Raw genomic sequence first — 50250 nt, forward strand, 5'->3', positions numbered from 1 at the left:
CCGGAATGGCTGCCAGTGCCTGAATGCCGATATCCAGATCTTCCAGAATATCGACTTCGCGGACGCAGCCGTAGCAGACGATCCCTTCCCAATCGTTCTCCGCTGCTGTGGTGGCTATGTCGCTGTCGATCAGGGCGCGGCGCATGGAGCCACCGCCGTCGATCAGTAATATGCGACCGACCCCGTTCTCTTTAACGAGTTCACGGATCAGGCCATTTGATTCGAAGCATTTGACGGTGGTGATGACGCCGCCGAAAGAGGAGCGGCCACCGAAGGAGCAGAGCATGGGTTCAAGCACATCCACCATGTCCTGATAGATGTCGCACAGTTCAGAAGTATTGTATTCCATAGTGTCAAATCCACGGCTGGAAACAGGTGCAACCAGTATAAGGAGTGGGGGGGGCATTTCAATGAATATTCCTTGTACAGGCTACCCGCTCCTGCTTTTCTGCTTAAGCTCAATGCAGTTCATCCTTTGTCTGTGTGAGGTCCATCGTGCTGATCCGTCATAAGTTGATCCTGAATACCGTGCTGGTTGCCGTCGCCATGATGGTGCTGAGTGGCCTGTTTCTTTACTCCAGTCAGGTTAATCGTCATCTGACCGATGCCCAGCGCAATGTGGACCAGTTGGAGATCGCCATGCTCAATCTGCGGCGAGCCGAGAAGGATTTCCTGATCCGCAAGGAGATGGCTTTCGCCGAACGTTTCAATCAGGGGCTGGCCGATTTTCATCAGCTGGATCAGAACATGAGCAGCGATGACAACCTTGCAGCTGCGCAGGGTGAGCTGGTTAGGCTGGATCAGCAGATGACGGCTTATGGCAAGGCCTTCAACGATCTGGTGGCACAACAGCAGAAGATTGGGCTGGGGCCGGAAGATGGCCTCTATGGCAAGCTGCGGGCAGCAGTGCACGAGGTGGAAAATGGGCTCAAGCAGCTGGATCAGCAGGGGCTGCTCATCACCATGCTGCAGTTGAGACGGGCGGAGAAGGACTTCATGCTGCGCTCCGACATCCAGTATCTGGATCGCTTCGAGACTTTGCACAAGAGCTTTCAGGATGGCCTTACCGCCCTACCGGAGGCGGATCGCGGCAAGCTGGAGCAGGCCAGCAAGCAGTATCGGCAGGATTTTGTTGCCCTGGTGCAGGGGATGCAGGTGTTGGGTCTGAAAGATGATGAAGGGCTGCGCAACCAGATGCGCGAACTGGTACACCAGACCGAACAGGGATTTGTTGCGGTCGACCGGCATATCGCCGACCAGCTGGAGCAGCAGACCGCGCGCCTGAATCTGCTGATGCTGGTCTGCGGCGGCATCATCATAGTGCTGATCGGCACCATGAGCATCTTGCTGGGCCGCAGCATAGACAGGCCCATCTCGCGGGTAAACGACACAGTCAACCGTATCCGCCAGGACAACGACCTACGCCTCAAGATAGAGCTGCAAGGGGCCGATGAGATGGCGCAACTGGCAGGCAATCTTGACGTGATGCTGGGCGGGTTCCGCAACCTGATCGGCGATGTGAAGCAGAGTGTGCACACCCTGACGGAAGCGGCGGACCACTTGTCGGCTAACGTCAAACGCACCAGCGAGGGGGCGGCGCGCCAGTTGCAGGAGACCGACATGGTAGCGACTGCATCCACCGAGATGGGGTCCACCATCGAGGAGATCGCCCGCAACACCGAGCAGGCGGCCAACAATGCTCAGGCCACCAACAATAAGGCGCAGGAGGGGCGCACCGCAGTTGAGAGCACCGTCAGTCAGATCCGCTCGCTGGCGGGCAATCTGGAGATCTCGTCCCGAGAGGTGGGACAGCTACAAAAAGAGAGCGAGACCATCGGCTCTGTGCTTGACGTGATCCGCGGTATTGCCGAGCAGACCAACTTGCTGGCCCTCAATGCTGCCATCGAGGCCGCGCGGGCCGGGGATCAGGGGCGCGGCTTTGCGGTGGTGGCGGACGAGGTGCGCAGCCTGGCGATTCGCACCCAGAAATCGACTCAGGAGATTGCCGGTATCATCAGCTCCCTGCAAAAACAGACCGGCAGCATCGTCGAGGTAATGGCGACCTGTCGTGAGCAGGGCAGCCGCAGCGCGGAGCAGGCTAGCACCGCAGGGGCTCTGCTGGGCCAGATCACCCAGGATGTCACCCTGATCATGGACATGAGCACCCAGATAGCGGCAGCCATCGAACAGCAGAGCCTGGTGGCCAACGAGGTGAACCGCAACGTCAACAACATCCGCGACATCGCCCAGGAGTCGAGTACCATGGCGGAGGAGAACGCCAGATCCAGTCAGGGCCTTAACGAGCAAGCTCAACTATTGAACAAGGCGGTGGCGAAATATCGGGTTTAGTGATCGGACAGGTATCCTTGCGAGGTTTTTGTCCCTGAGTGGCAATGATTTGATCCTGATGGCTGTTATTGGGGGCATTCGCTCATATAATCGCCGCCATTATGATGATTCGGAAGGATTCGATGGCAAAGTTGCTGGTGGCTGCATTCGGGCTGCTCTGTTCTTGTCTGGTGTTGGCAGGTTCGGCGCCCCAGGCTACCCCACCCAAGCCCGGCATGGAGCCGCTGCTCAGTTGGTTAAGCGGTGACTTCTCGAGCATGGAGCAGGCTGGCTATGATAGTCGCTTTACCAGCGCCGAGCTGCGACTGAGGGAGATCTGGCCCGGCTATCAGGGGTATCGCTGGGTCTATGCCGAACAATACCTGACCCTGCGTTCCATCCGCCCCTTCCGCCAGCGCATCTACCGCTTCTCACCCGCCCCTGACGGACGGATCCTGATGGCCGAATTGACTATGCCCAGGGCTATCGACTTTGCTGGTGCCTGGCGTCAACCCGCTTTGCTCGACAGTTTGACCCCGCAACAACTCTCACTGCGTCACGGCTGCGAGATTTGGCTGAGCCGGACGGCATCCGGTGAATACGCAGGTCATACCCGGGTGGGGCGCTGTGCCACTGACTTTGGCGGGGCCAGCACGCTGGTGCAGCATATCTGGATTGGGCCGAATAGCATTCGACTGCTGGATCGCGCCTATGACAATCAGGGGGGGTCTCGCTGGGGCAGTCCGGGGGAAGGCTATGTCTATCTACGTCGAAGCAGCGAACGCGGACGTTAGCACTAGGTATCCCATCGGCTGGGATACGAAAATGGCGGGCATAAAAAAGGCGCCGATAGGCGCCCTTTTCAGAATTTTTCAGAAGTAAGATTACTTCTTGGCAGTCAGGCCACCAAAACGCTTGTTGAACTTGTCTACGCGGCCGCCGCTAGAAACTTCTTTCTGCTTACCGGTGTAGAACGGGTGGCATGCAGAGCACACGTCCAGGTTCAGATCTTTACCCAGGGTAGAGAAAGTGTTGATGACATTACCGCAGGAGCACTTGCAGGTGATGGCGACGTACTCAGGATGAATATTAGCTTTCATGGACAACCTCAATTAATAGGCCGTGTCGCCATCCGATCTCTTGTCGGACACCACACGATTGTTGAACACAGTTTCAAAGGCTGCGAATAATATAGGAAATGCCTGAGATCAGGCAAGTGGCTTCGCAGAAAAAATAGGCAACCCCTGGTGAATTGTTCCCAAATGCTGGATCTGGATCTGGTTCGTGTCGCTGTCCCGGTACCGTTACGCCGTCACTTCGACTATCTCTCCCCTCTGCCATTACCGGCGCCCGGTTGTCGGGTCGAGATCCCCTTCGGTCCACAGACTCTTGTGGGTTTGGTGGTGGATCACCCAACCGAGAGTCAGGTGCCTCGCAACAAATTAAAACCCTTGAAAAGGGTGCTCGACACTACCCCGGTGTTGGGGGCCGATATCCTCGCGCTGATGAACTGGAGCGCCAACTACTACCAGCATCCGCTGGGAGAAGTGCTGCCTCATGCCCTGCCAGTGCTGGTGCGCAAGGGGGAACCCGCCGCCTATCGGGAGCTGGAGTTCTGGTTTGCCACCGAGGCGGGGATGGCGATCGATCTCAACGAGCTCAAGCGGGCGGCCAAGCAGCAGCAGGCCCTCGCCCTGCTGCGCAAGGGGCCGCAGACCCCATCCGCGCTCAAGCAGGAGGAGATCCAGAGTGCCGCGCTCACTGCGCTGGAGAAAAAGGGGTTGCTGGAGAAGCGCAGCCTGGAGCCCAGCCACGATAGTGACTGGGCAACCCGTTTTGACGCAGGGGAGGGGCTGCGCCTCAACAGCGAACAGGCGTTGGCGGTGGCGACGGTCACCAGCCAGAGCGACCAGTTCGGCGCCTTCTTGCTTGATGGCATCACAGGTTCCGGCAAGACCGAGGTTTACCTGAGCATCCTCGAGCCGCTGCTGCGGGCTGGCAAGCAGGCGCTGGTGATGGTGCCGGAGATTGGCCTCACCCCGCAGACCATCAACCGTTTCCGCCGCCGTTTCAAGGTGCCGGTGGTGGCGATGAACTCCGCCATGAACGATCGGGAACGGCTCGACGCTTGGCTCGCTTGCCGCGATGGCGGCGCCGCTATCCTGATCGGCACCCGTTCTGCGGTGTTCACCCCGTTCAAGAACCTCGGCATCATCATCATCGACGAGGAGCATGACGGCTCTTTCAAGCAGCAGGATGGCTTTCGCTACCACGCCCGGGATCTGGCGGTGATGCGGGCCCATCGCGCCGGCATCCCGATCCTGCTCGGCTCGGCCACCCCCTCGCTGGAGACGCTGCACAATGCCAGAACCGGCAAGTATCACCACCTCAGCCTGACTCGCCGTGCTGGCAATGCCCAGACCGCCCGTCAGGTGATCCTGGATATCAAGAACGTGCGGCTGCAGGCAGGGCTCTCCCCCCAGCTGGAGCAGCTGATGGGGTCGCATCTGGCGGCGGGCAATCAGGTGATGCTGTTCCTCAACCGCCGTGGCTATGCCCCATCCCTTATCTGTCACCAGTGTGGCTGGAGCGCTGCCTGCGAGCGCTGTGACGCCTGGTACACCTGGCATCAGGCCGGGCGACGACTGCACTGCCATCACTGCGACAGCGTACGCCCGCTGCCCCACAGCTGCCCCGAGTGCGGCAGCAACGAGCTGATCGGCTCCGGAGTGGGCACCGAACAGCTGGAGCAGCTGCTCACCACGGTTTTCCCGCAGTACCCGGTGGTGCGCATCGATCGGGACAACACCCGTCGTAAGGGGGAGCTGGAGACCCATCTCGGCGACATCAAGGCGGGCAAGTACAAGATCCTGATCGGCACCCAGATGCTGGCTAAAGGCCACCACTTCCCGGATGTGACCTTGGTTGGTCTGCTGGATGTGGATGGTGCCCTGTTCAGCGCCGATTTTCGCGCTGCCGAGAAGCTGGCCCAGCTCTACACCCAGGTGGCGGGCCGTGCCGGTCGCGCCAGCAAACCCGGGCTGGTGGTGCTGCAGAGTCATCATCCGGAGCATGCCCTGCTGCAGGATCTGACCCAGAACGGTTACGGCCACTTCGCCGATACCGCGCTGAAAGAGCGTCGTCTGCTGGGGCTGCCGCCATTTAGCTATCAAAGCTTGTTCCGGGCTGAGGCCACGGGCCGTGACGAGGTGCAGTTGTTCCTGACCCGCCTCGCCGATACCCTGCGCAGCGCCCGCTATCCCCATCTGCAGGTGCTGGGGCCCATCAGCGGCTTTATGGAACGCAAGGCGGGCAAGTTCCGCATGCAGTTACTGGTGCAGGGGCCGAACCGGGCACCGCTGGCTCAATTGCTGGATTGGGCGGTGAAGGAGCTGGAGGGCTGGCCGGAGACCAAAAAGGTGCGCTGGAGTCTGGATATCGACCCCACCGAGCTGAGTTGATGGCGCAGGAACCGGTCGCTGGCAGATCTCGTCAGCGACCGGGCTGGTGATTCCGTTTCAATGCTCAAACTCGCAGATCGATCTGCTGCACCCAGCCCCCCTTGCCCTGTTCGGTGAGGTAGAGGCCGGATTGGCGCAGCACCCCCTGATTGCCGCTCTCCCCCAGATGGGTGAAGGGGGTGTCGAGGGGGCGCAGCAGGATGGCGCCGATCCCCAGCTCGACCAGCGCGATGGGGGCGTGCTCCGGGTGCCAGAACTGCAGGGCTGAAAACTGGCTGTCCCCCTCGTCCAGTACCCCGTTGCCATCCTCATCCAGGGTTGCCAGCTCGCCAAAGCCATTACCGGAGCGGGCCCCAAACAGCTCGCCGCCATCGTCTATGGTGCCGTTGCCATTGCGATCCAGCGCCACGAAGCCGCTCCCTTCACGCAGGCCCGGCAGGTTGTCCTCTTTGCCATCCTGATCGATATCGAAAGTGACCCGCGCCTCGGTCAAGTCGGCGATCTTGCCATCCAGAGTGAGCACCAGCGGATCCTTGAGGGCATTGAGGGTGGTGCGCCGCTGGCTCACCTCCAGCTGACGCCAGTCGAGCACAAAGCCGAGATCCAGCTGCAGGGTCTGGCCATCCTGAGTCGCTACGCTGGCTGACGCCACCACCTTGAGCTGCTCCTGTTGCAGCAGGGTGTCCGTCACCTCCACCCGTTGATCCGGCTCGGCTGCCTGAGCGGCGGCTGCTCCTTGCGTTACCCCTTCGCCCCCCTCTGCGGCGGGTTTGATCGGTTTGGGCAGCTCGATTTCGTGGCCCAGCATTGCCTCGATCATCAGCTTGATCAGCCGCTGGCGGTTATCCAGTCCGTCATCGGGCATGCCGTTATCATCCTGTTTGACATCGGTCGGCGGGGGCGGGGCTGGCATCGCGCCAGCTTGCTGGCTGGTGGCCGCGCGGTTGGTGGCTTGCAGCGTCAGGGCGCTAGTCTGCATCAGGGTGAGATTGGTTCGCGGCTCGTCAGATGAGGTGGCCCGCGCGCGGTTATCTGGCGGGTTGGTGGTGGGGGGCACGGGCCCGAGGTTGCGCACCTTGCGGCTCTGGGCCTGTTGTTGCCGGTATTGCACCTCCCCCTGGAGGTCGTAGTGATCGATGCGCATACATTCGCCCTCGGCGCTATACATCTGGTTAGTTATCGACCAGTCGGTGAGCAGGGCTTAACACCAAATCGAACTAATCACGGAAGTGGTTAGTACTATGTCGCAAGGTGACGGCGTGGCAGGATGGCAAGAGGCTGGATGGTGGCGCTGTCGTTGAACATCTTCAAGGGTGTTGCGCTGCGTACTCTGGCTGACATGCGGCATCTGTGATGGCGCGTTGGTGATAAGCAACGAACATGAGGAGCGCGTGAATGCGTAACTGTCTGGTGATGGGGGCGGCAGGGTATATAGGTTCCTATCTGGTGCCCCACCTGCAAACCCTGGGTTACAGGGTGATTGCCGGGGCACGACGCCCTTGCCGCCTGCCGGAGGGGGTGGAGTTTCGCCTCGCTGACAGCCTCAAGCCCATCACCTTGCTGCCTGCATTGGCTGGCATCGACACCGTCTTCTATCTGGTGCATGCCATGGGGGCGGGGGCCGATTTTCACCGGCTGGAGCAGCAGGGGGTGAAGAACTTTGCCGCCGCTGCCCGCGCCGCCGGGGTGCGTCGCATCATCTATCTGGGGGCGATCCAGCCCGAGCAGTGCAACAGCCGTCATCTCAACTCCCGTCGCCACTGTGGCGAGCTGTTTCGTGACTCCGGCGTGCCGACGGTTGAGCTGCGCTCTGGCATCATCATCGGGCCCGGCTCAGCGGCGTTCGAGGTGATGCGGGATCTGGTGTTTAACCTGCCGCTGATGGTGACGCCGAAATGGGTGCGCTCGCGCACGCCGCCGATTGCGCTGTCCAACCTGCTGCACTATCTGGGCGGGCTGGTGGAGGCCGACGAGGTGGATGGCCGTATTTTCAACGCAGTCGGCCCGGAGCTGCTCAGCTATCAGCAGCAGTTGCAGAAGTTTGCCGCCCATATCGGCAAGCGCTGCCCCATCATTCCCATTCCGTTTCTGAGCCCGCGCCTCTCCGCCTGGTGGCTGCAGTTCGTCACCTCGGTGCCGCAGCCGGTGGCCAAGGCGCTGGTGGGGGGGCTCAAGCACGACATTCCGGCCGATGATGGCCCGCTGCGAGCCCTGCTGCCGCAGACCCTGCTCAGTTTTGATGAGGCGCTAGCGGAGAGTCTGGCGCTGGAGCAACGACTCGGTGCCGAACAACAAGGCCAGCAGACGCCGCTCGGTCTGCGCTGGCGCCATCCCGAGTATGGGTTCTACGACCGTACCGCCAGTGGCGATGCCATCTGTCTCGCCTCGCCCAAGGTGGTGTGGGAGGTGCTGCAGCAACTGGGGGGTGAGCAGCGTTACTTCTACATGAATGAGCTGTGGGTGGTGCGCGAGTGGATGGATCACCTGATCGGCGGTCCGGCCCGTACCCGTGGCCGCAGCAACCCGGATCAGTTCGTCAAAGGGGACATGCTCGACTCCTGGCAGATCCTCGGGGTGGATGAGGGGCGCAGGCTCGATCTGCTGTTCAACATGAAGGCCCCCGGCGTGGGTCGGCTGGAGTTCATTATTGTGCCGGAGGAGTCGGGTCTGACCCGGCTCAAGGTGACGGCCCACTGGCATCCGCAAGGGGCCTGGGGGCTGGCTTACTGGCTGGCCATGCTGCCGTTCCACCTCTTCATTTTTCAAGGGATGACCGAAGCCATCGCCAGACAGGCGGAGGCGAAAGCCGGCATTCCCGTGATGGATTGAGGGCGGGCTGCGCCCTCGTCCTATCGCCGAACCTCATCCATGTCAGACAGGAGCCGGGGCTGAAACGCCTGTTCGGCCCCTTCTTTTATGGCTCTTTGAGGCTGCCATTGCTGTGTGGAAGACTCGCTCCTGCTGCCTTGCAGCCCGATATAGAAGTGCGTCTTTCGGCAAAGACTGGCATCATGCCCCGGTATTTATGCAATTCAGGTGTGTAACTAATTAATAAAGAAGGAATTATGAAGAAAAAACCGTCAATTCTGGGGGGCGCCTGCATCATCGCCAGCGTCTGCGTGGGAGCCGGCATGCTCGGTTTGCCGAGTTCGGGGGCTGGCGCCTGGACCCTCTGGTCGATACTGGCGCTGACCGTCACCATGGTGATGATGACGCTGTCTGGCTGGATGCTGCTGGAGTCGTTCCAGCACTACGATATGCGGGTTTCCTTCAATACCGTGACCCGCGAGCTGCTGGGGGAGAAGCTCAATCTGCTCAACAACCTCTCGGTCTACTTTGTTGGCGGCATTCTGATTTACGCCTACATCACCTCCTCTGGCGCCATCTTGCAGGGTATTCTGGGGATCGACAGCAAGCTCGCCTCGGTGCTGTTCGTGGCGATCTTCTCGCTGGTGGTGTGGCACTCGACCCGCGCCGTTGACCGCATCTCTGTGGTGCTGATCGCCTTCATGATCCTCAGCTTCGCCCTGGGTGTGGCCGGGTTGCTCGGTAATATCAAGCTGCCGACCCTGCTCGATCTGGCAGGCAGTGAGAGCGGTTACGCCCCCTATGCCATGGCGATGCTGCCGGTGGCGCTCACCTCGTTTGGCTATCACCACTCGGTCGCCTCTCTGCGCGCCTACTACCAGAACGAGCAGCAGGCCCGATGGGCCATTTTGGGGGGAACCCTGATCGCGCTGGCGCTCTACGTGCTCTGGCTGCTGGGGATCTTCGGCAACCTGCCCCGTCAGGATTTTGCCCCCGTGATTGCCCAAGGGGGTGACGTGAGCGTGCTGCTCTCCGCGCTCTCCGGGGTGATTGAATCGGAGAAGGTGGCCAGCGCCATCAACGGCTTCTCCATGGCGGCCATTCTCTCCTCCTTTATCGGGGTGGGGCTCGGGGTGTTCGACTATCTGGCGGATCTGTTCAAGTTCGACAACAGCCGCACCGGTCGCAGCAAGACCTGGGCGGTTACCTTCCTGCCGCCGCTGCTGCTTTCGCTGCTCTTCCCGTTCGGTTTCCTGCTGGCCATCGGCTATGCCGGTGCCGCCGCGACCATCTGGACCTGCATCATCCCGGCGCTGCTGGTGCTGCGTACCCGGGCACGGGCCGAGCGGGGTGAAGTGACACCCCACTTCGTCACCCCCGGCGGCAAGCTGATGGCCTGGCTGCTGATCCTGTTCGGATTGGCGACTGCGCTGTTCCACTTCCTGTCGATGGCGAATCTGTTGCCGGTCTATCTGGGCAACTGAGTCAGGTCTACAGCACTGACAGAAAAGGGTGGCAAGGCCAACTTGCCGCCTTTTTTGCTCCATTTTTTGTCCAACTTTTTGCCTCACATAGCAGCATCTATAACTAAAGTGGTAGGTGTGGATGGGGTAAGTTACTGAAATAACTGGTCTGATCTGGCTGGCGGCAGCATGATCTGCTGGGCATGCCCACTGCTTTCTTTTATGATCCCCGCCCTTCAGCGTGCCCCCTGTCGGCACCTCATTTGCACCAACCACATCGGGGTCCCCCATGTCCGATCTGCGTCAACAAGCTCTCGATTATCACGCCCAGCCGGTACCCGGCAAAATTGCCATCGCTCTGACCAAACCGGCCGAGACCGCCCACGATCTGGCGCTGGCCTATAGCCCAGGTGTCGCCGAGCCGGTGCGCGAGATCGCCGCCAATCCGGCCGATGCCTACCGCTATACCGGCAAGGGCAATCTGGTGGCCGTCATCTCCAACGGCACCGCCATTCTGGGTCTGGGCAATCTGGGCCCGCTGGCCTCCAAGCCGGTGATGGAAGGCAAAGCCTTGTTGTTCAAGCGCTTCGCCGGTATCGACGCCATCGACATCGAGGTGAAGCACGAGACCAGCCAGCAGTTCATCGACACGGTAGCGGCCATCGCCGATACCTTCGGCGGCATCAATCTGGAAGATATCAAGGCGCCGGAGTGCTTCGAGATTGAAGAGGCGCTGATCGCCCGCTGCGACATTCCGGTGTTCCACGATGACCAGCACGGCACTGCCATCGTCACTGCCGCCGGTCTGCTCAACGCACTGGAAGTGCAGGGCAAGCTCATCAGTGACAGCCGCATCGTCTGCATGGGGGCGGGGGCTGCCGCGACCGCCTGCATGGATCTGCTGATCAAGTGCGGCGCCAGAGCGCACAACATCTTCATGCTGGATCGTCAGGGGGTGATTCACACCGGCCGCAGCGATCTCAACAAGTACAAGCAGCGTTTCGCCAACGAGACTCCGTTGCGCACCCTGATGGATGTCATTGACGGGGCAGATGTGTTTGTCGGTGTCTCCGGCCCGGACGTGCTGCCCGCCGAAGCGGTCGCCCTGATGGCGCCGAACCCGGTGATCTTCGCCTGCTCCAACCCGGACCCGGAGATCAAACCGGCGCTGGCCCACGCCGTACGCAGTGACCTCATCATGGGGACCGGTCGCTCCGACTACCCGAACCAGATCAACAACGTGCTCTGCTTCCCCTTCATCTTCCGCGGCGCCCTCGATGCCCGCGCCAGCCGCATCAACGATGCCATGAAGATCGCCGCGGTCGAGGCGATCCGAGGTTTGGTGAAGGAGCCGGTGCCGGTCGAGGTGCTGACCGCCGCCGGGGTGAGCGCGCTCACCTTCGGCAAGGATTACGTCATTCCCAAGCCGATGGATGCTCGCCTGCTGCCGCGGGTCGCCCGCGCCGTAGCGCTGGCGGCGGTGGCCTCCGGCGTTGCTCGTACCGAGCTGCCCGCGGACTACATGCTGTAATCCGGCGTTGCGAACGGCCCCTTTATCGGGGCCGTTTTTGTTGTGGCATCCCGTGACAGACCAAGGCGCAGCCTGTACAGCAAATGGGCGGATATGGCGGCAATCCGGGTTCAAAGGTGGCCAAACAGCGCGCCACTCTGACACAATGTCTGCATGACGACGCTTACGAGAATCAAGATGCAGCAGCAAATCAGCGGCCGTTTGGCCCACGCCCTCTCCTTTGTGCGCCATGATGGTCGCCACTTCGCCCAGTTTGTCTGGGGCCGTTTCCAACAGGACAGATTGACGGTCACCGCCGGTTATCTGGCCTATGTCACCCTGCTTTCACTGGTGCCGATGATCGCCGTGGTGTTTGGCATGATGTCCGCCTTTCCGGTGTTCCAGAGCCTCAAGCAGGCGATGGAGCAGTTCGTCTACCACAACTTCGTACCGACTGCCGGGGACATGCTCAAGGAGTACATCGACGGCTTCGTCGCCAACGCCACTAACACCACTGCGGTGGGGATAGGGGCGCTGGTGGTGGTGGCCTTGATGCTGATCTCCGCCATCGACAAGAACCTCAACTACATCTGGCGCTCGACCCAGAGCCGCCCGCTGGCGCAGGCGTTCGCCATGTACTGGATGATCCTGACCCTGGGGCCTGTGCTCATCGGGGCCAGCATCGCCATCTCCTCCTACATCTTCTCCCTGCGGCTGTTTGGCGCCGAGAGCCTGTTCGGCATCGGTTATCTGCTGCTGCGGGGTTTGCCATTCCTCTTCTCGGTGCTCACCTTCCTGCTGGTCTATACCGTGGTGCCCAACTGCAAGGTGCGGCTGATCCACGCCTTTATCGGCGCGTTGCTGGCAGCCACCCTGTTTGAGCTGGCCAAGCGCGGCTTTGCTATCTACATCACCAACTTCCCCTCCTATCAGGCCATCTATGGCGCGCTGGCCACCATCCCGATCCTGTTTGTCTGGGTCTATCTCAGCTGGCTGGTGGTGTTGTTCGGCGCAGAAGCGACCGCCTGCCTCGGCGAATACGAGAAACCGGCCAGCGAAGAGCCGGGCTAAGCCATCGCCTTGGCCACCGGTTTATTGGTAGCATCGACGACCGCCCCTGTGAGGGGGCGGTCGTTCTGTTTTCAGAGGAGAGGGATGTGATTGCATTGATTCAGCGGGTCAGCGAGGCCAGCGTGACCGTCGAGGGTGAAGTGACCGGTGCCATCGGTCAGGGTCTGCTGGTGCTGCTTGGAGTAGAGCAAGGGGATGATGAGGCCAAGGCCGACAAGCTGCTGCACAAGGTGAGCGGCTACCGGGTCTTCAGTGACGAGAATGGCAAGATGAACCTCAATGTCAGCCAGATCGGCGGCAGCCTGCTGGTGGTCTCCCAGTTTACCCTGGCGGCCGATACCAAGAGCGGGATGCGCCCGAGTTTCTCCTGCGGCGCTCACCCGAGCGAAGCCGAGCGGCTCTATGACTACTTCGTGGCCAAGGCCGCTGCCAGCGGCATCCCGACCGAAACCGGCCGTTTTGCCGCCGACATGAAGGTGGCGCTGGTCAACGACGGCCCGGTTACCTTCTGGCTACAGGTCTGAGGGTTCTTCGCCCCGTGGCGTGACGTGGACGATCACGTTGATAAGCCCCGCGACCGGATAGGGGATGGCGGGACCAATCCACTGTTCTATGAGTGTCAGGGCATGGGTTAGCTCAAGCTCGGTGCGCGGCAGCAGGTTGATGACCAGGGTGCCGCAGAGGCGGGGAGCCAGCGCCCGGTAGAGCCGCTCCTGAAACAGCAGCAGCGGGTTGCCATCCTGACTGAACAGATCGAGCAGGATGAGGTCGTACTGCTGCTCGCTCTGTTCGAGAAAGGCCAAGGCATCGGCCTGATGGAGTACGGGAGCGGCGCGCCCATCGCGCACCTGATGCTGGAAAAACTGCTGATAAACGGTCAGCACCTCTTCGTCGAGGTCGACGCACTCGTGGTGGGCATCGGGCCAGCGCTGGTGTAGGTGGCGGGTGAGATCGCCGCCCCCCAGTCCCAGTTCGAGGAGCCGGGTGGCCTGCTCCGGCAGCAGGCAGGCGATGACCCGCTGATGGGGCAGACAGAGGGCGGCCGGGTCGGCGAGCGACATGGCGGATTGCACCACGCCGTCTATCTCCAGCCAGCGATGGTGGCTATTTTCCTGTACCGTGAGGCGGCGCTGGGGTTTGACGCTCAGGTGCAACAAGTGATCGGCTTGGTACGCTTGCAGATTGAAGTCCATGAATTTGCACGGCAAGATGGTTTCCGGCCAGTGTAACTCAAGGATGAAACTATGTACCGGGTAGTCACCCCTCAAACGGCAGCCGAGCCGGGTACTTACTGCAGGCTGCGCGGGGAACTTCTGCGAAAGCCCTTCAATCTGCCGGTCGGTGCAAACTCAAGGATCGTTTTATGTACAGGGTAGTTACCCCTCAGAGTGCAGCCGAGCTGGGTACTTACTGCAGGCTGCGCTGGGAACTTCTACGTAAGCTCTTCAATCTGCCAGTCGGCGCAAACTCAAGGATGAAACTATGTATCGGGTAGTCACCCCACAGACAGCGGCCGAGTTGGATGCCTACTACCAGTTACGCTGGGAACTTCTGCGTAAGCCCTTCAATCTGCCAGTCGGTTCCGAGCGGGACGAGTACGACACGGTAGCCATTCACCGGCTGATGCTGGCACCCGACGGCACCCCCATCGCGGTAGGCCGCCTCTTTATCGGCGGCGACGAGGCGCAGATCCGCTTTATGGCGATGCGTCCTGAATATCGCGGCCAGGGGCTGGGGGCCCAGATGGTGGAGGATCTCGAGCAGCTGGCCCGTAGCGAGAAGGTGAAACGGCTGGTGATGAACGCCCGTCAGGAGGCGGTGGAGTTCTATCGCAAGTGCGGTTTTCTCGAAGTGGGGGGCGGCCCCGTCTCCTTTGGTCGGATTCCCCATCGCCAGATGATCAAATCCCTGAGCCCGTTGCAGACCATTCAATACCGCCCGGAGTGGTGTCAGGATCTCACCACCCGCTGGTCGCGCGGGGTGCCCATCAGCGAGAAGATGGGGATGCATATCAGCCACTACGACGGCCAGACCTTCCACCTCAAGGCCAATCTGGCGGCCAACTTCAACGTGCACGGCAGCATGTTTGCCGGCAGTGTCTACAGCCAGTGCGTGCTGGCGGGTTGGGGGCTGATCTGGCTACAACTTAAAGAAGAGGGGCTGGTGGGCGAGCCGATGCTGGCCGAGAGCACCATCAAATATCATGGCCCGGTTGATGAAGAGCCGGAGGCGCGGGTGGCCCGCGAGGGGATGCCCGCGGTACTGCAGCCGCTCAAACGGGGCGAGCCTGCCACCTTCAGCCTCAAGATCCAGCTGTTCAGCGGCAGCAAACTGGCGGCGGAGTTCTGCGGCCACTACGTGGTGCAGCCGCCCCGCCGTCCGGGTCAGTAACCGCCCCGTTTCCCCATCAAACAACAAGGCCTCATCATGAGGCCTTGTCTGTTTTTACCCTTGCTGGCTGTCGGTTGCCTGCCCGGTTTGGGCTTGGGTTTGGGCCTTAGGCGCAGGAGGCGCAGGTCGCCAGAGCGGGGCACTGTTGCCTTGCGGCGGATAGCGCACTCCAACCTCCCAGCCGCAGGCGTCCTGCTTTTGCGGAAAGCTCCATGCCAGCGTGGGCGCAGTCAGCGGGCCGCGCCACTGGCCGAGCAGCTCGGCACAGCGGTTGCCGTTGAGCACTCCCAGATCGAGCTGCCACTGCTCGTTGACCAGATCGATCCCCCCTTGCAGCGCCAGCAGATGGGTGATGGTGGAGGCGCCTGCCTGCTCGATCTGCAGTTGTCCCTTGTCGATCTTGCCCTGCAACTTGATGCGGTAGAAGGGGGTATCCCCCCCCTGCATCCCTTGCCACAGCTGATCCGGCGTCAGGACGGGCGGGGTCGCCCCCTTGAACCACTCATCCAGCAGCGGGTCTATCTTCACCTTGTCCCAGAATGGCTCGTCGGCATCGAGGGCAAAGTTGCCCTGCAGGGTCTGGCGCCACTCGCCCGCTGCCTTACCGTGTTCGGCTTGCAGATCGGCGCTCACGTCCGCCTTGCCGGCGAAGGAGGCGGGAGATTGAGACAGGGGGCGGAATATCTTGCCCCACTGCTGCAGATCCAGCTTGGTCGCCTGCAGTTGCAGGCGGCTGCTCTGGCCCGGCTCGCGGCCCCACTGGCCACTCAGGCTGAAGGTGCCCTCATCCGGTAGCGAGCTGGTGAGTTTGCCCAGCTGCCACGAGCTGGGGGTCAGCTCCCCATCCAGCTCGCCGTTGCGGGCGCTGAGGCCATCCCACACCAGCTCGAACCACTTGCTCTCGATGCGGGCACGGCCGAGCAATGGGCCGGGCTGGTTGCCGCGCAGGGCGAGATCGCTCAGATAGAGTTGCCAGCCGGTCAGCGACAGGGGCAGGGTATCGTCGAAGGAGAGCACCTTGAGCTTGTCGAACGCCAGCTTGCGGATATCCACCTGCTGCGGGCGCCAGCTCTGCCAATCCTGCCACCACCCCTGCGGCAGGCTGATATCCATGCCGCTCAGCGCCACGTCTTTCAAAGTCAGTTTCTGCTGTTGGCTATCGAGGGAGAGCTCGACATTGAATGTCCCCTCGTAGGCCTTGCCCTGCAGTTCGGCATCGACCTGCTGGGGGGAGAAGGCGAGCTTGCCCTTGATCTCCTCCAGCTGGAACAGGCCGCGCCCCATGTCCCCCAGGGTGCCGGTCAGATAGCCGGTGGGCTGGCTGCCCGCCTGCCAGTTGAAGGCGGTAAGCTGGCCGCTGAAGTTGTTGAAGGAGAGCTCCTGATTGATGTCGTTGAGGCTGACGCCGTCCAGCTGGCCGCGATCCAACGACACGCTTTGTAACGGGAAGCGCTGCGGGAAGCCTTGCTGCGTCAGATCCCCCAGCTCCACCCGCATGCCGCGCGCCTTGAGGTCGTGCAGTTGCAGGGTGCGGGCGGGCCAGTCCAGCACCATGCCGGTCTCCAGCAGGCCGTCGAACAGGTTGGTCACCAGCTTGTCGGTGCGCAGCACTTCCCCCTCCAGCCGTCCTTGCAGATTGAGGCGGGCGAAGGTGAATTGCGGGGTCTCCAGCTGGCCGATATTGAGGCTCAGGTTGGCCTGTGGCTGCCGTTTCGGGTCGATCAGCTCCCAGTCGCTCAGGGTGGCATTGAGGCCGCGCAGGGTCAGCTCGCTGCTCTCCAGACTGAGTCTGTCGATGGTACTGTCGCTGATGGTGAGGGAGCGCACAGGCAGGCTTGGCAACTGGTTGGGCAGCGGCAGCTTGATGGCGGGGCGAATGAGATCGAGATGGGCGATGCGCACGTCGCGGCTCAGCCAGTCGATGCTCTCGATCTCCAGATAGAGCTTGTCGAGGGAGACCGCATCGCCGTAGCGCACCTGCTCCGCCAGCAGGGTGTAGGGATGAAGCGGGTTGAACACCAGCCGCCCTATGGTGACCGGCACGCCGGTCTGCTGGCTGATCCAGCTGGCGATGGGTCCTTTGGCCCGCTCGGCGTCGAACAGGCCGAGGGCAACCCAGACCAACAGCAGCAGGAAGGCGAAGGTGTAGAGCAGGCCGCGTAGCCAGGAATTCATGGATGCTTTCCTCCTGTTTTGGGGTTTGTTGTCAGGCGTTTGAGTAGTGGTCCCGCAGACCGAGCCAGCGCCGTATCAAGGGTTCGACATGGTTCGGGTGCCTATCCATCAGGAAGCGCGCCATTTTTTGTACCTGCGGAATCAGCGGCTGATCCCGTACCAGATCGGCGATCTTGAGGTCGGCGAGGCCGGTCTGGCGGGTGCCGAGCAGTTCCCCCGGGCCACGCAGTTCCAGATCGCGCTGGGCGATCAGGAAGCCATCATTGGTCTCCCGCAGCACCCCGAGTCGGCTCTGGGCCGTCTTGGACAAGGGGGCATGATAGAGCAGCACGCAGTGGGAGGCCACCGATCCCCGGCCAACCCGGCCGCGCAGCTGGTGCAGCTGCGCCAGCCCCAGTCGTTCCGGGTTTTCGATGATCATCAGGCTGGCGTTGGGCACATCCACCCCCACCTCGATGACGGTGGTGGCGACCAGCAGTTGCAGTATGCCCGCCTTGAACTCCTCCATCACCCGCTGTTTCTCCACCGGCCGCATCCGGCCGTGCACCAGCCCGATATGCAGGCCGGGGAGCTGGGCTTGCAGCTCGATGGCGGTATCCTCGGCGGCCTGACACTCCAGCACCTCCGACTCCTCGATCAGGGTGCAGACCCAGTAGGCCTGCTTGCCCTCGGTGCAGGCGAGCTTGACCCGCTCGATCACATCGCCGCGACGGCTGTCGGGCAGCGCCACCGTGGTGATGGGGGTACGGCCCGGCGGCAGCTCGTCGATCACCGAGGTATCGAGATCGGCATAAGCGGTCATCGCCAGGGTGCGGGGGATGGGGGTGGCGGTCATGATCAGCTGATGGGGATGCACCCCTTCCCGCTCCCCTTTCTCACGCAGGGCGAGGCGCTGATGCACCCCGAATCTGTGCTGTTCGTCGATGATGACCAGCGCCAGACGCTGGAACACCACCTGCTCCTGAAAGATGGCGTGGGTGCCCACCACCATCTTGACGCTGCCGTCGGCGATGGCCGCCAACGCCTCCTCCCGCGCCTTGCCTTTCTGCTTGCCAGCCAGCCAGCCGACTCCGATGCCGAGCGGCTCCAGCCACTTGGCGAAGTTGATGGCGTGTTGTTCGGCCAGTAGCTCGGTCGGCGCCATCAGCCCCACCTGACAGCCGTTGCCGATGGCTTGCAGGGCGGCCAGCGCCGCGACCAGGGTTTTGCCGGAGCCCACATCCCCCTGCACCAGCCGCATCATGGGGTGGCTCTGTTGCAGATCCTTACCTATCTCTGCCACCACCCGGCTCTGGGCGCCGGTTGGCTTGAATGGCAGGGCGCCGAGTAGCTGTTCAACCAGCGCGGGCGCCGGTTTGAGGGCGCGGGCCAGCTGGGTTTGTGCCTGAGCGCGCACTTTCAATACCGAGAGGTTGTGAGCCAGCAGCTCTTCCAGCACCAGCCGTTGCTGGGCCGGGTGCTGACCGCTTTCCAGCAGCGGCAGCGCCACCGAGGGGGGCGGACGGTGCAGCAGGCGCAGGGCGGCGGCCAGTTCAATCTGGTGGGGATAGAGTCCGGCGGGCAGCAGCTCTTCGACCCCATAGAGGTCGAGCTGGGCCAGCGCCTGAACGGTGAGGTTGCGCAGGGTGAGCTGGCGCAGCCCTTCGGTGGTCGGATAGACGGGGGTGAGCGCCTCTTCGGTCTGGCCCGCTTGCTCCTCGCCGAGCAGCTTGTACTCGGGGTGGGCCATCTCCAGCCCGTATTTGCCGGGGCGAACCTCGCCAAAGCAGCGGATCAGCCGACCCGCCGCCAGACTGTTCTTCTGGGCGGCGGTGAAGTTGAAGAAGCGCAGGGTGAGGGTGCCGGTGCCATCGCTGATGCGACAGACCAGCATGCGGCGGCGCCCCATCACCAGCTGAGTGTCCTGGATTTCACCCTCGACGGCGCCATGCAGCCCGGGCGGCAGATCGCCGATGGGCCACACCTGGGTGCGATCCTCGTAGCGCAGGGGGAGGTGGAACAGCAGATCCTGCACCGTGGCCAGCCCCAGTCGCTCGAGTTTTTCCTGCATCTTGCTGCCGACGCCCTTGAGGCTGTCGAGGGAGATTTTATCCAATTTCATCAATTAGATGCCCAAAAACACTGTAAATATGTCCAGATGATAGGGGTTGTTGCTGGCCCGATGCAAGCCGAGTTGCTGCTGGCAGGGCCGCCGCTGCGGGGGAAACGGCGGATATAACAAAGGCCTGCCGAAAACGGGAGGCCTTTGTGCGGGTGCCAACGGTAGAGGTGAAGTATCGTATGCGTTAAGTCAAAACGTAGTCTTTGGAGTAACTATGCCTTTTCAATTTGGTACAGTAACTCGACTAGATTCACCGCACTTACATCATCCCAGCGAAGATAGCTCTCTAGCGAGCTAGTACCAGAATCAACGCCAAGGACTTGCTGACATATCTGCTTATGATCCGCAGATGCTGATACCCAAACTTTTCCACTTTGCTGACAAAAGTATGTTGAGCCTCTAAGCCCATTTTTTTGAATCCGTTTTTTCCATGTATCTACATCTTGGGTTGAGATGATTAATGGCATAGATCCCTCTTGTACAACAATGGGTTATTGGAAATCAGATGATGCGTTTTAGCAGCAAATGCGCCTTCACTCTGTGGATCCGTCCCAGCAGCTTGCGCACCTGTTCCGGGTAGTCCTGAATCTGTTCCACCTGATCGAAGTGGCTGATCCGCTTGGTGTTGGCCAGGATGTTCTCTCGCTCCGCGTTGAACTGGGGACGCAGCAGGTGGCGGCGATCGTGCACCAGCAGGCCGTTTTCCAGATCCAGCGTCCAGGCGCGGGGATTGAGGTTGTTGCCGGTGAGCAGGGCCCACTCGTCGTCCACGAAGATCCCCTTGAGATGGTAGGAGTTGCGCTCGCAACACCAGAGCATCAGGTTGAGGCGACCGTCGTCGATGTGACGCTGGTTGTGCTCGGCAAACTTGCGCAGGTTGGTCTCGTAGAGATAGGGTAGACCGCCGATGGTGGAGAATTTTTCCTCCGGCGGGATGAAGAAGTCGTTGGCGGTCTTGTCGCCTACCACGATCGTCACCTTGCAGCCGCGCTGCAGCAGATCTTCGATATCCTTGCTCAACTCCTTGGGGGGGTTGAAGTAAGGGGTGCAGATGAAGATTTCCCGCTCGGTGGAGCGCACCAGATTGCGGATCATCAGGTTGAGCTGGTTGTTGCGCTTGCCCAGACCCACCATGGGGGTGACGGCCACTTCCTGGGTGTTGACCGGCATGGCACTGAAACGATACTGGCTTTGGCGCAGGCTCTGCTTGAAGCGGCGGATCGGCCCCTTCAGCTGCTTGGCACTGGGAATATCATGGTGATCCAGCCGCTGCACCGCGTCGCTCTTCACGAACAGGTCGTCCACATAGTTGACCATGCTGCGGGCCAGCTCCGGGCTGGTGATCTGGTGATAGCGGTCGAAGCGGTAGCGCTCCTGCTGGTGCAGGTAGATGTCGTTGAGGCTGGCGCCGGAGTAGAGCACCACATCATCGAAGATGAAGCCCTTGAGGTGGAGTACCCCGAGCAGCTCGCGTCCTTTGACCGGCACGCCGTAAATTTCGATCTGGTGCTGGTGGCTGGCGGCCATCTCCTGATACATCAGATGGTTGCCACCCTGCTTACCCTTGCCGATCAGGCCGCGCTGGGCACGGTGGAAGTCGACGCACAGCTTGATGTCGAGGGCCGGGTTGCGCTGCTTGGCGGCGTAGAGGGCGGAGAGGATCTCCCGGCCAGCTTCGTCATCCTGCAGATAGAGCGCGACCAGATAGATGCGTCGGGTGGCACTGGCGATCAGCGCAAGAATGCGGCGTTTGAAATCCTCGGCGCTGTAGAGCACCTCAAACTGATCCGCCACCACGGCGATCTGGGGCAGCCGTGCCAGCAGTTGTCGATAATGGGCCGATGAATGCATAGATAAACCTGAAATCACGGGATTAAGCGTTCCGCTCGGAGCGATGAATAGGCGATTCTAGCAATCTCACCCTCTGGGCCAAAGCAAGAATCGTCAGAAAGATGAAAAAGGCCTCACAAGTGAGGCCTTTTTGTCAGCTTTTGCCCTTATCAGAGGAAGCTGTAGATGATCATCGCCATCACGCCGCCGGTGGTGCCGATGATGGTTTCCATCACGGTCCAGGTCTGCAGGGTCTGCTTTTCGGTGAGGCCAAGGTAGCGGTTGGCCAGCCAGAAACCGGAGTCGTTGACGTGGGAGAGCACGATGGAACCGCCGCCGATGGCGATGGTGATCGCAGCCAGCTGGGCACCGTTCAAGCCGAGGGGTTCCAGCATCGGCAGCACCAGACCGCAGGCGGTCAGCATGGCGACGGTGGCAGAGCCCTGAATCACCCGCACCGCGGCGGCCAGAATGAAGGCCAGCGCGACTATGGGCAGACCTGAGTCGGCCAGCATGTTGCCAAGGGCGGCGCCCACACCAGAATCCACCAGTACCTGCTTGAACACGCCACCGGCACCGGTCACCAGGATGATGACACCGGCTGGCTGGATGGCGCTGTTGCAGACGCTCATCACCTCGTCACGGGACATGCCGCGGCGAATGCCCAGCAGGTAGAAGGCGGCCAGACAGGCGACCATGATGGCGGTGAAGGGGTGGCCGATGAACTCCAGCCAGTTGTGCAGGGTGGAGCCGGTCTCGACGAAGCGACCCACGATAGTCTTGAGGCCGATCAGCAGCAGCGGCAGACCGATCAGACCCATCGCCAGCCCGAAGGAGGGCAGGGATTTGCTGCCATCGTGGACGCTGTTCTGGGCATCGGCAGGCAGCGGCACATCGACGATCTTGCTGATGAAGTCACCGAACAGCGGGCCTGCCAGGATCAGCGCCGGTACGGCGGCGATCAGGCCGAACAGGATCATGTAGCCAAAATCGGCACCCAGCTGGGACGCCACCAGGATCGGGCCCGGCGCCGGGATCAGGAACGCCTGACAGGTGGCGATACCCGCCAGCAGGGCGATACCGATCTTCACCACGCTGCCGCCGCCACGACGGACGATGGCGAAGGCGACGCCAATCAGCAACACCACGGCCACGTCGAAGAACAGCGGCAGAGCGCAGACAAAGCCGGTCAGCGCCATGGCCCAGTTGGCGCGCTGGACGCCGAACTTGCCGAGCAGGGTGTGCGCCACCCGGTCGAGGGCGCCGGTCACTTCCATCACCTTGCCGAACATGGCGCCCAGCGCCACCACCACGGCGACGAAGCCGAGGGTGCCGCCCATCCCTTTCTGGATGGTGGCGGCAATATCTGCCGGGTTCATGCCTGCTGCGAGACCCGCCACCATGGAGACCAGGATCAGGGCGACCACGGCGTGGAGCCGGGCCTTCATTACCAGAAAGAGCAGCAGCACGATCGAGCCGGCGGCCGTCATGATCAAAGAGATATCCGACATTGTTCTCTGTTCCTTGTTAGTTGTTCAGTGGCAATGCCGCAGGACTCATTACTAGCCATAACATTATGATTTATTTGTATATATGGCTAGTCTGCAGCATCAGACACGGGGCCGGCGAGTGTTAGTTTCAGTCTGTGGCCGACTTCACATTTTCAGGCGTTACCGGTAACATGTTACCGGTAACGTGGTAGATTAGAACCCATCAACAGCTGGTTTTTTGAAAAGTGGGACAGAGGTCAAATTATGGCGGGTAAGTGCATTATCGTGATGGGTGTATGTGGCAGCGGCAAATCAAGCGTTGGCCTGAAAGTAGCCGAGGCGCTAAATGCCAAGTTCATTGATGGCGATGATCTGCACCCCAAGGCCAACATCCAGAAGATGGCTGGCGGCAACCCCCTCAACGATGAGGATCGTGCCCCCTGGCTGGAGCGGATCCGCGATGCCGCTTACAGTCTCGAACAGAAGAACGAGACCGGCATCATTGTCTGTTCCGCCCTCAAAAAGCAGTACCGCGACCAGATCCGCGAAGGTAACCAGTCGGTCAGCTTTATCTTCCTCGATGGCAGCCAGCCGCTGATCCTCGAGCGGATGCGCGCCCGCAAAGGCCATTTCATGCGGGAAACCATGGTACAAAGTCAGTTCGATACCCTGGAGCGCCCCGAGGGCGAAGCCGGTGTATTCCACATTGATATCGACGGCACCTTCGAACAGGTGGTTGATCGCGCCGTCACTGCATTGGAGCAAGCCCAATGATTCATCAGGTAATTTCCGACGTCACTGCCCGCATCCGCGAGCGCAGTGCCGCCCGTCGTCAGGCTTTTCTGGCCCGTATCCAGCGTCAGGCCGAGCAGGGCAAGACCCGCGCCGCGCTGGCCTGTGGCAACCTGGCTCACGCCGTGGCGGCCTGCAGCAGTGACGAGAAGGGTCGCATTCTCGACATGACCCGTGCCAACGTCGGCATCGTCACCGCTTACAACGACATGCTGAGTGCCCATCAGCCCTATCAGGGCTATCCGGACCAGATCAAGGCCGCGCTGGCCGAGCTGGGCCACAGCGCTCAGGTCGCCGGTGGCGTGCCCGCCATGTGCGATGGGGTGACCCAGGGTCAGCCGGGGATGGACATGTCCCTCTTCTCCCGCGACCTGATCGCCCAGGCGACCGCGCTGTCGCTCTCTCACAACACCTTCGACGCCACCCTGCTGCTCGGCATCTGCGACAAGATTGCACCGGGCCAGATCATGGGGGCCCTCTCCCACGCCCACCTGCCCACCGCATTTGTACCGGCTGGCCCGATGGCAAGCGGCATCAGCAACGATGAGAAGGTGAAGGTGCGTCAGCAGTACGCGGCCGGTGAAGTGGGTCGCGATGCCCTGCTGGAGATGGAGTGCGGCGCCTACCATGCGGCGGGTACCTGCACCTTCTACGGCACCGCCAACACCAACCAGCTGGTATTCGAGGCCATGGGCCTGATGCTGCCGGGCTCCGCCTTTGTGCATCCCCATAGCGAACTGCGCCGCGCCCTCACCGATGAGGCTGCCCGCCGCATCAGCGCCATGATCCCGGGATCTCCGGCTTATCGCCCGCTCAGCACAGTGCTGGACGAGCGCTCGCTGGTCAACGGTCTGGTGGCCCTGCTCGCCTCCGGCGGCAGCACCAACCACAGCATCCACATGGTGGCGCTGGCCCGCGCGGCCGGTCTGGTACTGACCTGGGATGACATCAGCGATCTCTCCGACGTGGTGCCGCTGCTGGTGCGCATGTACCCGAACGGCCCGGCCGACGTCAACGCCTTCGAGCAGGCGGGCGGTGTGCCCGGGATGATGCGCCGTCTGGCCGAAGATGGGCTGATCCACATGGATGCCACCCCGGTATTTGGCGAGATGCAGGATTACCTCAGCCGCCCGGCGCTGGTCGATGGCAAGTTGCAGTGGCAGCCGGTTGGCGAAAGCAGCGACGCCAGCGTGCTCTCTCTCTCTGGCTGCGTGTTCCAGGCCACCGGTGGCACCAAGCTGCTGGCGGGCAATCTGGGCCGCGCCGTGGTAAAGGTCTCCGCCGTCGCCCCCGAATATCGGGTGATTGAAGCCCCGGCGCTGGTCTTCTCCTCCCAGCATGCGGTGGAAGCCGCCTACCAGGCAGGCGAGCTCAATCAGGACGCCGTTATCGTGGTGCGCCACAATGGCCCGGCCGCCAACGGCATGCCGGAGCTGCACAAGCTGATGCCAGTGCTCGGCAACCTGCAGAAGGCGGGTCACAAGGTGGCGTTGGTCACCGATGGCCGTCTCTCCGGTGCCTCCGGCAAGATCCCGGCTGCCATTCACATTACACCAGAAGCGCTGCACGGCGGGGCCATCGGCCTGTTGCAAGATGGCGATCTGCTGCGAGTGGATGCAGTGAGCGGTCGCCTCGACTGCCTGACCGATTTGAGTGGCCGCACCCAGGCCGAGATTGACCTCACTCTGGAACAAGAGGGGTGGGGTCGTGAACTGTTTAGCGTGATGCGTCGCGCAGTATCGAGCGCCGAGTGTGGCGCCACCATTTTTGATTAAGAGCTGACTAAGGAAGAGCTATGCAGAACTGGAAAGTGACCCCTGCCGAAGTGTTTGCCGCCTCTCCGCTGGTGCCCGTGATGGTTATCAACGAGCTGGATCAGGCCCTGCCGATGGCCAAGGCGCTGCTCGACGGCGGCATCTCCGTCTTCGAAATCACCCTGCGCACTCCGGTAGCCCTCGACGCCATCGCCCTCATCGCCAAGGCGATGCCGGATGCCATGGTCGGTGCCGGTACCGTGCTCAACTGCGCGCAGTTTGACGCTGCCGTTGCCGCCGGTGCCCGCTTCGTCATCTCCCCGGGGATGACTCCGGCCCTGCTGGCCCACGCGGCCAGCAGCACAGCGCCGCTGATCCCGGGCGTGGCTACGCCGTCTGAAGTGATGCAGGCGCTGGAAGCGGGCTACGACCACCTGAAGTTCTTCCCGGCCGAAGCAAACGGCGGCACCAAGGCGCTCTCCGCCATTGCCGCACCGCTGCCCCAGGTGAAGTTCTGCCCCACCGGCGGTATCGGCCCGCACAACGTGGCCGACTATCTGGCGCTCAAGTGTGTCGCCACCGTTGGCGGCTCCTGGATGCTGCCGGCCGATGCGGTCAAGAGCGGCAACTGGGAAGAGGTGACTCGCCTCTCCCGCGCTGCGGTTGAAATGGTTAAACGCTAAGCGCTAGCCATTCAGAAAAATCAAACAGGCCACCCTCGGGTGGCCTGTTCTGTTATCGGCTAATGGCGGTCATGTGGGGGGAGTGCGCCGCGACACCAACCGTTGCAGGAAGGGGTTAGCCCAAGCTTTCTCCCAGATAGAGGGAGAAGCCGATATCCTTGCGTGTCTCGGTCTGTGGCTGGCCGCTGAGACGGGCCAGCAGCATGGTGGCTGCCTCCATGCCGATCGCTTCCCGCGGGGTGGCAATACTGGCCAGTTTGGGGGTCATGGCGTGGCCGATATCGAGGGCATTGCTACCAGCGATGGCGATCTGTTGTGGCACCGGGATCCACTTGGCCTGGCACTGCAGCAGGGCGCCGACCGCCAGATCATCGTTGGTGCAGAACAGGCCGTCGAGGTCGGGATAGCGCACCAGCGCCTGATCCAGCAGCTCGCCGCCGAGGGTAAAGGTGGAGGACTGTTCGGTCAGCAGATGCTGGCCAGCGAGGCCAAAGTCAGCCATCGCCTGATAATAGCCCTCCATCCGCAGCTGGGTTCGCACGTCGAGCCGGGCCCCCAGATAGACCACCTGACGCCTGCCCCGGCGCAGCATCTCTGATACCATGGCCCGGGCCGCGGCCCGGTGATCCATGCCGACCACCATGTCGATGGGATTGGGTGGCAGATCCATGGTTTCGACCACCGGAATGCCAGCGGTGGCGATCATCTTGCGGGTGCGCTCGGTGTGCTGGCTGTCGGAGAGGATCAGGCCATCAACATGATAGGAGAGCAGCGACGCGATCTGTTCCTCCTCTCGTTCCGGGCTGTAACTGTAGTGCGCTAGCAGGGTCTGGTAACCGGCAGGGCGGGTGACCGATTCGATGCCGTGGATCACCGCCGAGAAGACCTGGTTGGAGAGGGAGGGGATCAGGATACCGATCGCCTTACTGGTGGCGTTGGAGAGAATATCCGGCGCCCGGTTGGGGATATAGCCCAGCTCTTCCACCACCGCCGCGATCCGCTCGCGGGTACCCTCCGCCACTGTCTGCGGGTCGCGCAGATAGCGGCTGACAGTCATCTTGGTCACGCCAGTCTGGTCGGCGATATCTTGCAGGGTGGGGCGGCGCTTGCGGGTGGTGTTCATCGGGGTGTCCAGCATGGATGTTACATGTAACATTACCGTTTTCGACCGACAAAGTCAGCATATGAAACCGTAGTAAGAGGAGTTTTCGATGATCAGAGGCAAGCAGTTCGTGGATGTCCGGTTCGAGCAGCAGGATGTGGAGGGGGGGCAGTTCTCGGATTGCCGCTTTATCGGCTGCAACTTCTCCTGGCTGGATCTGAGCGATAGCCGCTTCATCGATTGCAGCTTCTACGATCGGGAGAGCGAGCGGGGCTGCTTGTTGCAGGGCTGCGACCTGCGGGAGACCAGCTTTCTGCGCTGCGATCTCACCATGGCCGATTGCAGCCGCAGTCAGTGTCTGGGGCTGGAGATGCGCGACTGTCAGGCGGTCGGCATCAACTTCGGCCACGCCAGCTTTGCCAATCAGATCACCGCCAAAAGCTACTTCTGTGAGGCCCATCTGACCGGCAATAACTTCAGTTATGCCAGTTTCGAGGGCTGTCTGCTGGAGAAGTGCGAGCTGACCGGCAACCGCTGGCAGGGGGCCAACCTGTTCGGTGCCTCGCTGGCGGGTTCAGACCTTAGCGGCGGCGAGTTTGGCCAGATAGAGTGGACCAGCTTCAAGCTGCAGGGCTGCGATCTGCGCCAGTGTGACCTGCCGGGGCTGGATCTGCGGCGGGTCGATCTGCATGGGGTGCAGATTAACGAGGATCAGCAGCAGATGTTGCTGGAGCAGATTGGCCTGGTCGTCTTCCCCTGAGTTGACCGAAAAATAGGTAATTTTTCATCAAATGGAGACCGACAGTGAGTGGTGGCGCTCCTGAAATGACAAAAGCCTGCGTGATGCAGGCTTTTTTGATGCGTGTGTCGGTCGGGTTAACTCAACCCTTGGCCAGCCACTTGGTCGGGTTGATTGCCTCGCCCTGATGGCGAATCTCGAAGTAGAGGCCAGGTCGGTCCTGACCGCCACTGTCGCCCACCAGTGCCACCGGTTCACCCTGCTCCACATTCTGACCCACTTGGCGTAGCAGCGACTGATTGTGACCATAGAGGCTCATGTAGCCCTTACCGTGGTCGATCACCAGCAGCATACCGAAGCCATCCAGCCAATCGGCGTACACCACCTGACCGGCTGCCACCGCCTTGACCTGGGTCCCTTCACTGGCACCGATCAAAGTACCCTTCCACTTGAGCTGGGCGGTGCGCGGTGAACCGTAGGAGATAAGGATCGGCCCCTGTACCGGCCAGCGCAGGCTGCCATTGGTGCTAAGGCCACCGTAGCCGCCACTGCTTGGCTTGGTGCTCCGCGCGGCGGCTTGCTGCTCCGCCACCCGACTCTGTTGCTTGGCGACTTTCTGCTGCTCGGCGGCGAGCCGTTGCTGCTCGCCGACCTTCTGCTGTTGCGCCGCGATCCGCTGTTGTTCGGCAATTCGCTTCTGTTCGGCGGCCAGACGTTGCGCCTCGAGACGGCGCTGGCGCTCTTGCTCTGCCTTTAACTTGGCCAGCCGTTCCCGCTCGGCCCGTTCACGGCGCTCCTGCTCTTCGCGCTTGCGGCGCAGCTCTTCCAGCCGGGCTTTCAGCGCTTTCTCCGCCTTGACCAGCTTGGTGAGCTTCTGTTCATCATCCTGTACCGATTGCTGCAGCTGATTACGCACCTTGGCCCGGCTCTGCTGGCTGGCCAGCAGGGTCTGGTGGTGCTCTTGCTGTTCGCCGAGCAGAGATTGCAGCCTGGTTTCGGTCTCTTTGGTGGCCCGCTGGTTTTTCGCCAGCTTGTCATGGGTGGCACGCAGGGCGTCAATGGCCTCGATGCGTGCCTTGTTGAGGTAGTCGTAGTAGTCGAGGGAGCGGCTCAGTTTGGCCGGGTCCTGCTGGTTGAGCAGCAGTTTGAGGTAGTCGTGGTTACCCGCCAGAAAGGCACTTTCCGCCTGTTTGGCCAGCAATTGCTTCTGATGTTTGGCTTGTTGTTCCAGCCCCAGCTTGTCTTTTTGCAGGGTCGCCAGCTTCTGCTGGTTCTGCTGCAGTTGCTGTTTGGTCTGGTTGAGCTTGGCGGCGGCCGTCGAGATAGCCTGCTCGTCAGCTTTGAGTTGGGTATTGAGCTTGGCAAGCTCCTCTTTGCTGAGCTTGATGGTCTTTTGTTGCTCTTTGATCTGGGACTGCATGGCGCCCAGCTGCTGATTGGCGGCAACAGCCTGACTGGCGCCAAACGACAGACAAAAAAACAGCGCGCCGGCCAACAGGCCGACGCGACTGGTTTTCTGTGAAATAACTTCGCATCCCCGCATGGGGACGGATTATTTCAGAATCATCAGGGGCTTACCAGTCATTTCCGGCGGCACCGGCAGACCCATCAGGGTCAGCATGGTGGGGGCCAGATCCGACAGTTTGCCACCTTCAGCTACCTCGGCTTTGCGGCCGACATAGATAAGCGGCACTGGCAGACTGGTGTGGGCGGTGTGGGCCTGACCGGTCTCTTCATCCTGCATCTTCTCGGCGTTGCCGTGGTCGGCGGTGATCAAGCACTCGCCACCCACTTCGCGCAGGGCTTCGGTGACGCGGCCAACACAGTGGTCAACGGCTTCACAGGCTTTGACGGCGGCATCGAACACACCGGTGTGGCCGACCATGTCGCCATTGGGGTAGTTACAGATGATGACGTCGTACTTGCCGCTCTTGATGGCTGCAACCAGCTTGTCGGTCAGCTCTTCGGAGCTCATTTCCGGCTGCAGGTCGTAGGTAGCCACTTTCGGGCTGGCGACGATCTCGCGATCTTCGCCGGTGAAGCAGGACTCTTCGCCACCGTTGAAGAAGAAGGTGACGTGCGCGTACTTCTCGGTTTCGGAGATGCGCAGCTGGGTCTTGCCCTGCTTGGCCAGCCACTCACCCAGGGTGTTGACCAGCGCAGTCGGCGGGTAAGCACAGGCAGTTTTGATGTCGGCCGCATATTCGGTCAGCATCACGAAGTTCAGCTTTGGCTCAACAGCACGGGCGAAGCCGGTGAAGTCGGCATCCACGAAGGCGCGGGTGATTTCACGGGCGCGGTCGGCACGGAAGTTCATGAAAATCAGCGCATCGCCGTCTTCCATCGGCGCAGCTTCGCCGATACGGGTGGCTTTGACGAATTCGTCGTTTTCGTCACGGGCATAGCCGGCAGCCAGCGCTTCAGTGGCGCTGTTGGCGGTGAACTCACCCTTGCCCTGAGTCATCAGGTCATAGGCTTGCTGCACGCGATCCCAGCGGTTGTCACGATCCATGGCGAAGTAACGGCCGATCATGGAGGCGAAACGACCCTTGCCCAGCTTGGCGAACAGGGCGTCGAACAGCTCGATGGAGGATTGGGCGGAGCGCGGCGGAACGTCACGGCCATCCAGGAAGGCGTGCAGGTAGATCTTCTCGGCGCCACGCTTGGCGGCCATTTCGATCATGCCCATGATGTGCTCTTCGTGGCTGTGTACGCCACCCGGAGACATCAGGCCCATGATGTGGACGGCTTTACCGTTGGTCACGGCAGCGTCAACAGCCTTGGCCAGCTCGACGTTCTGGAAGAAGTCGCCATCCTTAATGTCTTTGGAGATACGGGTCAGCTCCTGATAGACGATGCGACCGGCGCCGATGTTGACGTGGCCCACTTCGGAGTTACCCATCTGGCCATCCGGCAGACCGACATCCAGGCCGGAGCCGGAGATCAGGGTGCTGGTGTAGTCACGGGCCAGACGATCGAGGTTGGGAGTCTTGGCGGCAGCGACGGCGTTGTGCTCTTGCTTGGTGCTATAGCCCCAACCGTCCATGATGACCAGAACCAAAGGTTTCTTAGCTGTTGACATAAGACTATGTCCTCTCGGATTGGAAAAAATGCGGGAAATGAAACTAGCGTAATATTACTACATCTGCCGAAATAGTCACCTGATAGCCAAGGGGCGCTCCCGAGCCCCCGTAAGCCACGCCCTTCCTGCCATGCTCACTGTCTGCTGATGATGGGAGCCTGCTCGCGCTTTGCCGCCAAGATGGCTGATCTTATCAATACCCCCATGTATACTCGGGCCCTTGTCTTGGTCCCTGGATAGTAGAAGATGCAAGAGTATTTGGATTTTGCGACCCGTAACCCGCTGCTGACCGCAGCCTGGTTGGGTCTGGCTGGCACCCTGGTTTACACCACTGTGCGTGCCCGTTTTTCTCCGGTAAAAACCGTCAATAACCACACAGCCACTCTGCTGATCAACCGTGAGAATGCCACTGTAGTGGATATTCGCAGTCAGGAAGAGTATGCCAAGGGCCATCTGGCCGGTGCCCAGCATCTGCCGCTGACCCAGATCCAGAGCAATAATCTGGGCCCGGTTGAAAAGCATAAAGATGCCCCCATCATAGTTGTGTGCGAGTCGGGCATGACTGCGGGCGGCGCGGGTCGTCAGCTGAGCAAGGCCGGTTTCAAGCAGGTATATGTGCTCAGCGGTGGTATGGCTCAATGGCGTGCAGACAATCTGCCGGTAACCAAAAAGCGCTGATTGATTTAAGGGCCTGTGCCCACTTATCCCTATATAAAGGAATCAAACGAAATGGCTGACGAGATCAACAACCAGGAAGTACAACCGGAATTCAACATCCAGCGTGTTTACACCAAGGATGTCTCTTTCGAAGCGCCGAACACCCCGCACATCTTCCAGAAAGAGTGGCAGCCGGACGTCAAGCTGGACATGGATACCAAGACCAATATCCTGGCTGACAACGTGTACGAGGTTGTACTGACCCTGACCGTGACCTGCAAACTGGAAACCGAAACCGCCTTCCTGTGCGAAGTTCAGCAAGCCGGTATCTTCACCATCGGTAACCTGCCAGAGCCGCAGCTGGCTCACTGCCTGGCCGCTTTCTGCCCGAATATCCTGTTCCCGTACGCCCGCGAAGCCGTGGCCAACATGGTGAGCAAAGGTTCCTTCCCGCAGCTGAACCTGGCACCGGTTAACTTCGATGCTCTGTTTGCCCAGCACATGGCGCAAGCACAGGCCCAGCAGGCGACTGCGGAAGCCTGATAATGGCTGACCAGATCGCTATCTCGGTCTTGGGGGCGGGGTCTTATGGCTCCGCCCTTGCCATTTCTCTGGCGCGCAACGGTCATCCGACCCTGCTGTGGGGTCACGATCCTGCTCATGTCGCCGTGCTGGAACAAGATCGCTGCAACAAGGCATTTTTGCCTGATGTCCCTTTTCCCGCCGATCTGCAGCTGACTGCGGATCTGCAATATGCAGTGCAAGCCGCCCCTGTGCTGCTACTGGTGGTGCCGAGCCACGTGTTTGGTCAGGTATTGGCTCAGATCAAACCGTTCTTGCGCCCCGATACCCGTATCGCCTGGGCTACCAAGGGGCTGGAGCCGGACAGTGGCCGCCTGCTGCAGGATGTGGCGCGTGAGGTGTTGGGAGACGAGATGCCGCTGGCGGCGATCTCCGGTCCCACCTTTGCCAAGGAGCTGGCTGCCGGTCTGCCGACGGCTATCTCGGTTGCTTCGACCCACGACGACTTTGCCGATGACCTATCCCGACTGCTGCACTGTGGCCGTTCGTTCCGGGTTTATACCAGCCCGGACTTCGTCGGTTTGCAACTGGGTGGCGCGGTGAAGAACGTCATCGCCATCGGTGCCGGTCTCTCCGACGGGCTCGGTTTTGGCGCCAATGCCAGAACCGCGCTGATCACCCGGGGGCTGGTAGAGATGCAGCGTCTGGGGGCCGCCCTCGGTGCCGATGCCAAAACCTTTATGGGGATGGCGGGGCTCGGGGATCTGGTGCTCACCTGTACCGACAACCAGTCGCGTAACCGCCGCTTCGGGCTGGCTCTCGGGGCTGGCAAGGATGTGGATACCGCCATGGCCGAGATCGGTCAGGTCGTCGAAGGGTATCGTAACACCAAGGAGGTCCATCTGTTGGCGGCCCGCTACGGTGTGGAGATGCCCATTTGCGAGCAGATCTTCAAGGTGCTCTACGAGGGTAAGAACCCGAAAGAGGCGGCCATCGCCCTGTTGTCGCGAGACAAGAAGGACGAGTAGTCGCAGGTGTTGTGCCATGCAACAGGCCCACGCCAGAGGGTGTAATGCCAGTCAGTGACGCTGACTGGCATTGTTTTTATGGGCCGCTAGCGCCATGACTCCGCGGGCTTGGCTTCACGCGGCGGTGCAATTTTGTATCCCTGTTGATGGGGGTTTGCGAGCCGCCATCACGGTATCAAGATGGCGTGGCATGTTTGCGTGACCAGGTGAAAGCGGGTCGTCTGACCGGATGACTGGTTTAGCGTGCTTGCGCCAGGGTACGTACCACGGCGGCGTGGGCCTGACGGGTGCGGCTGATATGGCGCGGTGCAACCAGTACCACGTCGTTGCCGGCGACGGCGCCCATGATCTCGGGGTTGGCGTTGCGATCGAGCAGGCGGGCCACCACGGTGGCGGCGCCCGGGGTGGTGAGGATCAGCACCATCTGCTGGTTGTGTACCACGTCGCGCACCATGTCGTGGATCGAGCGGGTGCTGCCTGCGGGCTCCAGTTGGTCGTCCACCAGGGTGTAGACCTTCTTGCCGTTGGCATTTTGGGCCTTGGCGACGCCGAGGCGGCGCAGCAGGCGGGAGATGGTGGACTGGCTGATGTCGGCAAAGCCACGCTCTGACAGCTGGTGGCGGATCTCTTCCTGGGTGCTGTAGCAGTGCTGGCCGATGATCTGGCGACAGGCATCCAGCTGGGCCAGATCGGGCTCTTGGGCAACGGGACGACTGAGAGTTTTGACCACGACGAATTCCTTTGACGCTGATCGGAGGTAAACGCGCGATATCTGCCATAGCTGTCTGTTACCAGCCAAAAACACTGATAATCCATCTATATGCAGAGAATGAACGGGCATTACCATCTTGGGATGGCAAATTATAGCTGACTGGAAATTCGGTGATGTGACAGGGTTCAAAAATGGGCCCCGCAGGGCCCAATCAGATATCAGTAACGCTCGCTGACGATGTCCTGGGTGAAGGACTTCTCGCAATATCTGCACTTCATCCGCACCACGCCTTTCACCTCGCGCACCCGGAAGTAGCTGTCCACTGGCTCGTTGTGGGAGATGCAGTTGGAGTTGGGGCAGTGGAACACTCCGGCGATGAACTCCGGCAGCTCCAGCTGGTGCTTCTTCACCACATTGAAGTCTTCAATGATGTTGACGGTCGCTTTCGGGGCGAACAGCGCCAGCTGGTTGGCCTGTTGCTCGGTCAGGCGGGTGTTCTCGATCTTGATGAGATCCTTCTTGCCCAGCGCGCCGGATTTCAGGTTGAAGCCGACGGTGATCCGCTCCTGAGTTTCGACCAGCTGGAACAGCTTGAGGATCTTGATGCCCTGGCCAGCGGGGATGTGATCGATGACGGAGCCGTGACGGATGGCTTCGACTTGCAGTTGGTTCTTGTCAGACATGATATTCCCCTAAGCTCAGACAGTTTCGTTCAGTACCAGTGCCAGCAGCGCCTGGCGTGCATAGACCCCGTTCTCCGCCTGCTGGAAGTAGCAAGCGTGGGGGGTCTTGTCGACCGCCACATCGATCTCGTCGACGCGGGGCAGGGGATGCAGGATTTTCATGGTGGGCTTGGCCCCTTCCAGAGTGGCCAGCTCCAGCACGAACTTGGCAGCCATGTGCTTGTATTCGGTCTCGTCGAAGCGCTCTTTCTGGACGCGAGTCATGTAGAGGATGTCCAGCTCCGGCATCACCTCTTCCATGGTCTGGTGGACGCTGAACGGGATACCTTTCTCTTCCAGCTCTTCGCAGATGTAGTCCGGCATCGCCAGCGCTTCCGGGGAGATAAAGAAGAAGCGGCAGTTGAACAGGCTGAGTGCCTGAGCCAGCGAGTGCACGGTGCGGCCATATTTCAGGTCACCGACGAAGGCGACGTTGAGGTTGTCCAGACGCCCCTGGGTCTCATGGATGGTGAACAGGTCGAGCAGAGTCTGGCTCGGATGCTGGTTGGAGCCGTCGCCGCCGTTGATGACCGGTACGCGGGAGAACTCGGAGGCCAGCCGGGCCGCGCCCTCTTGCGGATGGCGCATCACCACTGCATCCGAGTAGGAGCCGATGATCTTGATGGAATCAGCCAGCGTCTCGCCTTTCTTGGCGCTGGTGTTGCCACCGTCGGCGAAGCCGATGATGTTGCCGCCGAGGCGCTGTACCGCGGTCTCGAACGAGAGGCGGGTGCGGGTGGAGGCTTCGAAGAAGCAGCTGGCAACCAGCTTGTCTTTCAACAGGCGGGTGTCAGGTTCAGCCTTCAACCGTTGTGCGGTTGAGACTACCAGTTCCATTTCTGACCGGGTCAGGTCCGAAATGGAGATGACATGTTTCTTATAGAGTGGATTGGTCATCGTCTGCATTCCCTTTGACATCATTGGAGGTTTTTCGGGCACAAAAAAAAGCCCCTGAAACAGGGGCTTTTTTTAAAAATAACTGGGGATCTTTGGGGTGGGAACTGGAAACAACGGGGCCGCTCTGGTGCGCACCACCCGTCTGCAAGGCTGTTTTCTGAATCAAAAACTGCATCGTCTCGTCCCGACCTTTTTTAAACCGGACAGATTATAGGGCTGCTTTTTTAATTGTCAAAATTTTATTTCCAATGCCAATTTCAGCATGAAAAACGTTTAAGTGGCGGGAACAGGACGGCAAATCCACACCCTGTGCGTCTCTTGCAGCGATTCCCCATCGCGGGCCATGGCGCGCAAATAACCGAGTCTGTGGTGCCCTTCCAGCAGGCAGTAGGGTTGCGGCAGCGGTTGCCCGTTCGGGTAACTGCTCCCCTCTGCTGGTGCCAGCACGATGACAGGTTCGGGCCAGCTGCCTTCGCTGAGCATCTTCTCGCCGAGCCAGGAGCGGCGCACATAGCGGTTGCTGCGCAACATCTCGCCCCAGCGCTCGATCACCTCCATATGGCGGGAGCCCACCTGATCCACCAGTTGCGCGGTGGGCCAGCTTTCGCAGGTGAACTGGTGGCTGGCGAGATCGATAAAGCTCCAGTTGGACTCAAAACCGCGCCAATGACGGTAAATCCACTGGGAGAGCACATTTTCAGGAATAAAGGGCACCAGCGGCGCGACCCGTTCAAGATAGGCGGGCAGGGACTCTGTCTTGCGCTCATCCCTGAAGTTGAGGGGCGCCAGTTGTTGGAGCAATCGGTAATTGAGCATAAGTGGCCTCCTGGTACCTGATTTTACCCTACCCCCATTTATGTCCCATTCCTACCCCGGTAGGGCTGCAAATACAGCAAGTTATCCTGGTTTGCTGCACAAATAGCCGCAGCCTGTTCGGGAATTGTTCAATCACACCAAAAGAGTAAAAAAAGCCTTTACCTTTGACCCTCACTTTGTATAATTCGCCTCGTTTGTTGCAGGGGCGTAGTTCCAATTGGTAGAACAGCGGTCTCCAAAACCGATGGTTGCGGGTTCGAGTCCTGCCGCCCCTGCCATTTTTAGAAAGGCCAGCTCATTGAGCTGGCCTTTCGCATTTCTGGCATTTCCCTCCTGCGTTGTTGCCCCTCTTTGTTATTGATCATTTTCCCTGGCCCCAGTGGTGCGCGGGGGGATGGCCTTTGCCCTTCGATCTGATTACTCCGGCACTGATTCGGCACTGAATAGCATGGAATAGTGATATCCCTACAGCTGGTAGCGGTTCCTGTTGTTGATAGATGTAAAAATATACAGATTCACTAAAGTCTGTTCATATTGCGGCCGATAGCCTTCAATACATCAGGGTTTTCCCTGCCTGACACAACAACAAGGATTCGTCGTCATGACCCTCTCTCTGCGCGGCAAGCTGCTGGCCACCAGTCTTGGCGTGGTGCTGCTGATGGCATCACTGCTTGGCATCGTTGCCTTTCACACCCTCAAATCCCGCACCATGAGCGCCATCCAGAGCGAGGCGGTCAACTATGGTCACGCCTACTCGGTGGCAATCGGCGACTGGATGGCGGATCGCAAGAACACGGTCCACGCGCTGGTCAACCTGATCAGCGACAACCCCCAAGCCGAGCTGGTGCCACACCTGAAGCAGGCCTATACCTCCGGCAGCTTTGGTCTTACCTATTTTGGTTCCGCCCAGGGGGTGATGACCCGGCAGGACCCTTCCCTCAACACCGGCAACTATGACCCGCGGGAACGCCCCTGGTATCAGGATGCGGTGAAGGCGGGGCAGCTGATCGTTACCGCCCCCTATGTCAGCGTCACCATGCAGAAACTGGTGGTCACCCTCTCAGAGCCGGTGCGCCATCAGGGCGAGCTGGTCGGTGCCGTGGGGGCCAATCTGGCGCTCGACAAACTGATCGACGAAGTGCTGGCGATGCAGGTGCAGGGTGAGGGCTACGCCATGCTGCTCGATAGCAGCGGCCTCATCGTCGGCCATCCGCAGAAGGATCTGGCGCTCAAGCCCATCGCCGAGCTGGCACCGGGACTCTCTGCCGCCACCTTCCAGCAGTGGGGCCGCGAGAACAGCCAGCTGCACGCCGCTACCATCGATGGGCGGGATGTGCTGCTGGCGGTACAACCGGTCGCGGGCACCGACTGGCTGCTGGCCATGGTGATGTATCGCGATGTGCTGGAGGCGCCGCTCAGCAACCTGCTGTGGCAGCTGGTGGGGCTGACGCTGGTGCTGCTGCTGGTGTTCAGTGCTCTGCTCACCGCCACCTTTAAATATCTGTTCGCCGATCTCGGTCGGGTGGCGCATGCCCTGCATGACATCGCCCACGGCGAGGGGGATCTCACCGTTCATATCAACACCCACAGCAAGGATGAGGTGGGTCAGCTGGCCCAGAACTTCAACCAGTTCGTGGCGCGGCTGCACGGCATCGTCAGCCGGTTGCGGGACGTGACCGTCGAGCTGGCGGCCCAGTCCCGTGCCCAGGCGGCCGGGGCGCAGGCCCGCAGTCAGCGGGTGCGTCAGCAGCAGGACGAGATAGTGATGGTGGCGACTGCGGTGACCGAGATGGCCTCCGCTACCCAGGAGATCGCCGGCAACGCCGAGTTTGCCGCCACCACAGCCACCGATGCGGTCGCACTGGCGGTCGCTGGCCAATCCCAAGTGGGCCAGAGTCAGCGCAGCATTACCGGTCTGGCGGACGAAGTGGCCGATGCCAGTCAGGTGATCAACGAGCTCGACAGCCATGCCCAGAAGATCAGCGGCATTCTGGCCACCATCAGCGGCATCGCCGAGCAGACCAACCTGCTGGCGCTCAACGCCGCTATCGAGGCGGCCCGGGCCGGTGAGCAGGGCCGTGGCTTTGCGGTGGTGGCGGACGAGGTGCGGGTGCTGTCGCGCCGCACTCACGACTCCACCGACGAGATCCAGCAGATGATCGAAACTCTGCAGCAGACCACCCGTCGCGCCGTGGGGGGTATGGAGACCAGCCGTCAGCTGGCGGGCACCAGCGTCGAGGATGCGGAAGCAGCCAACCAGAGCCTTGGCCGGATCAACGAGGCGATCGGCTCCATCAGCGACATGGCGACCCAGATCGCGGCAGCGGCGGAGGAGCAGACCTCGGTGACTGGCGAGATCAGCCGCAATACCGAGAATATCCGCCACGTCTCGCAAGAGCTGGCCGAGCAGGCGGGCAACGAGGCGGCGCAGGCGGCTGAGCTCAAGTCGCTGACCGAGCGGCTGGAGCAGGAGATCGGCCGCTTCCGGCTCTGATCCTCAGCCACTCCAGCAACAGAAAGGGCAGCCCGCGGGCTGCCCTTTGTTTATTGCCGGTGGCCGTCAGGCGGCGCTCTCCAGCTGCGCCAGATGGAAGGCGCGCCAGTTGCCGTCGGGCAGGTAGTGTTTGCCCTGCTGCCACTGGGGATCGTGCTGCACCACGTAGCGGTAGTGGTAGGCCTGCTGCTGGCCGACATAGCGCCCTTGCTGCGGGTCGAAGATCTCCACCTCGACCAGCGGGCGCAGATATTCGCTCTGGGGATCATCCTCGCCGTGGAAGTTCTCCATCTCGTCCAGCGCCGCGATGGCGGCGGGGAAGTCGTCCAGCACAAACAGCTCGCCATAGACCCAGTCATCACCCTGCAGCAGGGCGGGGTAGCCCTTGTGCTGCAGGTGATAGAGGGCGCCGCGCACCCGGGCGCGCCGTGGCGGCTGGCTAACATGACCAGCCAGATAGCGCCGGTAGTTGAAGAGCCCTTCCATCAGACTGCCGTAGACAAACAGCGGGCGTGGCTGGCAAAGCGTCATGAAATCTCGCCGCCCACGACCTTGAGGTCGCCATCCTGTTGCAACACCACCGCCTCGATGGCCAGCGCCAGCGCACGGGTGATGTCGCTCATGGCGAGGCAGGGCTGGTTCACCTTGTCCGCCACCTGTTCGGTGATGTAGGGGACGTGGATAAAGCCGCCGCGCACCGCCGGGAACTGCTGTTCGATCAGGTAGTGCAGCTGGTACATGATGTGGTTGCAGACGAAGGTGCCCGCGGTGTTGGAGACCGCTGCCGGAATGCCGTTTTCCTTGATGCGCTGCACCATCCCCTTGATGGGCAGGCGGGAGAAGTATGCCGGAGCGCCATCGGCCTGAATCACTTCATCGATGGGCTGTTGCTGCTCGTTGTCGGGGATGCGGGCATCGTCGAGGTTGATGGCGACTCGCTCCGGGGTAATGGCGAAGCGACCGCCCGCCTGACCGACGTTGATCACCACATCCGGCTGGTGCTGGTGCATCAGCTCTGCCAGCAGGGTGGCCGACTTGCCGAATACGGTGGGGATCTGGGCCTTGATCACGGTGGCATCCAGAATGGTGTCGGGCAGGCGTTTGACCGCCTCCCAGGCTGGGTTGATGGGCTCGCCGCCGAAGGGGTCAAAACCGGTAATCAGAACTTTCATCATGGTCTCCCGAATTCTCAAAATGCCCAGTAGTACATGAGGGCGATATGGATCAGCACCAGGGTCAGCGCCATCGGCACCTGCACCTTGATCACCTTGTTGAGATCTTTCATCTCCAGCAGGGCGGCGGGCAGGGCGTTGAAGTTGGCGGCCATGGGGGTCATCAGGGTGCCGCAGAAACCGGCAGTCATGGCCAGCGCACCGGCGATCACCGGATCACCCCCTTGCGCGACCACGAAGGGAATGCCGATCCCGGCGGTGATGACGGTGAAGGCGGCGTAGGCGTTACCCATGATCATGGTGAAGACCATCATGCCGAGGCAGTAGGCCACTACCCCGATGAAGGGGCTGCCCATAGGGACCACGGTGGAGATCCCTTGCGAGATGACATCACCGACCCCGGACTTGTTGAAGATCACTCCGAGGGCAGCCAGCAATTGCGGCAGGATGCCGGTGATGCCCACTTGCTGGATCATCCGGTCGGAGTCACCCACCACGGTGGAGGGGGTGGCACGAGTCAGCAGTACCGTGATGACGAAGGCGATCACCGCCGCCAGACCGATACCGACCTGCCCGCCAAGGGGTGTGAACTGGGCGATCACCACCGCCAGCAGGGCCAGCAATACGCAGGGCAGGAAGATCCGGTTGCCGATGCGGTTGGCGTGGCGCTGGGACTCCTCTTCGCTCGCCTGCACCAGCTTGCCGATCTTCACCTGCTTGAGCAGGGTTATGACCCCCATGGCGAGGATCAGTATCCCGTTGATCATGCTGGGGATATAGCTACCAAAGGCGAACAGCGCACCGAGGATGGTCCAGAACAGCGCGGTGCCGACTCGAGCCGGGTGGTTGCCATCACGCAGGACGCGCCAGGCGCTGCTAAAGAGAATGACGCCGATCAGCACATAGAAGAATTCGAGCATATTGGGAATGAGAGTAGCCATTACTGTTGACCTCCCTTGCTATTGCTCACGGCATATTTTTTGGCCATCTGACGGTCGTACCACATATTGGAGGCGGCGACCATAAACAGGGTGATGATGGCAATCGGCATCGAGGCCTTGGCAATATCGACGGCGGAGACGTTATATCCCAGCGAGTCGAAGGTACCGACAATCAGCAATACCCCGGCGGAGGCGACGAAGGTATTTTGGGCGAAGAAGTTGCCGTAGTTTTCGGTGGCCGAAACCCGCGCCTTGATATATTCCTCGTCCTCTTCGCTTAATTTGCCGTGCACCTTGCTGGCAGCAGCCTGGGTCATCGGGTTGACCAGCGGGCGAATAAACTGGGTGTGACCCTGTACCCGCACCGAGAAGAGACCGGCCAGCTCGCGGATAAACATATAGAGGGTCATGAACTTGCCCGGGGTGAGCTTCTTGATCCGCTCGATCAGGGTGACTGCCTGCTGCTTGAGGCCGTAGCGTTCGCAGATGCCGATCATCGGCAGGGTCAGCAGAAACAGTGTCACCATGCGGTTGGAGATAAAGGCTTCACCCAGCAGGGAGAGGCATTCAGTAAAGGAGAGACCGGAGACCATGGCGGTAGTGACGGCGGCGACCAGCACGACGGCCAGGGTATCGAGCCTGAAGTAAAAACCCAGCAAGATAATGAGTATGCCGCTCAGTTTAATCCATTCCAAATTGACCACCTCTCTCTATATTTGAATATTTATGTGTATTTTTTAAGTTGTTAGCTATTTATCATCGAACGAAAGTGATGGCAACAATAAATCATTAAGATTGGATTCGTTTGGGTTTATATTTGGTCTGTTTGGCGTTTTATTGTTCGCTGCTAAATGATTGAATCAATATAGGTGGTTCAATTCGGTCCCAGATTGAGATATATTTTGATGGCGCTGGCGATATATTGGATGTGATCATGAAATAAATTACTGGTTGTGGTATCACTACCGTGATTTATATTTACCCATCAGCATGCCTGTTAATAATTTTGTGATAATTCCGGCTGTTGCCATATATATGTTATGAGTGAATAAATTTATTTAAGGTCCTGTGCCTGATTTCAGTTTAAGTCAGCGAGTAGTGTCATTCTCGGCATGCAGTTATCACGCTGTGTGAGTAAGTAATCGATCAGTAATCGTAACCTATATGGCATGGACTCCCTTGCCGGATAAAGCATATATATCGGGCGGATAAGAGCGGGCATCTCGGGTAACAACCGGATAAGGTGTCCCTGTGACAACTCCTGTGCCACGAGTGTGAGTGGCTGCAATATGATGCCTGCATCGGTTAGTGCTGCATGTTTGAGGGCCATGCCATGGTTGGTCATGAATGGGCTGTCCCACAGATGGAGATATTCTAAAGAAAATTGTTCACCCAGAGTCGATGCCTTTAACCAGGGTGAAAACCCGAGACAGCGATGGTGCGCGAGGTCAGATAATGTCTTGGGCGATCCGTGGTTGGCCAGATAAGCCGGGCTGGCGCAAAGGATCAACTCCATGCTGGCAAATTCGCGGGCAATGTAAGTGCCATCATGGGGGATGCCGACTCGAAAAAGCAGATCGAAGCCATCCCCGACGATTTCTGAAAGGGTGTCGGAGAGTTCCAATTCAATATGTATCTGTGGGTACTTGGTCATAAAGTGACACAACAGGGGGGTTAACACATTGCAGCCAAAGGTGACGGGAGCATTGATTCTTAGTCGCCCAATGGCCTGACCACTGTGAGCAAGGGTGCGTTGTTCCAGCTCTTGATAGTGGAGGAGCAGGGCTTGGCAGCCTGCCAGATATTGCTGTCCCGCTTCCGTCAGATGCTGGCGGCGGGTATTGCGATGGAGTAATCGAGCGCCCACCCTAGTTTCCAGCCATTTGATGTACTTCCCGATCATGGCTGGCGTCATCTGAAATTTGTCGGCGACCGCAGTGAAGCTACCGGCCTTGGCTGTTTCAACAAAAATTTCAATGGCTGTGAGGCGATCCATTCTAAACCCCTGGTTTATAGAGCTGATAATGTTGCGGTCTGGCTGCCCCACTGTGCAACCAATATATTGTTTGGTATAGACATTCAACCCAAACGAGTCAGCAATGAACCTGTACGATTACTCCCTTTATATATTGCTGGCCACTGGCACAGTGCTGAGTCCCGGCCCCGCAGTCCTTTATACCATTGGTAATACTCTCACGCATGGGCGGTTGCAGGCAGTTGCTGGCTTCTGTGGAGTGGCTGCGGGTATTTTGTTGGTGGCCACGCTGGCCTCAATACTGGTTTTATCGCTTGTCAGTATGCTGGGACCGGCAGCCCGAATAATGCAGTATGTTGGCGCTATTTATTTGATATATCTAGGTATTAAATCTTGGTGTCGAGGTGGGGTGAACCACTTAACCGTTGATAAGGTGAGTGTCAGTAATAAGGGGCTATTTTTCAGGGGTATTTTAATTAGTCTTTTGAACCCCAAAGCAATTGCATTTTTTACCAGTTTGTTTCCGCAATTCATCGATCTGAGAGACGGCAACCTGCTGCAGTGTGGCTTACTGGCTGTCACTTTTAGCCTGATTGTGCTGTTAGTGCACTCCGGCTACTGCCTGGGTATCCATTGGCTGGGTATGCGAGTTGTTGGTACACGTATGGCCTTGGTGATCAATCGATTATCCGGTGCAATGTTTTTGCTCTTCGGTCTGACGTTGTTGAGCAGAAGCTGAACATTAGCCCATGGGTTGTGGCCGCGTGCCCCATTCCAATGTGCACCATAAGGGGCAACGCGGGGGCTTACAGCTCAAGGCTGCTTGACCCAAATCAGCTGGTCGGTGGCAAAGCCCAGCCCCTTGGCCTTGGCGATCAGCGCGTCTACCTTTTCCTTGGGCGGATTGGAGGAGCGGGAGAGGATCCAGAGGTAGTCGTGGTTGTAGCTGGTCACCAGCGAGAGCTGGTAGTCGGGGTCGAGGTCGATGACGTTATAGCCGCCGTAGAAGGGGCCGAAGAAACTCACCTTGAGTCGCGCTTCGTCCGGGTTGCCCACGAAATAGGCCTTGCCCTCGGCTTCACGCCAGCTGCCATCGCTCTGCTGGCCGCGGTTGAGCACCTTGACGCCGCCGTCATCGCGCAGGCTGTAGGTGGCACTCACCTGCTCCAGCCCCCGCTCGAAGCTGTGGTCGAGGCGGGCAATTTCGTACCAGGTGCCGAGATAGCGATCGAGCTGGAAGCCGGTTACGGGGCGGATGCCATCGGCAATCCCGGTACAGGCCGTCAGCAGTAAAGCGGTGAACAGACAAAGCAGTGAACGCATAGGTAATCCCTCTCTTGTTATCCCTCGATGATGCGCAACTGGCCATCCCGGAAGCGGGAGGCCTGATCCGTCGGCGTGCTGCCGAAGAAGCGCTTGTACTCCCGGCTGAACTGGGAGTTGCTTTCGTATCCGACTCTGGCCGCCGCGGTGCCCGCCTTGATGCCGTCGTGCAGCATCATCATCCGCGCCTTGTGGAGCCGAAACGACTTGATGTACTGCAGCGGCGAGGTGGCGGTGACCGCCTTGAAGTGGTGGTGAAAGGCGGAGACGCTCATGTTCACCTCCCGCGCCAGCTCCTCCATGGTGAGGTTGTCGGCATAACGGGACTCTATCATACGCAGCACCCGGGCGATCTGGCCCACATGGTTGTGGCGATTGGCGAGTGCCTGCAACGCCGGGCCGCCGCCCTCGATGAGGGCGTGGAACAGCATCTCGCGCACCGTCTGCGGCCCCAGCACCTTGGCGTGCAGCGGGTTGTCCATCAGATCGATCAGCCGCTCGGCGGCGCAGAACATCGCCTCCGACAGGGGCACCGAGAGGACGCCGCTCTTCTGCGGAGCGGGAGCGGGCAGGGCATCGCCCAGCTCCAGCAGCAGCTCTTGCAGGGTGACCATGTTGATCTCGATGGTAAAGCCGATAAGCGGCTGCTCGGGGGAGGCGAAGCACTCGCACTCGCAGGGCAGCGGCAAGGTCATCAGCAGGTAGTGGTTGGGGTCGTAGCGAAACACCTGATCCGCCAGATAACCCACCTTGTGCCCCTGCAGGATCACTATCATCCGCGGCTGGTAGAGCACCGGGGTACGGCCGTGGTACTCGGTGGTGTAGATGAAATTCACCTGCTCCACCGGAGAGGGGGTGATGCCGGGGGCGGTGACGTGGCGGGTCACTCTGGCGGCGAGGTCGCTGTAACGGTGTTGCATGGGCGCTCTTTGATTCGACTGTTCCGGTTTTCGCTGCTTTGTAGAAATAGGCAAGAATCAAGCAGGATGTTGCCTTGATGGTAGGGTCGTTCTGGAGAAAAATGCAATCACGATTTCGCGGCCTGGCCGCCCTGACTATCAGAAGAAGGCAATGTCGATGAACAACTTTACCCTCCATACCCCGACCAAAATCCTGTTTGGCCAAGGGCAGATCGCCCAGCTGCGCGAGCAGCTCCCGAGCGATGCCCGGGTCATGATCACCTATGGCGGTGGCAGCGTGGTACGCAGCGGCCTGCTGGAGCAGATCCGCCGCGAACTGGCTGGCATGACCCTGTTTGAATTTGGTGGCATCGAACCGAACCCGGCCTACGAGACCCTGATGGGTGCCGTGGCGCTGGCCCGTGCCGAGCGGGTCGACTTCCTGCTCGCCGTCGGTGGTGGCTCCGTGCTCGACGGCACCAAGTTTATCGCTGCTGCCGCGCACTACGATCTGGCCAAGGAGCCCTGGCACATTCTCGAGACCGTCGGCAGCGAAGTGCGCTCCGCCATTGCGCTGGGTTCAGTGCTGACCCTGCCAGCGACCGGCTCCGAAATGAACATGGGGGCTGTCATCACCCGTCGCAGCAGTGGCGACAAGGTGCACTTCTTCTCGCCATTCGTGATGCCGCGCTTTGCCGTGCTGGATCCGGTGCTCACCTATACCCTGCCCGAGCGTCAGGTGGCGAACGGGGTGGTGGATGCTTTCGTTCATACCGTGGAGCAGTACCTCACCTATCCGGTCAACGCCAAGGTGCAGGATCGCTTCGCCGAAGGCTTGTTGCTGACCCTGATCGAAGAGGGCCCGAAGGCGCTGGCCGAGCCACACAACTACGAGGTGCGCGCCAACATCATGTGGAGCGCCACCATGGCGTTGAACGGTCTGATCGGTGCCGGTGTGCCGCAGGACTGGGCCACCCACATGCTGGGTCACGAGCTGACCGCCCTGCATGGCCTCGACCATGCCCAGACCCTGGCGGCGGTACTGCCCGCCCTGCTGCAGGCCAAGCGTAAACAGAAGCATGCCAAGCTGCTGCAATACGCAGAGCGGGTGTGGGGTCTGCGCAGTGGCAGCGAAGCGGAGCGCATCGACGATGCCATCGCCGCGACCCGTGACTTCTTTGAGCGGATGGGGGTCAAGACCCGCTTGCGCGACTACGGCCTCAAAGACTTGGGTATCGATACCCTGATTGGCAAGCTGGGGGAGCACGGCATGACCCGTCTGGGCGAGCACAGCGATATCGATCTGGTGCAGAGCCAGCATATTTATCAAGCGGCCTGGTAAGGGCCGCCAATCGGCGCCACACAGGCGAAACGATTGAATTGTCGGGGCTGTTTCCCGCCATCTGGCGGTGATGCGGCCCCCGTTTTTGTTGATAAAATGTTACTTCTGGCCGTTTCGATACGATTAGTGAGACAAAAGCGAATTTCGTAAGAACAAAAAACGCTAAGATAGAGGGCCGGTAAAACATTTTTTTTGACTGGTTGGATCACTTTTTTCAGCCGTTTTTACTGGTATAAGCCTCTAATTTGGTTTGTTTTTTTTAATCGTCGCCAGGGATGGGCTGAATTCTGTACCAGTGCCGTCGGGACTGCGGTTGTAATAAAACTCCAAAATTTGATACTAATCACCTTCGCGCCTGAAAAGCGGGGGGCCTGACCATGACAGGAGGTTGAGGTAAAGCCTACTGATTTTCATAACAAAGAGCCCTGGACCTGCACTTTGGTCATGTCTTGTTTCGTCAGAAGTGAGACACTGGGCAGCGATTGTTTATTAACCATCAGGGAATAGTCATGCAGATTGGAATACCGAGAGAGAGTCTCGCCGGTGAGACCCGGGTCGCAGCGACCCCGGCTACCGTCGAGCAGCTGAAAAAGCTCGGCTTCGAGGTCGCCATCGAGTCCGGCGCAGGCCAGTTGGCCAGCTTCGATGATGCCGCCTTCGAGGCTGCCGGTGCCAGCGTGGTGCCGAGCGTCTGGCAAGCCGACCTTATCTTCAAGGTCAATGCACCGACCGATGCCGAGATCGCACAAATTAAAGATGGTGCCACTCTGGTGAGCTTCATCTGGCCTGCCCAGAACCCTGAGCTGGTCAAGAAGCTGTCCGAGCGCAACATCAATGTGATGGCGATGGACATGGTGCCGCGGATCTCCCGTGCCCAGTCCCTCGATGCCCTCTCCTCCATGGCCAACATCGGTGGCTATCGCGCCGTGGTTGAAGCTGCGCACCAGTTCGGTCGCTTCTTCACCGGTCAAATCACCGCAGCCGGTAAAGTGCCGCCTGCCAAGGTGCTGGTGATCGGTGCCGGTGTCGCCGGTCTGGCCGCCATCGGTACTGCCGGTTCCCTCGGCGCCATCGTGCGTGCGTTTGATACCCGTCTGGAAGTAGCCGAGCAGATCGAATCCATGGGTGGGGAGTTCCTCAAGCTGGACTTTGGCGGCGAAGATGGCGCCTCCTCCGACGGTTACGCCAAGGTGATGAGCGAAGAGTTCATCAAGGCGGAGATGGAGTTGTTTGCCCAGCAGGCCAAAGAGGTGGACATCATCATCACTACCGCCCTGATCCCTGGTCGTCCAGCTCCCAAGCTGATCACCAAGGAGATGGTCGACAGCATGAAGCCGGGTTCCGTCATCGTGGATCTGGCTGCAGCAACCGGTGGCAACTGTGAATACACCAAGCCGACCGAGCTGTTCGTCACCCCCAACGGCGTCAAGGTGATTGGTTACACCGATCTGCCGGGTCGTCTGCCAGCCCAGTCCTCCCAGCTCTACGGTACCAACCTGGTCAACCTGATGAAGCTGATGTGCAAGGAGAAGGACGGCAACGTAGCCATCGACTTCGAAGACGTGGTTCAGCGCAACATGACGGTGATCCAGGCCGGTGAAGTGACCTTCCCGCCACCCGCCATCTCCGTCTCTGTCGCACCACAGAAACCTGTGGCAGCCCCGATCAAGAAGGCAGAAGCGAAGCAACCTTCCAACAAGAAGTTTGTGTTTGGTGCCCTTGGCATCGCGGCCTTTGGCTGGATCGCCTCGGTGGCACCTGCCGCGTTCCTCTCTCACTTCACCGTATTTATCCTGGCCTGTGTGGTCGGTTACTACGTGGTGTGGAACGTCTCCCACTCCCTGCATACGCCGCTGATGTCGGTCACCAATGCCATCTCCGGCATTATCGTGGTCGGTGCCCTGTTGCAAATTGGTCAGGGTTCTACGCTCGTCACTGCGCTCTCGTTTGTCGCTGTGCTGATTGCCAGTATCAACATCTTTGGTGGCTTTACCGTCACCCAGCGCATGCTGAAGATGTTCCGTAAGGATTAAGGGGGTTTAACGTGTCTCAAGGACTGGTAACAGCATCCTATATCGTTGCCGCCGTGCTCTTCATCCTCAGTCTCGCGGGACTGTCGAAGCAAGAAACGGCCAAGCATGGCAACTTGTTCGGTATCGCGGGTATGGCTATCGCCCTGCTCGCCACCGTATTCAACCCGGAGACCAGTGGCGTGCACTGGATCATCCTGGCCATGGTGATCGGCGGTGCCATCGGCGTGCGTCTGGCACTCAAGGTCGAGATGACCGAGATGCCCGAGCTGGTGGCCGTGCTGCACAGCTTCGTCGGTATGGCGGCAGTGCTGGTGGGCGTCAACAGCTTCATCGATCTGCACCCCTCTGCCCCTGCTGAAGTGGTGGTTTCCGTCGGTTCCAATCTGGATGCGACACTGGCAGCCGCCCGTGCGGCGTTCGAGCAGGCGGCCAGCGTCGCCCAGGTCGAGCACCTCACCGGCGCCATGCTGAATATCCATCTGGTCGAGATCTTCCTGGGCGTCTTTATCGGTGCCGTGACCTTCACCGGTTCCGTGGTGGCCTTTGGCAAACTGCGCGGTCTCATCTCCTCCAAGCCGCTGATGCTGCCGCACCGCCACAAGCTGAACCTGCTGGCGGTAGTCGCGTCACTGGCGCTGATGGTTTACTTCGTCAACGCGGGCGGTTCTACCTTCGCCCTGCTGGTGATGACCCTGATCGCCTTCGCCTTCGGCTGGCATCTGGTTGCCTCCATCGGTGGTGCCGACATGCCGGTGGTGGTCTCCATGCTCAACTCCTACTCCGGTTGGGCAGCGGCGGCGGCGGGCTTCATGCTCTCCAACGACCTGCTGATCGTGGTAGGTGCGCTGGTAGGTTCCTCCGGTGCGATCCTCTCTTACATCATGTGTAAGGCGATGAACCGCTCCTTTATCTCCGTCATCGCCGGTGGCTTCGGCTCCGATGGCGTGGCCTCCACGGCTGATCAGGAGATGGGTGAATACCGCGAAACCAGCGCCGAGGAAGTGGCTGACCTGCTGAAGAACTCCAGCACCGTCATCATCACCCCGGGCTACGGCATGGCGGTGGCGCAGGCCCAGTATCCGGTGGCTGAAATCACCCAGAAGCTGCGTGATCGCGGCATCAAGGTGCGTTTCGGTATCCATCCGGTTGCCGGTCGTCTGCCAGGCCATATGAACGTACTGCTGGCGGAAGCGAAAGTCCCGTATGACATAGTTCTGGAAATGGACGAGATCAACGACGACTTCACCGATACCGATACCGTGCTGGTGATCGGTGCCAACGACACCGTTAACCCGGCTGCGATGGAAGATCCGGGCAGCCCGATCGCCGGTATGCCGGTGCTGGAAGTGTGGAAAGCGCAGAACGTCATTGGCTTCAAGCGCTCCATGAACACTGGCTACGCCGGGGTCCAGAACCCGCTGTTCTTCAAAGAGAACACCCAGATGCTGTTTGGCGATGCCAAGGCCAGCGTCGAGGCGATCCTCAAGGCGCTGTAAGCACCCGTCAGGTTCACCCCTCAAACAGGCTTCGGCCTTGATGCCAGTCAGTTAACGCTGACTGGCATTTTTTATGGCTCTGTCCCAATTATGTGTTGAAAGGCTAAGCTTGAAGTAGGCCATCACCTTGAGGTCTACCATCATGGATACCCCAGCCTTTCAACACCTGTTGTCTCTCTTTCCACAGCTTACCCTGCGCCAACGCCGTGTTGCTCAGCAGGAGCTCTCTGCTCCCCACACCATTACCTCACTCAATACCCAGCTACCTGCATGCAGTGGTTGCCCACATTGTCAGGCCGATGCCAATCAGTTGGCTCCCTGGGGATGGAGTCGGGGACTACGTCGCTACCGTTGCAAACTGTGTCTGCGCACCAGCACCGTGCTGACCAATACCCCCTTAGCCAGATTACGTAAAGCGCAATGCTGGGAAGACTACGCGCA

At 60.2% G+C, this 50250-nt stretch carries 46 protein-coding genes and 1 tRNA gene (1 of these 47 only partly in view); 23 read left to right on the forward strand and 24 right to left on the reverse strand.

Annotated elements, in window-relative coordinates; all coding sequences use genetic code 11:
- Positions 1-349, reverse strand: partial view of a ribonuclease E activity regulator RraA gene (gene rraA / locus CF137_RS17960; RefSeq protein ID WP_042018316.1) — the 5' portion only. It extends 137 nt beyond the left edge of the window; only the first 349 of its 486 coding nucleotides appear in the window; the start codon lies at positions 347-349; the stop codon falls past the left edge of the window.
- A gap of 146 nt (positions 350-495) precedes the next feature.
- Here rraA and CF137_RS17965 point away from each other — a divergent pair, with 146 nt between their 5' ends.
- On the forward strand, positions 496-2349 hold the full coding sequence (locus CF137_RS17965; RefSeq protein WP_139692029.1) for a methyl-accepting chemotaxis protein: 1854 nt from the start codon (positions 496-498) through the stop codon (positions 2347-2349).
- A gap of 122 nt (positions 2350-2471) precedes the next feature.
- Entirely contained in the window at positions 2472-3122 is a 651-nt protein-coding gene (locus tag CF137_RS17970; RefSeq protein ID WP_101318536.1) for a chromophore lyase CpcT/CpeT, read from the forward strand.
- A 90-nt stretch (positions 3123-3212) separates the two neighbouring features.
- Here the strand turns inward: CF137_RS17970 and rpmE are convergent, their stop codons facing one another.
- Positions 3213-3428 (reverse strand): 50S ribosomal protein L31, encoded by a 216-nt coding sequence (rpmE, locus tag CF137_RS17975; RefSeq protein WP_033129027.1) that lies wholly within the window; start codon positions 3426-3428, stop codon positions 3213-3215.
- Positions 3429-3575: 147 nt separating this feature from the next.
- Between rpmE and priA the strand changes: the two genes are divergently transcribed.
- The gene (gene priA, locus CF137_RS17980; protein ID WP_139720764.1) at positions 3576-5789 is read left to right on the forward strand and encodes a primosomal protein N'; all 2214 of its coding nucleotides are present in this window, start codon (positions 3576-3578) and stop codon (positions 5787-5789) included.
- A gap of 64 nt (positions 5790-5853) precedes the next feature.
- Here the strand turns inward: priA and CF137_RS17985 are convergent, their stop codons facing one another.
- The gene (locus CF137_RS17985; protein WP_139720765.1) at positions 5854-6933 is read right to left on the reverse strand and encodes a hypothetical protein; all 1080 of its coding nucleotides are present in this window, start codon (positions 6931-6933) and stop codon (positions 5854-5856) included.
- A gap of 251 nt (positions 6934-7184) precedes the next feature.
- Between CF137_RS17985 and CF137_RS17990 the strand changes: the two genes are divergently transcribed.
- From CF137_RS17990 to dtd, 5 genes are all read left to right on the forward strand, one after another.
- On the forward strand, positions 7185-8618 hold the full coding sequence (locus tag CF137_RS17990; RefSeq protein ID WP_139720767.1) for a DUF2867 domain-containing protein: 1434 nt from the start codon (positions 7185-7187) through the stop codon (positions 8616-8618).
- 236 nt (positions 8619-8854) lie between these two features.
- Positions 8855-10081 carry an aromatic amino acid transporter gene (locus tag CF137_RS17995; RefSeq protein ID WP_139720769.1) on the forward strand — a complete coding sequence of 409 codons (1227 nt, stop codon included), beginning with the start codon at positions 8855-8857 and terminating at the stop codon, positions 10079-10081.
- Positions 10082-10349: 268 nt separating this feature from the next.
- The gene (locus CF137_RS18000) at positions 10350-11591 is read left to right on the forward strand and encodes a malic enzyme-like NAD(P)-binding protein (RefSeq protein WP_139720771.1); all 1242 of its coding nucleotides are present in this window, start codon (positions 10350-10352) and stop codon (positions 11589-11591) included.
- Between the two features lie 177 nt (positions 11592-11768).
- Positions 11769-12641 (forward strand): virulence factor BrkB family protein, encoded by an 873-nt coding sequence (locus CF137_RS18005; protein ID WP_101326440.1) that lies wholly within the window; start codon positions 11769-11771, stop codon positions 12639-12641.
- A gap of 86 nt (positions 12642-12727) precedes the next feature.
- Positions 12728-13165, forward strand: coding sequence for a D-aminoacyl-tRNA deacylase (dtd, locus tag CF137_RS18010; RefSeq protein WP_033115613.1), 438 nt, complete (start codon positions 12728-12730; stop codon positions 13163-13165).
- Here the strand turns inward: dtd and CF137_RS18015 are convergent.
- Positions 13154-13834: a spermidine synthase gene (locus CF137_RS18015; protein ID WP_162515981.1), complete on the reverse strand. Its 681-nt coding sequence runs from the start codon at positions 13832-13834 to the stop codon at positions 13154-13156. The genes dtd and CF137_RS18015 overlap by 12 nt on opposite strands.
- Before the next feature lie 289 nt (positions 13835-14123).
- On the opposite strand from CF137_RS18015, the gene CF137_RS18020 reads away from it, so the two are divergent.
- On the forward strand, positions 14124-15032 hold the full coding sequence (locus CF137_RS18020) for a bifunctional GNAT family N-acetyltransferase/hotdog fold thioesterase (protein WP_139720775.1): 909 nt from the start codon (positions 14124-14126) through the stop codon (positions 15030-15032).
- A 54-nt stretch (positions 15033-15086) separates the two neighbouring features.
- Here CF137_RS18020 and CF137_RS18025 read toward each other — a convergent pair whose 3' ends face one another.
- The 5 genes from CF137_RS18025 to gntU all read right to left on the reverse strand — a co-directional run bounded on the left by CF137_RS18025 (position 15087) and on the right by gntU (position 22649).
- Positions 15087-17207, reverse strand: a complete 2121-nt coding sequence (locus CF137_RS18025) for an AsmA family protein (protein WP_139720777.1) — start codon at positions 17205-17207, stop codon at positions 15087-15089.
- Positions 17208-17238: 31 nt separating this feature from the next.
- On the reverse strand, positions 17239-19308 hold the full coding sequence (gene recG, locus CF137_RS18030) for an ATP-dependent DNA helicase RecG (protein ID WP_162515978.1): 2070 nt from the start codon (positions 19306-19308) through the stop codon (positions 17239-17241).
- Positions 19309-19520: 212 nt separating this feature from the next.
- On the reverse strand, positions 19521-19775 hold the full coding sequence (locus CF137_RS18035; RefSeq protein WP_139720781.1) for a hypothetical protein: 255 nt from the start codon (positions 19773-19775) through the stop codon (positions 19521-19523).
- Between the two features lie 34 nt (positions 19776-19809).
- Positions 19810-21159 (reverse strand): CDP-diacylglycerol--serine O-phosphatidyltransferase, encoded by a 1350-nt coding sequence (gene pssA, locus CF137_RS18040; protein ID WP_162515979.1) that lies wholly within the window; start codon positions 21157-21159, stop codon positions 19810-19812.
- 149 nt (positions 21160-21308) lie between these two features.
- Positions 21309-22649: a gluconate transporter gene (gene gntU, locus CF137_RS18045; protein ID WP_101326428.1), complete on the reverse strand. Its 1341-nt coding sequence runs from the start codon at positions 22647-22649 to the stop codon at positions 21309-21311.
- Positions 22650-22892: 243 nt separating this feature from the next.
- Between gntU and CF137_RS18050 the strand changes: the two genes are divergently transcribed.
- Genes CF137_RS18050 through CF137_RS18060 form a run of 3 tightly spaced genes read left to right on the forward strand, consistent with a single transcriptional unit; the run spans position 22893 to position 25857 of the window.
- Positions 22893-23402, forward strand: coding sequence for a gluconokinase (locus tag CF137_RS18050; protein ID WP_101319052.1), 510 nt, complete (start codon positions 22893-22895; stop codon positions 23400-23402).
- A complete protein-coding gene (gene edd, locus CF137_RS18055; protein ID WP_139720785.1) occupies positions 23399-25195 on the forward strand; it encodes a phosphogluconate dehydratase in 1797 nt (598 codons plus the stop codon). Before CF137_RS18050 ends, edd begins: the two co-directional genes overlap by 4 nt.
- A gap of 20 nt (positions 25196-25215) precedes the next feature.
- Positions 25216-25857: a bifunctional 4-hydroxy-2-oxoglutarate aldolase/2-dehydro-3-deoxy-phosphogluconate aldolase gene (locus CF137_RS18060; RefSeq protein ID WP_098971726.1), complete on the forward strand. Its 642-nt coding sequence runs from the start codon at positions 25216-25218 to the stop codon at positions 25855-25857.
- A 115-nt stretch (positions 25858-25972) separates the two neighbouring features.
- On the opposite strand, the gene CF137_RS18065 is transcribed toward CF137_RS18060, so the two are convergent.
- Positions 25973-26980 carry a substrate-binding domain-containing protein gene (locus CF137_RS18065; protein WP_139720823.1) on the reverse strand — a complete coding sequence of 336 codons (1008 nt, stop codon included), beginning with the start codon at positions 26978-26980 and terminating at the stop codon, positions 25973-25975.
- Positions 26981-27068: 88 nt separating this feature from the next.
- On the opposite strand from CF137_RS18065, the gene CF137_RS18070 reads away from it, so the two are divergent.
- Entirely contained in the window at positions 27069-27719 is a 651-nt protein-coding gene (locus CF137_RS18070; RefSeq protein ID WP_139720787.1) for a Qnr family pentapeptide repeat protein, read from the forward strand.
- A 121-nt stretch (positions 27720-27840) separates the two neighbouring features.
- On the opposite strand, the gene CF137_RS18075 is transcribed toward CF137_RS18070, so the two are convergent.
- Both CF137_RS18075 and gpmM read right to left on the reverse strand, forming a co-directional pair.
- A complete protein-coding gene (locus tag CF137_RS18075; RefSeq protein WP_101319060.1) occupies positions 27841-29241 on the reverse strand; it encodes a peptidoglycan DD-metalloendopeptidase family protein in 1401 nt (466 codons plus the stop codon).
- Positions 29242-29250: 9 nt separating this feature from the next.
- Positions 29251-30780 carry a 2,3-bisphosphoglycerate-independent phosphoglycerate mutase gene (gpmM, locus tag CF137_RS18080; protein WP_042018284.1) on the reverse strand — a complete coding sequence of 510 codons (1530 nt, stop codon included), beginning with the start codon at positions 30778-30780 and terminating at the stop codon, positions 29251-29253.
- A 246-nt stretch (positions 30781-31026) separates the two neighbouring features.
- Here gpmM and CF137_RS18085 point away from each other — a divergent pair, with 246 nt between their 5' ends.
- The 3 genes from CF137_RS18085 to gpsA are packed head-to-tail and all read left to right on the forward strand — an operon-like array spanning position 31027 to position 32987.
- Positions 31027-31458: a rhodanese-like domain-containing protein gene (locus CF137_RS18085; protein WP_042018282.1), complete on the forward strand. Its 432-nt coding sequence runs from the start codon at positions 31027-31029 to the stop codon at positions 31456-31458.
- A gap of 51 nt (positions 31459-31509) precedes the next feature.
- Positions 31510-31980: a protein-export chaperone SecB gene (gene secB, locus CF137_RS18090; protein WP_042018281.1), complete on the forward strand. Its 471-nt coding sequence runs from the start codon at positions 31510-31512 to the stop codon at positions 31978-31980.
- 2 nt (positions 31981-31982) lie between these two features.
- Positions 31983-32987 carry an NAD(P)H-dependent glycerol-3-phosphate dehydrogenase gene (gene gpsA / locus CF137_RS18095; RefSeq protein ID WP_139720789.1) on the forward strand — a complete coding sequence of 335 codons (1005 nt, stop codon included), beginning with the start codon at positions 31983-31985 and terminating at the stop codon, positions 32985-32987.
- Positions 32988-33225: 238 nt separating this feature from the next.
- Here the strand turns inward: gpsA and CF137_RS18100 are convergent, their stop codons facing one another.
- The 5 genes from CF137_RS18100 to CF137_RS18115 form a co-directional block, all read right to left on the reverse strand.
- Positions 33226-33717 (reverse strand): arginine repressor, encoded by a 492-nt coding sequence (locus CF137_RS18100; protein ID WP_042018278.1) that lies wholly within the window; start codon positions 33715-33717, stop codon positions 33226-33228.
- A gap of 200 nt (positions 33718-33917) precedes the next feature.
- On the reverse strand, positions 33918-34382 hold the full coding sequence (gene pyrI / locus CF137_RS18105) for an aspartate carbamoyltransferase regulatory subunit (protein ID WP_101319065.1): 465 nt from the start codon (positions 34380-34382) through the stop codon (positions 33918-33920).
- A 15-nt stretch (positions 34383-34397) separates the two neighbouring features.
- Positions 34398-35318 (reverse strand): aspartate carbamoyltransferase, encoded by a 921-nt coding sequence (gene pyrB / locus CF137_RS18110; RefSeq protein ID WP_162515517.1) that lies wholly within the window; start codon positions 35316-35318, stop codon positions 34398-34400.
- On the reverse strand, positions 35299-35493 hold the full coding sequence (locus tag CF137_RS22010; protein WP_139730017.1) for a hypothetical protein: 195 nt from the start codon (positions 35491-35493) through the stop codon (positions 35299-35301). The genes pyrB and CF137_RS22010 overlap by 20 nt, the downstream gene beginning before the upstream one ends.
- A 98-nt stretch (positions 35494-35591) precedes the next feature.
- Entirely contained in the window at positions 35592-36134 is a 543-nt protein-coding gene (locus CF137_RS18115) for a hypothetical protein (protein ID WP_101348295.1), read from the reverse strand.
- 201 nt (positions 36135-36335) lie between these two features.
- On the opposite strand from CF137_RS18115, the gene CF137_RS18120 reads away from it, so the two are divergent.
- Together CF137_RS18120 and CF137_RS18125 are read left to right on the forward strand one after the other, a co-directional pair.
- A tRNA-Trp gene (locus tag CF137_RS18120) sits at positions 36336-36412 on the forward strand.
- 323 nt (positions 36413-36735) lie between these two features.
- Entirely contained in the window at positions 36736-38628 is a 1893-nt protein-coding gene (locus tag CF137_RS18125) for a methyl-accepting chemotaxis protein (protein ID WP_139720791.1), read from the forward strand.
- Positions 38629-38694: 66 nt separating this feature from the next.
- Here CF137_RS18125 and CF137_RS18130 read toward each other — a convergent pair whose 3' ends face one another.
- The 5 genes from CF137_RS18130 to CF137_RS18150 form a co-directional block, all read right to left on the reverse strand.
- Positions 38695-39159: a gamma-glutamylcyclotransferase family protein gene (locus tag CF137_RS18130; RefSeq protein WP_139720793.1), complete on the reverse strand. Its 465-nt coding sequence runs from the start codon at positions 39157-39159 to the stop codon at positions 38695-38697.
- Positions 39156-39803: a pyroglutamyl-peptidase I gene (gene pcp, locus CF137_RS18135; protein ID WP_274518919.1), complete on the reverse strand. Its 648-nt coding sequence runs from the start codon at positions 39801-39803 to the stop codon at positions 39156-39158. The genes CF137_RS18130 and pcp overlap by 4 nt, the downstream gene beginning before the upstream one ends.
- A 14-nt stretch (positions 39804-39817) precedes the next feature.
- Complete coding sequence (locus CF137_RS18140; protein WP_139720795.1) at positions 39818-40741, reverse strand: DUF979 domain-containing protein; 924 nt, start codon at positions 40739-40741, stop codon at positions 39818-39820.
- Entirely contained in the window at positions 40741-41436 is a 696-nt protein-coding gene (locus CF137_RS18145) for a DUF969 domain-containing protein (protein WP_139720797.1), read from the reverse strand. Before CF137_RS18145 ends, CF137_RS18140 begins: the two co-directional genes overlap by 1 nt.
- 383 nt (positions 41437-41819) lie before the next feature.
- Positions 41820-42737, reverse strand: a complete 918-nt coding sequence (locus CF137_RS18150) for a LysR family transcriptional regulator (protein ID WP_139720799.1) — start codon at positions 42735-42737, stop codon at positions 41820-41822.
- A gap of 103 nt (positions 42738-42840) precedes the next feature.
- Here CF137_RS18150 and CF137_RS18155 point away from each other — a divergent pair, with 103 nt between their 5' ends.
- Complete coding sequence (locus CF137_RS18155) at positions 42841-43455, forward strand: LysE family translocator (RefSeq protein WP_139720801.1); 615 nt, start codon at positions 42841-42843, stop codon at positions 43453-43455.
- A gap of 74 nt (positions 43456-43529) precedes the next feature.
- Here CF137_RS18155 and CF137_RS18160 read toward each other — a convergent pair whose 3' ends face one another.
- Both CF137_RS18160 and CF137_RS18165 read right to left on the reverse strand, forming a co-directional pair.
- Complete coding sequence (locus tag CF137_RS18160) at positions 43530-44039, reverse strand: lipocalin family protein (RefSeq protein ID WP_139720803.1); 510 nt, start codon at positions 44037-44039, stop codon at positions 43530-43532.
- Between the two features lie 17 nt (positions 44040-44056).
- Positions 44057-44959, reverse strand: a complete 903-nt coding sequence (locus CF137_RS18165) for an AraC family transcriptional regulator (RefSeq protein WP_139720805.1) — start codon at positions 44957-44959, stop codon at positions 44057-44059.
- A 157-nt stretch (positions 44960-45116) separates the two neighbouring features.
- Here CF137_RS18165 and yqhD point away from each other — a divergent pair, with 157 nt between their 5' ends.
- The 4 genes from yqhD to CF137_RS18185 form a co-directional block, all read left to right on the forward strand.
- Positions 45117-46280, forward strand: a complete 1164-nt coding sequence (gene yqhD, locus CF137_RS18170) for an alcohol dehydrogenase (protein ID WP_139720807.1) — start codon at positions 45117-45119, stop codon at positions 46278-46280.
- Between the two features lie 509 nt (positions 46281-46789).
- Positions 46790-48313: a Re/Si-specific NAD(P)(+) transhydrogenase subunit alpha gene (pntA, locus tag CF137_RS18175; protein ID WP_139720809.1), complete on the forward strand. Its 1524-nt coding sequence runs from the start codon at positions 46790-46792 to the stop codon at positions 48311-48313.
- Between the two features lie 11 nt (positions 48314-48324).
- Positions 48325-49809, forward strand: a complete 1485-nt coding sequence (pntB, locus tag CF137_RS18180; protein WP_139720811.1) for a Re/Si-specific NAD(P)(+) transhydrogenase subunit beta — start codon at positions 48325-48327, stop codon at positions 49807-49809.
- Positions 49810-49951: 142 nt separating this feature from the next.
- A partial coding sequence (locus tag CF137_RS18185) for an IS1 family transposase (RefSeq protein ID WP_139720813.1) occupies positions 49952-50250 on the forward strand: 299 nt, incomplete at its 3' end.

This window comes from Aeromonas sobria (assembly GCF_006243315.1).
Lineage (GTDB): Bacteria > Pseudomonadota > Gammaproteobacteria > Enterobacterales > Aeromonadaceae > Aeromonas > Aeromonas sobria_A.

Coding starts and splice junctions, on each gene's coding strand:
- CF137_RS18130 (WP_139720793.1), bottom strand. CDS start 39,159: ATGACGCTTTGCCAGCCACGCCCGCTGTTTGTCTACGGCAGTCTGATG.
- pcp (WP_274518919.1), bottom strand. CDS start 39,803: ATGATGAAAGTTCTGATTACCGGTTTTGACCCCTTCGGCGGCGAGCCC.
- rpmE (WP_033129027.1), bottom strand. CDS start 3,428: ATGAAAGCTAATATTCATCCTGAGTACGTCGCCATCACCTGCAAGTGC.
- pntA (WP_139720809.1), top strand. CDS start 46,790: ATGCAGATTGGAATACCGAGAGAGAGTCTCGCCGGTGAGACCCGGGTC.
- CF137_RS18035 (WP_139720781.1), bottom strand. CDS start 19,775: ATGCCATTAATCATCTCAACCCAAGATGTAGATACATGGAAAAAACGG.
- secB (WP_042018281.1), top strand. CDS start 31,510: ATGGCTGACGAGATCAACAACCAGGAAGTACAACCGGAATTCAACATC.
- CF137_RS18000 (WP_139720771.1), top strand. CDS start 10,350: ATGTCCGATCTGCGTCAACAAGCTCTCGATTATCACGCCCAGCCGGTA.
- CF137_RS18060 (WP_098971726.1), top strand. CDS start 25,216: ATGCAGAACTGGAAAGTGACCCCTGCCGAAGTGTTTGCCGCCTCTCCG.
- CF137_RS18115 (WP_101348295.1), bottom strand. CDS start 36,134: ATGCTCAATTACCGATTGCTCCAACAACTGGCGCCCCTCAACTTCAGG.
- CF137_RS18070 (WP_139720787.1), top strand. CDS start 27,069: ATGATCAGAGGCAAGCAGTTCGTGGATGTCCGGTTCGAGCAGCAGGAT.
- CF137_RS18125 (WP_139720791.1), top strand. CDS start 36,736: ATGACCCTCTCTCTGCGCGGCAAGCTGCTGGCCACCAGTCTTGGCGTG.
- pssA (WP_162515979.1), bottom strand. CDS start 21,159: ATGCATTCATCGGCCCATTATCGACAACTGCTGGCACGGCTGCCCCAG.
- CF137_RS17985 (WP_139720765.1), bottom strand. CDS start 6,933: ATGCGCATCGATCACTACGACCTCCAGGGGGAGGTGCAATACCGGCAA.
- pyrI (WP_101319065.1), bottom strand. CDS start 34,382: ATGTCTGACAAGAACCAACTGCAAGTCGAAGCCATCCGTCACGGCTCC.
- CF137_RS18025 (WP_139720777.1), bottom strand. CDS start 17,207: ATGAATTCCTGGCTACGCGGCCTGCTCTACACCTTCGCCTTCCTGCTG.
- edd (WP_139720785.1), top strand. CDS start 23,399: ATGATTCATCAGGTAATTTCCGACGTCACTGCCCGCATCCGCGAGCGC.
- CF137_RS18160 (WP_139720803.1), bottom strand. CDS start 44,039: ATGCGTTCACTGCTTTGTCTGTTCACCGCTTTACTGCTGACGGCCTGT.
- gpsA (WP_139720789.1), top strand. CDS start 31,983: ATGGCTGACCAGATCGCTATCTCGGTCTTGGGGGCGGGGTCTTATGGC.
- CF137_RS18015 (WP_162515981.1), bottom strand. CDS start 13,834: ATGGACTTCAATCTGCAAGCGTACCAAGCCGATCACTTGTTGCACCTG.
- CF137_RS18005 (WP_101326440.1), top strand. CDS start 11,769: ATGCAGCAGCAAATCAGCGGCCGTTTGGCCCACGCCCTCTCCTTTGTG.
- gntU (WP_101326428.1), bottom strand. CDS start 22,649: ATGTCGGATATCTCTTTGATCATGACGGCCGCCGGCTCGATCGTGCTG.
- CF137_RS17990 (WP_139720767.1), top strand. CDS start 7,185: ATGCGTAACTGTCTGGTGATGGGGGCGGCAGGGTATATAGGTTCCTAT.
- yqhD (WP_139720807.1), top strand. CDS start 45,117: ATGAACAACTTTACCCTCCATACCCCGACCAAAATCCTGTTTGGCCAA.
- CF137_RS18065 (WP_139720823.1), bottom strand. CDS start 26,980: ATGAACACCACCCGCAAGCGCCGCCCCACCCTGCAAGATATCGCCGAC.
- CF137_RS18140 (WP_139720795.1), bottom strand. CDS start 40,741: ATGGCTACTCTCATTCCCAATATGCTCGAATTCTTCTATGTGCTGATC.
- CF137_RS18020 (WP_139720775.1), top strand. CDS start 14,124: ATGTATCGGGTAGTCACCCCACAGACAGCGGCCGAGTTGGATGCCTAC.
- gpmM (WP_042018284.1), bottom strand. CDS start 30,780: ATGTCAACAGCTAAGAAACCTTTGGTTCTGGTCATCATGGACGGTTGG.
- CF137_RS18165 (WP_139720805.1), bottom strand. CDS start 44,959: ATGCAACACCGTTACAGCGACCTCGCCGCCAGAGTGACCCGCCACGTC.
- CF137_RS17995 (WP_139720769.1), top strand. CDS start 8,855: ATGAAGAAAAAACCGTCAATTCTGGGGGGCGCCTGCATCATCGCCAGC.
- CF137_RS22010 (WP_139730017.1), bottom strand. CDS start 35,493: ATGCAGTTTTTGATTCAGAAAACAGCCTTGCAGACGGGTGGTGCGCAC.
- recG (WP_162515978.1), bottom strand. CDS start 19,308: ATGAAATTGGATAAAATCTCCCTCGACAGCCTCAAGGGCGTCGGCAGC.
- CF137_RS17970 (WP_101318536.1), top strand. CDS start 2,472: ATGGCAAAGTTGCTGGTGGCTGCATTCGGGCTGCTCTGTTCTTGTCTG.
- CF137_RS18155 (WP_139720801.1), top strand. CDS start 42,841: ATGAACCTGTACGATTACTCCCTTTATATATTGCTGGCCACTGGCACA.
- pyrB (WP_162515517.1), bottom strand. CDS start 35,318: ATGACCAATCCACTCTATAAGAAACATGTCATCTCCATTTCGGACCTG.
- CF137_RS18085 (WP_042018282.1), top strand. CDS start 31,027: ATGCAAGAGTATTTGGATTTTGCGACCCGTAACCCGCTGCTGACCGCA.
- CF137_RS18075 (WP_101319060.1), bottom strand. CDS start 29,241: ATGCGGGGATGCGAAGTTATTTCACAGAAAACCAGTCGCGTCGGCCTG.
- CF137_RS18050 (WP_101319052.1), top strand. CDS start 22,893: ATGGCGGGTAAGTGCATTATCGTGATGGGTGTATGTGGCAGCGGCAAA.
- CF137_RS18150 (WP_139720799.1), bottom strand. CDS start 42,737: ATGGATCGCCTCACAGCCATTGAAATTTTTGTTGAAACAGCCAAGGCC.